50 protein-coding genes and 2 tRNA genes (1 of these 52 running past the window's edge) are annotated in these 57,671 nt (G+C 62.2%); 24 read left to right on the forward strand and 28 right to left on the reverse strand.

The features are described 5' to 3' along the window. Positions 1-204 precede the first annotated feature (204 nt). From NKJ88_RS28635 to NKJ88_RS28685, 11 genes are all read right to left on the reverse strand, one after another. Positions 205-1,515, reverse strand: a complete 1,311-nt coding sequence (locus NKJ88_RS28635; RefSeq protein WP_023704526.1) for a tyrosine-type recombinase/integrase — start codon at positions 1,513-1,515, stop codon at positions 205-207. 212 nt (positions 1,516-1,727) lie between these two features. Then, positions 1,728-1,803 (reverse strand) — tRNA-Phe (locus NKJ88_RS28640). Positions 1,804-2,017: 214 nt separating this feature from the next. Continuing rightward, positions 2,018-2,209 carry a DNA gyrase inhibitor YacG gene (gene yacG / locus NKJ88_RS28645; protein ID WP_023669280.1) on the reverse strand — a complete coding sequence of 64 codons (192 nt, stop codon included), beginning with the start codon at positions 2,207-2,209 and terminating at the stop codon, positions 2,018-2,020. Continuing rightward, entirely contained in the window at positions 2,206-2,832 is a 627-nt protein-coding gene (locus tag NKJ88_RS28650) for a Maf-like protein (RefSeq protein WP_023681911.1), read from the reverse strand. Before NKJ88_RS28650 ends, yacG begins: the two co-directional genes overlap by 4 nt. Before the next feature lie 19 nt (positions 2,833-2,851). Next, positions 2,852-3,070 (reverse strand): translation initiation factor IF-1, encoded by a 219-nt coding sequence (infA, locus tag NKJ88_RS28655; protein WP_006200926.1) that lies wholly within the window; start codon positions 3,068-3,070, stop codon positions 2,852-2,854. Between the two features lie 185 nt (positions 3,071-3,255). Then, positions 3,256-3,720, reverse strand: coding sequence for an arsenate-mycothiol transferase ArsC (locus NKJ88_RS28660; protein ID WP_081725519.1), 465 nt, complete (start codon positions 3,718-3,720; stop codon positions 3,256-3,258). Next, positions 3,708-4,193, reverse strand: coding sequence for a UPF0262 family protein (locus NKJ88_RS28665; RefSeq protein WP_023669283.1), 486 nt, complete (start codon positions 4,191-4,193; stop codon positions 3,708-3,710). The genes NKJ88_RS28660 and NKJ88_RS28665 overlap by 13 nt, the downstream gene beginning before the upstream one ends. Positions 4,194-4,199: 6 nt before the next feature. After that, the gene (hisD, locus tag NKJ88_RS28670) at positions 4,200-5,492 is read right to left on the reverse strand and encodes a histidinol dehydrogenase (protein ID WP_023823682.1); all 1,293 of its coding nucleotides are present in this window, start codon (positions 5,490-5,492) and stop codon (positions 4,200-4,202) included. A gap of 134 nt (positions 5,493-5,626) precedes the next feature. After that, positions 5,627-6,061, reverse strand: a complete 435-nt coding sequence (locus NKJ88_RS28675; RefSeq protein WP_023692404.1) for a DUF2948 family protein — start codon at positions 6,059-6,061, stop codon at positions 5,627-5,629. A 167-nt stretch (positions 6,062-6,228) separates the two neighbouring features. Beyond that, on the reverse strand, positions 6,229-7,521 hold the full coding sequence (murA, locus tag NKJ88_RS28680) for a UDP-N-acetylglucosamine 1-carboxyvinyltransferase (protein ID WP_023732388.1): 1,293 nt from the start codon (positions 7,519-7,521) through the stop codon (positions 6,229-6,231). A gap of 141 nt (positions 7,522-7,662) precedes the next feature. After that, on the reverse strand, positions 7,663-7,857 hold the full coding sequence (locus NKJ88_RS28685; RefSeq protein ID WP_023823681.1) for a hypothetical protein: 195 nt from the start codon (positions 7,855-7,857) through the stop codon (positions 7,663-7,665). Between the two features lie 151 nt (positions 7,858-8,008). Here NKJ88_RS28685 and NKJ88_RS28690 point away from each other — a divergent pair. Then, a tRNA-Thr gene (locus NKJ88_RS28690) sits at positions 8,009-8,083 on the forward strand. Positions 8,084-8,171: 88 nt separating this feature from the next. On the opposite strand, the gene NKJ88_RS28695 is transcribed toward NKJ88_RS28690, so the two are convergent. After that, the gene (locus NKJ88_RS28695) at positions 8,172-9,845 is read right to left on the reverse strand and encodes a DUF262 domain-containing protein (protein ID WP_023823680.1); all 1,674 of its coding nucleotides are present in this window, start codon (positions 9,843-9,845) and stop codon (positions 8,172-8,174) included. A 279-nt stretch (positions 9,846-10,124) separates the two neighbouring features. Beyond that, a complete protein-coding gene (locus NKJ88_RS28700) occupies positions 10,125-10,898 on the reverse strand; it encodes an SDR family NAD(P)-dependent oxidoreductase (protein WP_352446440.1) in 774 nt (257 codons plus the stop codon). A gap of 243 nt (positions 10,899-11,141) precedes the next feature. On the opposite strand from NKJ88_RS28700, the gene NKJ88_RS28705 reads away from it, so the two are divergent. The 6 genes from NKJ88_RS28705 (at position 11,142) to NKJ88_RS28730 (ending at position 19,895) form a co-directional block, all read left to right on the forward strand. Then, entirely contained in the window at positions 11,142-14,978 is a 3,837-nt protein-coding gene (locus tag NKJ88_RS28705) for a caspase family protein (RefSeq protein ID WP_023823678.1), read from the forward strand. A 183-nt stretch (positions 14,979-15,161) separates the two neighbouring features. Further along, positions 15,162-16,556, forward strand: coding sequence for a multicopper oxidase family protein (locus NKJ88_RS28710; protein WP_352446442.1), 1,395 nt, complete (start codon positions 15,162-15,164; stop codon positions 16,554-16,556). Positions 16,557-16,708: 152 nt separating this feature from the next. Beyond that, positions 16,709-18,031 carry an NAD(P)H-dependent oxidoreductase gene (locus tag NKJ88_RS28715; protein WP_352446444.1) on the forward strand — a complete coding sequence of 441 codons (1,323 nt, stop codon included), beginning with the start codon at positions 16,709-16,711 and terminating at the stop codon, positions 18,029-18,031. 71 nt (positions 18,032-18,102) lie between these two features. Continuing rightward, positions 18,103-18,345: a type II toxin-antitoxin system VapB family antitoxin gene (locus NKJ88_RS28720; protein WP_352446446.1), complete on the forward strand. Its 243-nt coding sequence runs from the start codon at positions 18,103-18,105 to the stop codon at positions 18,343-18,345. After that, on the forward strand, positions 18,345-18,737 hold the full coding sequence (locus tag NKJ88_RS28725) for a type II toxin-antitoxin system VapC family toxin (RefSeq protein WP_023751972.1): 393 nt from the start codon (positions 18,345-18,347) through the stop codon (positions 18,735-18,737). The genes NKJ88_RS28720 and NKJ88_RS28725 overlap by 1 nt, the downstream gene beginning before the upstream one ends. Positions 18,738-18,995: 258 nt before the next feature. After that, the gene (locus tag NKJ88_RS28730) at positions 18,996-19,895 is read left to right on the forward strand and encodes an MBL fold metallo-hydrolase (protein WP_352446475.1); all 900 of its coding nucleotides are present in this window, start codon (positions 18,996-18,998) and stop codon (positions 19,893-19,895) included. 22 nt (positions 19,896-19,917) lie between these two features. On the opposite strand, the gene proC is transcribed toward NKJ88_RS28730, so the two are convergent. From proC to NKJ88_RS28745, 3 genes are all read right to left on the reverse strand, one after another. Then, positions 19,918-20,733 carry a pyrroline-5-carboxylate reductase gene (proC, locus tag NKJ88_RS28735; protein WP_023669294.1) on the reverse strand — a complete coding sequence of 272 codons (816 nt, stop codon included), beginning with the start codon at positions 20,731-20,733 and terminating at the stop codon, positions 19,918-19,920. An 88-nt stretch (positions 20,734-20,821) separates the two neighbouring features. Further along, the gene (locus NKJ88_RS28740) at positions 20,822-22,141 is read right to left on the reverse strand and encodes an O-antigen ligase family protein (protein ID WP_352446449.1); all 1,320 of its coding nucleotides are present in this window, start codon (positions 22,139-22,141) and stop codon (positions 20,822-20,824) included. Next, entirely contained in the window at positions 22,110-23,108 is a 999-nt protein-coding gene (locus tag NKJ88_RS28745) for a glycosyltransferase family 2 protein (RefSeq protein WP_352446451.1), read from the reverse strand. The genes NKJ88_RS28740 and NKJ88_RS28745 overlap by 32 nt, the downstream gene beginning before the upstream one ends. A 172-nt stretch (positions 23,109-23,280) precedes the next feature. Here NKJ88_RS28745 and NKJ88_RS28750 point away from each other — a divergent pair, with 172 nt between their 5' ends. Genes NKJ88_RS28750 through NKJ88_RS28760 form a run of 3 tightly spaced genes read left to right on the forward strand, consistent with a single transcriptional unit; the run spans position 23,281 to position 26,164 of the window. Then, positions 23,281-24,453, forward strand: a complete 1,173-nt coding sequence (locus NKJ88_RS28750) for a glycosyltransferase (RefSeq protein WP_023669297.1) — start codon at positions 23,281-23,283, stop codon at positions 24,451-24,453. Beyond that, a complete protein-coding gene (locus NKJ88_RS28755) occupies positions 24,450-25,244 on the forward strand; it encodes a WecB/TagA/CpsF family glycosyltransferase (RefSeq protein ID WP_023681898.1) in 795 nt (264 codons plus the stop codon). The genes NKJ88_RS28750 and NKJ88_RS28755 overlap by 4 nt, the downstream gene beginning before the upstream one ends. Continuing rightward, positions 25,241-26,164 (forward strand): DUF6492 family protein, encoded by a 924-nt coding sequence (locus tag NKJ88_RS28760; protein WP_352446453.1) that lies wholly within the window; start codon positions 25,241-25,243, stop codon positions 26,162-26,164. The genes NKJ88_RS28755 and NKJ88_RS28760 overlap by 4 nt, the downstream gene beginning before the upstream one ends. On the opposite strand, the gene NKJ88_RS28765 is transcribed toward NKJ88_RS28760, so the two are convergent. After that, positions 26,161-27,456, reverse strand: a complete 1,296-nt coding sequence (locus NKJ88_RS28765; RefSeq protein WP_352446455.1) for a lipopolysaccharide biosynthesis protein — start codon at positions 27,454-27,456, stop codon at positions 26,161-26,163. The genes NKJ88_RS28760 and NKJ88_RS28765 overlap by 4 nt on opposite strands. A gap of 198 nt (positions 27,457-27,654) precedes the next feature. Here NKJ88_RS28765 and NKJ88_RS28770 point away from each other — a divergent pair, with 198 nt between their 5' ends. From NKJ88_RS28770 to NKJ88_RS28785, 4 genes are all read left to right on the forward strand, one after another. Next, the gene (locus NKJ88_RS28770; RefSeq protein ID WP_352446456.1) at positions 27,655-29,943 is read left to right on the forward strand and encodes a GumC family protein; all 2,289 of its coding nucleotides are present in this window, start codon (positions 27,655-27,657) and stop codon (positions 29,941-29,943) included. 354 nt (positions 29,944-30,297) lie between these two features. Continuing rightward, the gene (gene folD, locus NKJ88_RS28775) at positions 30,298-31,197 is read left to right on the forward strand and encodes a bifunctional methylenetetrahydrofolate dehydrogenase/methenyltetrahydrofolate cyclohydrolase FolD (RefSeq protein ID WP_023823674.1); all 900 of its coding nucleotides are present in this window, start codon (positions 30,298-30,300) and stop codon (positions 31,195-31,197) included. Positions 31,198-31,214: 17 nt separating this feature from the next. Next, positions 31,215-32,213 carry a GlxA family transcriptional regulator gene (locus NKJ88_RS28780; protein WP_032885851.1) on the forward strand — a complete coding sequence of 333 codons (999 nt, stop codon included), beginning with the start codon at positions 31,215-31,217 and terminating at the stop codon, positions 32,211-32,213. Positions 32,214-32,363: 150 nt separating this feature from the next. Beyond that, positions 32,364-34,034: a vWA domain-containing protein gene (locus NKJ88_RS28785; protein ID WP_023823673.1), complete on the forward strand. Its 1,671-nt coding sequence runs from the start codon at positions 32,364-32,366 to the stop codon at positions 34,032-34,034. A 71-nt stretch (positions 34,035-34,105) separates the two neighbouring features. Here the strand turns inward: NKJ88_RS28785 and edd are convergent, their stop codons facing one another. From edd to zwf, 3 genes are all read right to left on the reverse strand, one after another. After that, positions 34,106-35,929 carry a phosphogluconate dehydratase gene (gene edd / locus NKJ88_RS28790; RefSeq protein ID WP_023823672.1) on the reverse strand — a complete coding sequence of 608 codons (1,824 nt, stop codon included), beginning with the start codon at positions 35,927-35,929 and terminating at the stop codon, positions 34,106-34,108. Between the two features lie 64 nt (positions 35,930-35,993). Next, positions 35,994-36,710, reverse strand: a complete 717-nt coding sequence (gene pgl / locus NKJ88_RS28795) for a 6-phosphogluconolactonase (protein WP_023823671.1) — start codon at positions 36,708-36,710, stop codon at positions 35,994-35,996. After that, positions 36,692-38,161: a glucose-6-phosphate dehydrogenase gene (zwf, locus tag NKJ88_RS28800; RefSeq protein ID WP_023701815.1), complete on the reverse strand. Its 1,470-nt coding sequence runs from the start codon at positions 38,159-38,161 to the stop codon at positions 36,692-36,694. Before zwf ends, pgl begins: the two co-directional genes overlap by 19 nt. A gap of 322 nt (positions 38,162-38,483) precedes the next feature. Here zwf and NKJ88_RS28805 point away from each other — a divergent pair, with 322 nt between their 5' ends. Continuing rightward, positions 38,484-39,230, forward strand: coding sequence for an SDR family oxidoreductase (locus NKJ88_RS28805; RefSeq protein ID WP_027049416.1), 747 nt, complete (start codon positions 38,484-38,486; stop codon positions 39,228-39,230). A gap of 180 nt (positions 39,231-39,410) precedes the next feature. Further along, entirely contained in the window at positions 39,411-40,706 is a 1,296-nt protein-coding gene (locus NKJ88_RS28810) for a Mur ligase family protein (RefSeq protein WP_031193252.1), read from the forward strand. A gap of 26 nt (positions 40,707-40,732) precedes the next feature. On the opposite strand, the gene NKJ88_RS28815 is transcribed toward NKJ88_RS28810, so the two are convergent. The 5 genes from NKJ88_RS28815 to NKJ88_RS28835 form a co-directional block, all read right to left on the reverse strand. Further along, complete coding sequence (locus NKJ88_RS28815; protein WP_023692384.1) at positions 40,733-41,578, reverse strand: SH3 domain-containing protein; 846 nt, start codon at positions 41,576-41,578, stop codon at positions 40,733-40,735. Positions 41,579-41,853: 275 nt separating this feature from the next. Further along, positions 41,854-43,140: an NAD(P)/FAD-dependent oxidoreductase gene (locus NKJ88_RS28820; protein WP_023692383.1), complete on the reverse strand. Its 1,287-nt coding sequence runs from the start codon at positions 43,138-43,140 to the stop codon at positions 41,854-41,856. Between the two features lie 120 nt (positions 43,141-43,260). Next, positions 43,261-44,697, reverse strand: a complete 1,437-nt coding sequence (locus NKJ88_RS28825; RefSeq protein ID WP_023669313.1) for a glutamine synthetase family protein — start codon at positions 44,695-44,697, stop codon at positions 43,261-43,263. Between the two features lie 102 nt (positions 44,698-44,799). Continuing rightward, positions 44,800-45,741 (reverse strand): ATP-grasp fold amidoligase family protein, encoded by a 942-nt coding sequence (locus NKJ88_RS28830; protein WP_023832755.1) that lies wholly within the window; start codon positions 45,739-45,741, stop codon positions 44,800-44,802. A 29-nt stretch (positions 45,742-45,770) separates the two neighbouring features. Beyond that, a complete protein-coding gene (locus NKJ88_RS28835; RefSeq protein WP_023711778.1) occupies positions 45,771-46,595 on the reverse strand; it encodes a class I SAM-dependent methyltransferase in 825 nt (274 codons plus the stop codon). A gap of 88 nt (positions 46,596-46,683) precedes the next feature. On the opposite strand from NKJ88_RS28835, the gene NKJ88_RS28840 reads away from it, so the two are divergent. Then, on the forward strand, positions 46,684-47,385 hold the full coding sequence (locus NKJ88_RS28840) for an HAD family hydrolase (RefSeq protein ID WP_031214827.1): 702 nt from the start codon (positions 46,684-46,686) through the stop codon (positions 47,383-47,385). Between the two features lie 30 nt (positions 47,386-47,415). On the opposite strand, the gene NKJ88_RS28845 is transcribed toward NKJ88_RS28840, so the two are convergent. The 3 genes from NKJ88_RS28845 to aceA form a co-directional block, all read right to left on the reverse strand. Beyond that, the gene (locus NKJ88_RS28845; protein ID WP_352446478.1) at positions 47,416-47,877 is read right to left on the reverse strand and encodes a response regulator; all 462 of its coding nucleotides are present in this window, start codon (positions 47,875-47,877) and stop codon (positions 47,416-47,418) included. 276 nt (positions 47,878-48,153) lie between these two features. Then, entirely contained in the window at positions 48,154-48,396 is a 243-nt protein-coding gene (locus NKJ88_RS28850; RefSeq protein WP_023669318.1) for an SMc00767 family acetate metabolism repressor, read from the reverse strand. A gap of 52 nt (positions 48,397-48,448) precedes the next feature. After that, on the reverse strand, positions 48,449-49,738 hold the full coding sequence (gene aceA / locus NKJ88_RS28855) for an isocitrate lyase (protein WP_023669319.1): 1,290 nt from the start codon (positions 49,736-49,738) through the stop codon (positions 48,449-48,451). A 249-nt stretch (positions 49,739-49,987) separates the two neighbouring features. Between aceA and NKJ88_RS28860 the strand changes: the two genes are divergently transcribed. The 7 genes from NKJ88_RS28860 to NKJ88_RS28890 all read left to right on the forward strand — a co-directional run. Next, the gene (locus NKJ88_RS28860) at positions 49,988-51,415 is read left to right on the forward strand and encodes a helix-turn-helix domain-containing protein (protein WP_352446461.1); all 1,428 of its coding nucleotides are present in this window, start codon (positions 49,988-49,990) and stop codon (positions 51,413-51,415) included. A 150-nt stretch (positions 51,416-51,565) separates the two neighbouring features. Continuing rightward, positions 51,566-52,465, forward strand: coding sequence for a DUF2167 domain-containing protein (locus NKJ88_RS28865; RefSeq protein ID WP_352446463.1), 900 nt, complete (start codon positions 51,566-51,568; stop codon positions 52,463-52,465). A gap of 161 nt (positions 52,466-52,626) precedes the next feature. Continuing rightward, entirely contained in the window at positions 52,627-53,580 is a 954-nt protein-coding gene (locus NKJ88_RS28870; RefSeq protein ID WP_023669322.1) for a DMT family transporter, read from the forward strand. Between the two features lie 426 nt (positions 53,581-54,006). Further along, positions 54,007-55,104, forward strand: coding sequence for a polyamine ABC transporter substrate-binding protein (locus NKJ88_RS28875; protein WP_352446465.1), 1,098 nt, complete (start codon positions 54,007-54,009; stop codon positions 55,102-55,104). An 83-nt stretch (positions 55,105-55,187) separates the two neighbouring features. Next, positions 55,188-56,327 (forward strand): ABC transporter ATP-binding protein, encoded by a 1,140-nt coding sequence (locus NKJ88_RS28880; protein ID WP_023669324.1) that lies wholly within the window; start codon positions 55,188-55,190, stop codon positions 56,325-56,327. 9 nt (positions 56,328-56,336) lie between these two features. Then, on the forward strand, positions 56,337-57,302 hold the full coding sequence (locus NKJ88_RS28885; protein WP_352446467.1) for an ABC transporter permease subunit: 966 nt from the start codon (positions 56,337-56,339) through the stop codon (positions 57,300-57,302). Then, positions 57,299-57,671, forward strand: the start of a protein-coding gene (locus NKJ88_RS28890; protein ID WP_023669326.1) for an ABC transporter permease. Its footprint extends 446 nt past the window's final position; only the first 373 of its 819 coding nucleotides appear in the window; its start codon is at positions 57,299-57,301; its stop codon lies off the right edge, out of view. The genes NKJ88_RS28885 and NKJ88_RS28890 overlap by 4 nt, the downstream gene beginning before the upstream one ends.

Below are 57,671 nucleotides of genomic sequence, written 5' to 3' on the forward strand. Positions count from 1 at the left end.
CCTGCCAATCCCTCCACAGCCGTTTTGACGCTGCGAAAAGCTCGAGGCGTGAGGGGGCAATTTAACCCAGGAATCCCGAAAACGGCACTTCCGCTTTCGGCCCCAAACCAACCGTCATCATCCGCTAACCTTAATAGTGTCCTGGAAAGAAAGCTGACCCCTCCGGGCCTATGACTTGGCGACGAGTTTCGGCGTTTTCGACGGTCAGTATGATTTCCGGGGGTTGGAGATTTGTATCGGCCTTTGATGAACGGCCGCTGTTGGGTTCAAAGTGGATGGTCGTGTTATTGTATGGACAGCAGGCTTGCGGCGTCCCTCGGTTGAGTTCACCCGCGGGTTTTTGCTCTTGAGTTCATCCAGATAATCGGCCCACCACTGCATCATGTTGATGCGCTCCTCCCAGTGCTCTGCCCGGGCATAGGCGCGCCGAACGTCGTTGTTCTCAATGTGGGCCAGCTGCCGCTCTATCGCGTCCGGATGCCACTCGCCGCATTCGTTCAGCAAAGTTGATGCCGTTGCTCGAAAGCCGTGCGCGGTAGCTTCTTCCTTGCCGTAACCCATACGACGCAGTGCGGCGTTTAGCGTATTGTCGGAAATCGGACGTGAAGCCGATCGAACACTAGGAAACAGCAGCGATCCACCACCAGAAATTTCCCTGAGTGAAGTCAGGACGCTGATCGCCTGCTTTGATAGGGGTATGCGGTGCGGCCGTCGCATTTTCATGCGTGCTTCAGGGATGGTCCACACCGAGCTTTCAAAATCGAACTCTTCCCATTCAGCGACGCGAAGCTCCCCGGGGCGGGGAAACAGCAGCGCTATCAGCATCAGACCGGCCCGGGTTGTAGGCTGTCCGTCAAATGCATCGATCGCCCTCAGCAAACCGCCCAAGGCCTTCGGATCGGTAATCGCGGCGCGAGACGTTACCGTCGGACTGATGAGTGCGCCTCTTAGGGCGAAGGTCGGATCTGTCTCGGCGCGTGCGGTCGCGATTGCGTATCGAAACACGCTGCCGATCGTGGAGCGCAGTCGCCTGGCCGACTCGTATCGACCGCGAACCTCCACGCGGCGGAGGGCGGTAAGGATGGTGGCCGGGTCGATCTCCCGAATGCACTTGTCGCCAATTATCGGATAGGCAAAGTCGAGCAGCCATTTGACCTTGCTGATGGTCCGGTCGGCACGTCCCTCCTTCTTTAGTTTGTCAACATATTCGTCCGCTATTGAGCGAAAGGAGTCCTTTGCCGAATCGGCCTTCCGCAAGCTGCGTTCCTTTCCAGGGTCGACGCCAGCTAGCAAAAGCCTTTTAGCGTCATCGCGCGCCTCCCGTGCCTCGGCGAGAGAGATAAGGGGATAGCTGCCCAGCGCGAGCAGTTTCTGCTTGCCGTCAAAGCGGTAGGCGAGCCGCCAGAGGCGAGAGCCCGTGGGCTGTACCCATAGCTGCAGCCCGCCCCCATCAGATAATTTCACGAGCTTGGAAGCAGGGCGGGCATTTCGACATTTCACGTCGGAGAGGGGCATTCGTCAGGTCTCCCTTGGCTGTTTCGATACCATCAGGATGTCGAATACCAACGGAAATACCATCCCCCCGCCTCGTTGGACCAAATGCTCCTGAAGCGCTCCGTGTCCCGCTTAACCGCGCAATGCGACTGCAAAAGACCAACAATTCCAAGCGGTTGCAGAAGCTGCAGCGTAGAAGGTTCGGTGAAAGGGAGTGCCGGGAGAAGGGGGGATGGTGCCCAGAGGCGGATTCGAACCACCGACACGCGGATTTTCAGTCCGCTGCTCTACCAACTGAGCTATCTGGGCCTCGCCGGCAAACGAGACATCGCCTGACCGGATTTCAGGAAAGCGCCGTGGGGCACCCCTTGAAAGCGCGTGGGTTATAGCACGGGAATCCGGCCTGTCCAGCGCCTAAGCGCTGATTTTCCGGGGCAATTGTCGCAGACAATACCGACGCCGGCAAAGCAGCAATTGCGTAAGGTCGGCGAAGTGGAATTGCGCGGCCGGCACCGCCCAAACCCTACTTCGGCTCGTCGCTCTCGTCCTCGTCATCCCGCGCGGTGATGACATAGGCGCCCTTCAGCCAGCGGTTGAGGTCGATGTCCTTGCAGCGCTTCGAGCAGAACGGATAGGTCTCGCGCGCCGACGGCTTGCCGCATTCGGGGCAGGGGCGCTTCGGGCGCAGTGGTGTGACCTTATCGTCCAGGCTCATGGCCGCGCGGTATGCCAGCTGGTGTGGACCTTGAAGCCTTCGCCCGAAAGCAGCGCCACCGTCTCGTAGAGCGGCAGGCCGACGATGTTGGTGTAGGAGCCGACCAGCTTGACGACGAACGACCCGGCGAGACCCTGGACGGCATAGCCGCCGGCCTTGCCGCGCCATTCGCCGGAGGCGACATAGGCGTCGATCTCCTCGCGCGGAAGCCGCTTGAAGCGTACCCTGGATTCAACCAGCCTTTGGCGCAGCTTGCCGCCCGGCGTAATCAGGCAGATGCCGGAATAGACCCGGTGCGAACGGCCCGAAAGCAGTCCAAGGCAATTGGCGGCGTCGTCCAGCGTCTCGGCCTTGGGCAGGATGCGGCGTCCGACCGCGACCACCGTATCGGCGGCCAGCACGAAACTTGGCGCATAGTCTTCCTCGCTTTTCAGCGAGGCCAGCGCCTTCTCGGCCTTTTCCTTCGACAGCCGCTTGGCCAGCGAGCGCGGATGTTCGGCGCGCAGCGGCGTTTCGTCGACATCGGCTGGCAGCACGCGGTCCGGCTCGATGCCGGCCTGTTGCAACAGTTCGATCCGGCGCGGCGAACCAGAGGCAAGCACGAGCTTCTGCAGGATGCTCATCGCGGTTCGCGCCGGACTGTTACTTGAAACGGTAGGTGATGCGGCCCTTGGTCAGGTCATAGGGCGTCATCTCGACCAGGACCTTGTCGCCGGTCAGCACACGGATGCGGTTCTTGCGCATGCGGCCAGCCGTATGGGCGATGATCTCGTGTTCGTTTTCGAGCTTCACCCGGAACATCGCGTTGGGCAACAATTCCGTCACGACACCCGGAAACTCGAGGACTTCTTCCTTCGGCATTCGATACCTTTGCTTGGATTGCAGTTCCGGCGCCCTGGAGCGCCCAGGCCGGAATTTCGGCGGAACCTATATGATAATCGTGCGCTTGTGAACACGCTTAGATCGCGTCATATGCGACGCGCTCCAAGCTTTCGTTTTATGCATGTCGTTGTCTCAAAACCGGGACCGCTTTTGAGCGACATGCATCAATCCGCCGCGTTTTTTACCTCCGGAAGCAGAAAACGTCGGCTGATGCGCGCTTTCAGCCGTTCTCTCACGTCGCGATAGCTGGCCATGATCTGCTCGCGCCTGCCGCCGACATCGGTCGGATCCGGCATCGGCCAGTATTCGACGTCGACGGCAAGCGAGCGGGTGAGTTCGAGCGCGGCGTGGTGGGCTTCCGGCGCCAGGGTGACGATCAGGTCGAAATAATCGTCCTCGAGATCGTCCATCGAGCGCGGCTGGCGCTCGCCCAGCGTCAGGCCTTCTTCGGCCAGCACCGCGTCGACGAACGGATCGCGCTCGCCCCTGTGCACGCCGGCAGAGGCGACGAAAGTGGCCGGCGGCAGCATGCGCCGCGCCAGCTGCTCGGCCATCGGTGAGCGCACGGCGTTCATGCCGCACAAAAACAGGATCGAGCGGGGCGCCCCAGTCAGGTCTAACCCCGCCAGTGCAGCACGCAGACCAGCGTGAACAGCCGCCGCGCCGTGTCGAAGTCGATGTCGATCTTGCCGGCCAGCCGGTCCATCAACGTCTGCGAGCCTTCATTGTGCAGGCCGCGCCGGCCCATGTCGATCGCCTCGATATGGCTCGGCGTCGAGGAGCGGATGGCGTCGTAATAGCTTTCGCAGATCAGGTAGTAGTCCTTGACGATGCGCCTGAGCGGCGTCAGCGACAGGATATGGGTGACGACATCAGCACCATCCTCTCGGGCGACCGCAAACACCAGCCGGGATTCGGCCAGCGACAGCTTCAGCCGATAAGGCCCGGCGCCGTCATCATTGACCGGCTGAAAGCTGTTCTCCTCGATCAGGTCGAAGATCGCCACCGCGCGCTCATGTTCGACATCGGGCGTCGAACGGCCGATCGACTCGTCGAGCTCGACATCGATCAGCCTTGCGCGGGTTTGATCGCCGTCCGCCATCGCCGCCTACATGTTCAGCCGGATGGCGACGGAGCGGCCATGCGCGTCGAGGCCTTCCGCCTTGGCCAGCGCAATCGCCGCCGGCGCAAGTGCTCTCAGCTGCTCCGGCCCGAGCTTCAGGATCGAGGTGCGCTTGACGAAATCGAGCACCGACAGGCCCGAAGAGAAGCGCGCCGAACGCGCCGTCGGCAGCACGTGGTTGGAGCCGCCGACATAGTCGCCGATGACTTCGGGCGTATGGCGTCCCAGAAACACAGCGCCCGCATTGCGCATCCTGGCCAGGAAGCCCTCGGCATCGTCGATGGCGAGTTCCACATGTTCGGCGGCGATGCGGTCGACCAGCGGCAGCGCGGCCTCGATGGTCCCCACCAGGATCACCGCGCCGAAATCGCGCCAGCTGGCAGCCGCCGTCTCGGCGCGCGGCAGGCTCAGCAATTGGCGCTCGACCGCCTGTTCGACTGCTTTTCCGAACGCAGGATCGTTGGTGATCAGGATCGATTGCGCCGACACGTCGTGCTCGGCCTGCGCCAGAAGATCGGCGGCGATCCAGTCGGGATCGTTGCTGCCGTCGGCCACCACCAGCACTTCAGACGGTCCGGCAATCATGTCGATGCCGACCGTGCCGAACACCTGGCGCTTGGCGGCGGCGACATAGGCATTGCCCGGTCCGACGATCTTGGCGACCGGCCGGATCGTCTGCGTGCCATAGGCAAGGGCGGCAATCGCCTGCGCGCCGCCGACGCGGTAAATCTCCGAAACGCCTGATATATCGGCTGCCACCAGCACCAGCGGATTGATGATGCCGCCCGGCGCCGGCACGACAATGACGATGCGCTCGACGCCCGCCACCCTGGCCGGCACGGCGTTCATCAGCACCGAGCTTGGATAGCTTGCCGTGCCGCCCGGCACATAGAGCCCGACCGCCTCGATCGCCGTCCAGCGCGAACCCAGCTCGACCCCGGCGGCATCGGTATAGCGATCGTCCTTGGGCATTTGTCGCTCGTGGTGGGATCGGATGCGGTCGCGCGCGAACTTGAGCGCATCGACCGTCTGCGGATCGGCGTCTTTGTAGGCCTGCGCGATGTCGTCCTTCGACACGGCGATGCCGAGACTATTGAGGTCGGCCTTGTCGAATTTCAGCGTGTAGTCGACCAGGGCAGCGTCGCCCTCGGCACGAACCCGCGCAATGATGGCGCGCACGGCAGTGTCGACGTCCTCCGATACTTCCCGCTTGGTGGTCAGGAAGGCGGCGAAACGCTGCGCGAAACCGGCATCGGACTGGATAAGCGTAATGGCCATCGGCTGCGTCTAGATCATGGTGAGATTTGCTTGAAATCTCATCATCATCTAGCCCTTTGTTGGAGCATGATCTCTGGACAAACGATTCCCGTTTTGTCCAACAAAAACCGGCACCCACTTTTTGGGATCATGCTCTAGACCCTGTGCACCGGACGCGAGGTGGCTTCCCAGGCGCCGCCTATGTCGGCAAGCCGTGCCTCGATGCATTCGACGTCGAGCATGATCGCGCCGCCGCCGGAAAAGACCAATTCGACGATGCCGGCCGGCTTGCTGATTTCGATAAAGCTGATTGCCAGAAGCGACAGCACCTCGGCCGGCCGATCGCGGGCAATGCCGCTGGTCTTGGCGCCGAGCACGCGGTCGAAATGCAACACCGCCTGGCGCCGCTCATTATGCTGGCTGAACAGCCCGGACTTCGCCTCCCAGACGAAGCGGTTCATGGTCAATATGAAACGCTTGGCCGAAGGCAGGTATTCGAGATCCGAGACCTTCATCACGGCGTCCTGGACGTGAGCCGAGACGATGCTCAGATCCTGATCGTCGAGCGCAATGAGTTTGAGGGCTGCCATGCCGAATGCACACCTGAAAGTTGGTTTCAGCCTTCTGTTAGGCGGTCTTTCCGGTCCGTGCAACCGCGACACAAACTCAACCCGAGGCTAGGGCCTCGGGTTTGAAGTGTTGATAGCGAATGAAGGTAGCACCAGACGCCTGTCTGTCTGAAGCAACTGCCGTGCGGTCAAGCCGAAATCCGCTCGATCACCGCGCCGCAATTGGAGAGTTTTTCTTCCAGCCGCTCAAAACCGCGGTCGAGGTGGTAGACGCGGTTGACCGTCGTTTCGCCTTCGGCCGCCAGACCGGCGATGACCAGCGACACCGAGGCGCGCAGATCGGTCGCCATCACGGGTGCGCCCTTCAGCTTGGAGACGCCGTCGACGATCGCCGTTTGGCCGGACAGCGTGATGTGGGCGCCGAGCCGGGCCAGTTCCTGCACATGCATGAAGCGGTTTTCAAAGATGGTCTCGGTGATGCGCGACTTGCCTTTGGCCATGGTCATCAGGCCCATGAACTGCGCCTGCAGATCGGTGGGGAAGGCCGGGAAGGGCGCCGTCGTCACGTCGACCGGCGAAATGCCGGCGCCGTTGCGCCGGACGCGAATGCCGGAATTGGTCGGCGTGATCTCGGTGCCGGTCTGCGCAATCACGTCCAGCGCGGTCTGCAGCAATTCGGGGCGGGCGCCTTCCAGCACCACGTCGCCGCCGGTCATGGCCACCGCCATGGCATAGGTGCCGGTCTCGATGCGATCCGGGATGACGCGCACGCGCGCGCCCGACAGCGATTCGACGCCATCGATGGTAATGGTCGGTGTGCCGGCGCCGGAAATTTTTGCGCCCATGGCGTTGAGGCATTCCGCGAGGTTGACGATTTCGGGTTCGCAGGCGGCGTTTTCCAGCACCGTTTCGCCCTTGGCGAGCGCCGCCGCCATCATCAGCACGTGGGTGGCGCCGACCGAGACTTTCGGGAAGACATAGCGGTTGCCGACGAGGCGGCCATTCCTGGTCTTGGCCAGCACGTAGCCGGTGTCGACATCGATGTCGGCGCCCAGCGCCTGCAGGCCTTCGAGGAACAGATCGACCGGCCGCGTGCCGATGGCGCAACCGCCGGGCAGCGACACTTTCGCCTCGCCCATGCGGGCCAGCAGCGGGCCGATCACCCAGAACGACGCCCGCATCTTCGACACCAGCTCGTAAGGCGCGGTCGTGTCGACGATGTTGCGGGCCGAGAAATTGATGGTGCGCGAATAGCCCTCATTCTGCTTCTCGCGGCGGCCGTTGACCGAATAGTCGACGCCATGATTGCCCAGAATGCGGATCAGCTGCTCGACATCAGCCAGATGCGGCACGTTTTCCAGGGTCAGGGTGTCGTCGGTGAGCAGTGAGGCGATCATCAGCGGCAGGGCTGCGTTTTTCGCGCCCGAAATCGGAATGCTTCCGGCGAGCTTGTTGCCGCCGACAATTCTGATGCGATCCATGAGAGCATGTCCCCTCGGCCCGAAAGGCCGGTTTTCGTCAGTCTGAATATCGGCCCGTCTAGACCATTGGCCGGCCTGGTTCAAGAAATACGATTTCTGAGCCCATTGGCCAAGGTGACCGCCCACTGTGGCGGCTTTCGGTCAGTCCTTGTGCATTTTTTCTGCAGCAGCCAGGCCTTCCGGCCGCTGGTCCGCCTCACCCGTGCGCCGCGAGCGCGCTTGAGTCTTGCGCTTCATAAGGTTGGCGCGCAATTGCTCGGCCAGCCGGTCCTTGCGGTTGGTCCCGCCCTTTTTTGCCGGACCAACCTTTTTCGATGGAATTGTCTTGTCGTTCATCGTTCCGTTCCACCCGCGACTGGCGGGGCCTGCCGTTCAAGGGGATAGCTAGCATTGTGGCGCCGCCATGTCAGCGAAACTTGTCTGGCAAAGGCTTTCACAGATGCCTTGCGCTTGCCGGTTCGATATGGCAGAAGCCCCGCCATCAGCGGCTGCGGTAGCTCAGTGGTAGAGCACTCCCTTGGTAAGGGAGAGGTCGAGAGTTCAATCCTCTCTCGCAGCACCAGATTTTCCATCTCCGCAAATTGGCAACAAGACCACTGGCGACTCACGATGGCAGCCAAGTTGCGTATTCGAGCCTCCCGCCTTACAGCCTAATTCTTCTCGCCCCACTCCCTCTTAACGAAACGTTCTATATCCGCAGCCCTCGCGAGAACGGCATCCTTGTTCCACTTTTTTCCATTTTCTAACGCCGTCCCTATCTTCGCCGCCTGCCTGAGCCCAGAAGCAACATATTCAGGCGCCTTTTCCTTCGGAGCTCGTGCACCAAGCGCGGAATTGAGGCCGGGGGGGAGCATGACTAAATTCCCTATGTTATGCACGTAACTCACACCAGAGCTTTGCGGTTGAATGTGCTCTATAGATTTTGATGGATCCACCATCCAGATTTTATTCCACTGGCCTTTGTTTATTTTCTCTCCTGCGACCTCGCAGAGATATTCTTCATATCGAAATAGCAAATAACGCAGCTCCTCCGCCCAGTCATCATACGAATAGTCCCAATACTCAGGGCCATATAGGATGTCATCGATTGGATAATCTTCACCGATCTCCAAAAGCTGGGCTTTGATGTCGGCGGGCTTGAGGGTCTTTCGAATAATGTCGTGCCCAAGCCGGACGAACTCGCCCACTTTATGTCGGGCGTCCGCGCCCCCTAGGCCGTAGACGCGAAAAATCACCCGCTCCCATTGCTGCAGCAATTCAGCCTCGTTTTGCTTATCGAACTTTCGCAGGAGGATCGATATCGCCACAAACCGAGCCTGGGCAATTCGCGTAACAGCATTGTATCGAACATTCGCACTTAAATCCTGGACCGCCTCAACAACGTCAAAAAGATCTTTCGCTATGTGAATGATGGAAGGCAGTTTCGAACCAGCAGCCAACGTGAGTTCCGTGGCAGCGTCTTCCTGACTCAGAATTTTGTTAGGGCGAGCATCGCGCGTCCAAGTGCCAGAAAATCTAAGCGCTTCGTCTCCAAGATCGCTGCGTAACCCTAGAACGCGATATATAGCTTGCCATATACCCTGCATTTCGCGAAGTGCGTCCTTCCGGGAACCAACTTCGCCGTGCTCAAATAGAAGTGCCATCAGCTGGCTTTTGAGTTTATCGACCCATTTTACGTCTAGACCGCGACTATTGAGAACTTCAAATACTCTATAGACTGTCGCTTCGTCCAATATCTCATGGTATATGACGGACAATCTGTTTCTAATTAGAGCGACAAGCTCGACGAGAGAAGAACTTTCTCCCCACCCGACGACGAATCCATCGCATTCGTTTATGGCTTTCAATAAATTGACGTCTGCAGAAGTTGGGTGCTTAGGAGATATAATGGCTCCATTTTTGATGTATGTCGTAAAGACGTTGCTTGTGTCATGATTTGTTTGAAGTAAAATAAGAGAGTTATCGTCACTCTTCACAAGAAGTTCATTTATCTCCCGCCTCAGCCTCACCTCTTTTTCGTCATCGAGAGAAAGATGCTGAAAGACAGATTTTAAAAGGATTATTATCGTCGTTATTCGCTGCTGACCATCAACCAGCTCGACTTCTCTAAATTCATCCGCGCCGATCTGTCTTGTGTCTTTGCCGAGACCGACAACCGTGGCCATAAAATGATCACGCCCGGACCTGGCGACATCTCTGATATCATTAAAGAAGTCCGTTCTCTGCTTGGTACCCCAAGCGTAAGCACGTTGATATTCAGGTATCCGAAAAAGCCTACCGGATAGCAACCCCGCGATTTTTAGGTGCATTGGATTGAGTTGCATTAATATTGTCTCCCCACCACGATTTTGACGACACCATTTATATCGAAGCCCTTCCTGCGTCAGTGCTCATACGCTCACCGAAGTGCTAGCCTGCAATAGATAGAACGCCGATCTCGAGGTCTGTAAGAAATTGGTAGCCGTGCTCCGCTGACAAATCAATATTTGGATTCGGCGATTCATATTTAAGAGGTGGATAGAAGCTCTGCCAAGCGAGCCGCAGGGCTTCTTACACACCAGCCAATGCTTTCGGATCAATAAAGCGATCGAGAGTCGGTCGCTTCAAGCCACCGACCACCCGCCATCCACCAATATATTCGCCCCGGTGATCAGCGATGCCGCCGGCGACGCCAGGAACACCACGGTTCCCGCGACGTCGATCGGGTCGCCGATGCGGCCGAGCGGGATGTGGCCCAGCACATGCGCGTGGAACTCCGGCTCGGCCAGCGAAGGCCGCGTGCCGTCGGTCCAGATGAAGGTCGGCGCCACGCTGTTGACGGCTATTTTGTGCTGCGCCCACTCCGCGGCCAGGCAGCGGGTCAGATGGTTTATCGCCGCCTTGGTCATGCAGTAGATCGCTTCGCCCTTCAGCGTCACTGTGCCGGCCTGCGAGCTGATGTTGATGATGCGCCCACCTTTCTGCGCAATCATCAGCTTCGCGACCGCCTGGGTGGTGAAGAATGTGCCCTTGAGGTTGACGTTCACCGTCAGGTCGAAATCTGCCTCGGTGACGTTCTCGGCAAGGTTCTCCGGCCCGAGCCCGACATTGTTGACCAGGACGTCGATGCGGCCGAAAGCGGCATGCGCCTCCGCGACACCAGCCCGCACCGTCGCAAGATCGGTCGCATCCATATGCACGGCAAGGGCACGTCGGCCGATACGCTCGATCTCGGCGACAAGCTCAGCCCCGTCGGCCTTGCTGCGCACGCCGACGATCATGTCGGCGCCGGAGCCGGCGCAGGCCAGTGCGCAGGCGCGGCCGATGCCACGCGAGGCGCCGGTAACCAGCACCACCTTGCCGGCCAGATCGAATTTCGGCGTGTAGTCCGTTGTCATCGCAAACCTCCCTTGAAAGCCCATCAGGCCGGAATTGTCTTACCCGGCACCCCGCGCCGAACACTATCCCGTCGCAAGCTGAAAGCCAGCCGGCGCTGTGTCTATCCGCCCATGACAAGAACACAGCTAGCCCAAGGACTTGCCATGGGCCAGCCATCATGATGCCATCTCCGTTGCGGACAATAGCGCCGGGTTTTGGGGTAGACGATGCTTTTTGGGCGAACAGCAGGTGCGACAGGGCGCATGTGCGCGGCAATTGCCGCGGCACTGCTGCTGTGCCTATGCGCGCTTGTCCCCGCTTTGGCTGAAGAGCCGAAGGCGCTGAAAGGCGTCGCGCTCATCATCGGTCAGTCCGACTACCAGCATGTCGGCAAACTGCCCAATCCGGAAAACGACGCCCGCGCCATCGAGGAGATGTTCGACAAGCTCGGCTTCGAGACAAATGTCGCCACCAATCGCGACACACGCAAATTGCGGCGCGATCTCGAAGGCTTCGTCGACGATGCCGAGGGCGCCGATGTCGCCATCATCTACTATTCCGGCCACGGCATCGAAGCCGGCGGCGAGAATTATCTGGTCCCTGTCGATGCCGATATTTCGGCACTCGACAATGCCGGCGAAAAGTTGGTGCCGCTGTCGTCCATCGTCGCCGAACTGAAGGCCAAGGTGCCGGTCACCATCGTTCTGCTGGACGCCTGCCGCAACGATCCGTTCCCGCCGGGCACGCTCTTGAAGCTGGCGCCGGGCGACGAAGGCAAGCCGATCGGCGCCGGCGGTCTCGGCGAAACGCGCGGCGTGGTTTCCCTGAAAGGTGGCGCCGAGGCCAAGGGCTCGGTCGACGACAGCCTCGGCCAGGTCATCGCCTTTGCCGCCGAGCCCGGCAAGGTTGCGCTGGACGGTCCGGCCGATGGCAACAGCCCCTATGCGGCAGCGATCCTGCGCCACATCGACACGGTGGGCGGCGAGGAATTCGGCACCGTTCTGCGCATGATCGGCGAGGAGGTCTATCTCAAGACCAACGGCCAGCAGCGGCCCTGGGTCAATGAGAGCCTGCGCCGGCTGCTCTATTTCGGCACCCCCGCCGAGGCGCCGAAAGGTGATGAGGGCGAAATCCTCAGGGAGCGACGCCAGCTCCTGCTGACCATCTCGACGCTACCCGATCCGGAGCGCCGCCAGATCGAAACCATATCGCGTGACGGCAAGGTGCCGATGGATGGGCTCTACGCCATGCTGAAGGCGCTCGGGGTCGACATACCCAAGGATCCGGCTGAGCTCGACAAGCTGCTGCGTGGCCAGACCGAACGGCTGAAACACGTGTTGGCTGAACGCGAGACTTTGAAAAACCCGGACCCCGAAATTGCCAGGCTATCGAAACTCGCCGAACAGGCGGTTCAGGAAGGCGCGCTCGAAGCGGCGCAGAAATTCAACGAACAGGCCAAGGCCCGCATCGGCGAACTTTCGTCTACGGTCGACCAGGCCGAGGCCGAGCTGAAGGCAAAGCGGCTGGAATTCGCAAAGGTCTTCGCCAGCAGTGCCAGGACTTATGAAATCTCCTTCAACTTCAAGGAGGCGGCGCAGGATTACGCCAAGGCCTTCGAGCAGGCTGCCAAATGGAGCGACGAAGACGCGTTCTACTACAAGGCGGCAGAGGCCAACGCTCTGTCGGAACAAGGGGACTTCTCCGGCGACAATGCGTATCTCGCCCAGGCCCTGACAGCCTATGAACAGGCATTGACCTATGTCACCCGCGAAAAGTTGCCGCTGCTTTGGGCGGCCACCCAGAACAATATGGGCGCCACGCTTGCTACGTTGGGCGAACGGGAAGCCGGCCGCGAAAACCTCGACAAGGCAGCTGCCGCCTATGAGCAGGCGCTGACCGTCTATACGCATGACGCCTACCCCGACGACTGGGCATCGACCTATGGCAATCTGGGCACGGTCTACTGGCGGCTCGGCCAGCGCGAGAACGGGACGGCGCTTCTGGAGCGGGCTGTCGCGGCCTTCCGCTCGGCGCTCGAGGTGCAGTCGTTGAAGAAACTGCCGCTGGAATGGGCGGCGACGCAGAACAATCTCGGCATCGTGCTGTCCGAAATCGGCGACCGCCAGACCACATCGGACAGTTTCCGCGCGGCGATCGAGGCGCATCGTGCGGCATTGACGGAATACAGCAGGGAGCGCGTACCGCTCGACTGGGCGCTGAGCCAGGTCAATCTGGGGGCAGCGCTCTATCGCCTTGGTGAGCGCGAAAAGGATATCGCGACCATGCAGCAGGCGGTTGCTGCCTATCAGGCGGCGACCGGCGAAATGACCAGGGAACGCGCGCCGGCGCAATGGGCGACAATCCAGAATAATCTGAGCACGGCGCTGGAATCGATCGGAACCATTAACGGCGATGTCGCCACGCTTGAGCAGGCGCGCGACGCCGCCCTGGCATCGCTTACGGTTTGGACGCGCGAGCACGCCGCGGCGACCTGGGCCAACGGCCAGCTGACGCTCGGCAACGCCTTGCAGCGCCTCGGCGCCAAGCAGAAGAACAAGGAACTGCTGATGCAGGCAGCCACCGCGTACCAGGCCGCTCTGTCCGAATATCCGCGTGAGAAACTGCCGCTTGACTGGGCTTCGCTGCAGCAGAATCTGGGATCGGTCAACGACACGCTCGGCGATCTCGATACGGGAACCGATTACTACATGCAGGCGGTGACCGCGTATCGTCAGGCATGGGAGGTCTATACCGCAACCGCCGCGCCGGGCGAGTTCGCTTCGATTGGTTACAGCCTTGCAGGCACGCTATCGAACTGGGGCGAACGCGCGGGGGACATCTCGATCCTGCGGCAGGCGATCGATGTCTACGGTCAGGTGCTCAGGGTTCGCACCCGCGACAAGGACCCAGTCAATTGGGCCAAGACGGAATTCCGCCTCGGCTGCGCGTTGATGATGTCAGGCAAGCTGGCCTCTGACGATCAACTGCTGCAGCAATCGGTCGACGCGCTGCGGGCGGCGCTCGACGGGCAGACGAAAGGCGGTGATGTCACGGAGATCGGCCAGACGCGGCGCGTGCTCGGCCAGACCCTGTCGATCCTGGGCGACAATACATCCAACCTGGACTTGCTGGCGCAAGCAGCCGACATGCTGGAAGCCGCGCTCCCCGCCTACTCCAAGGACGCCGACCCGGAGGAGTGGGCCAATATCAACTACGACCTCGGCTTTGCCCGCTACAGCCAGGGCCGGATTGGTGGCGACGCCACGTTCTACGCCAAGGCCGTGGAGAGCTTCGAGACGGCAGCGCGGATCTACGACGGTTTTCCCGACCGCATGCAATGGGCGCGCACCAAGGGCGATATCGGCAATGCCTTGCTGATGGCCGCGGACGGCAAGGACGTCGAGTTGCTCACCCGCGCGATTGCCGCCTATGACGCAGCGCTCAGCGTGGTAACGCGCGAGAATGCGCTGGCTGTCTGGGAGAACAATCAGAACAATCTCGCCGGCGGGCTGTCGAGTCTTGGTTACTGGGCGAACGATGTCGGCAAGCTGAAACGAGCCGCTCAGATCTACCGCGACCTCGCCACGGTGCGAACGATCGCCCGCGATCCCGATCTCTGGATCACCAACCAGACCAGTCTCGCGCAGACGCTGAGCATGATCGCGGCCCGCGAGCCTTCGGCTGAATTGTACGAGGAGGCGATTGTCGTCAACCGGGCGCTTGCCGAGCAGCTCGGTCGCGACCGCGATCCCGAACGTTGGGCCAATGCGCGCAACGAGATGGGCTATGCCTTGACCATGGCCGGCCGCGCCGAAAACAATGTCGCGCATTTCGAGGAGGCGGTGTTGGTCCTGCGCGAGGCGATCGTGGTGCAAAAGAAGATCAATTCGGTGCCGGCTGTCGCCTTCACGCAGGACAGCCTGTGCGACGTGCTGGTCGATCTGGGCGCCGCCCACAAGGACAAGGCGATGGCACAGGAAGCGATCGCCGCATGCCAGGACGCGCTCGTCATCTTCCGTGACAAGAAGATGGACGATCTCGCCGCCGGTTCCGAAAAGAACCTCGCCGAGGCACAGGCGTTGCTGGCCGAGTTGCATTAATCCGAGCCCGCGCTCCCGGATGCGGGCGAATGGTGGGCACGCCCAGCGTTCACGCTGTTGCGCAAGCAGATGTCACCGGCTCGCCATGGCATGACAGAGATGCGATGTGGCAGTATCGGCTTGTGCGCCGGTCGCCACCCGTCATTCAGGACGACAGGTAATCATATTCCGTTGGAGCGCCAGATGACCCTATTCACCCGCCGCGGGCTTCTGAAAACGGCTGCGGTTGCCGGCGGTGGCGGCGTCGGGCTGGCAGCAATGACCAGGCTCAGCGGTTGGGCAGCTGTCACACCTGAGCCGGTGGTGCTCAAGACGGCAAAGATCCAGGCCAGGTTCATGGATGCGGGCGAGACCCGGGATGTCCTGACGTATGGTGAATCAGGCATGCCGCCTGTACTGCGGATGAAAAAAGGCGAGCCCTTTGCCGCGCGTCTCGTCAACGCCATCGACGACCCGACGACCATCCATTGGCACGGCATTCGCGTTCCAAACAAGATGGACGGTGTTCCCTTCCTAGTTCAGCCTTACGTCTATACCGGCGATCATTTCGACTACGCCTTCACGCCGCCCGACGCCGGCACGTTCTGGTATCACCCGCATTGCAACACGCTGGAGCAGATGGGCCATGGCCTCACCGGCGTGATCGTGGTCGAAAACCCCAACGATCCCAAATTCGACGCCGAGGCAATCGTCAATCTGCGCGACTGGCGCCTCGGCGACGACGCGCAGTTCATCCAGCAATTCCGGCCGCGCGATGCCGCAAAAACCGGAACCTATGGCACGGTGCGCACCGCCAACTGGCTCGACCAGCCGCAATTCGACGCGCCGGCCGGCGGGTTGGTGCGGCTGCGGGTCGCCATCACCGATGTCACCCGCATCTACGCGTTTCGCGTCGAGGGTGCGGAGGCCGCGGTCATCGCGCTCGACGGCAATCCGGTGCCGCAGCGTTTTGCGCCCGATGCCTTGCTGCGCGGACCGGGGCAGCGCATGGAGCTCGCCATCCGCATGCCTGACCAGGAGGGCGCGATCGTCAGCCTGGGCGACATCAGGGGCACCAAACCCAAGGTCCTCGCCACCTTGCGCGCCACCGGCAGCTCGCTCAAGCGCGACCTGCGCGACCTCGCATCGCTGGAAGCCAACCCGGTGCCGGAGGTGGATCTCGCCAGCGCGAAACACATCGCGCTCTCGCTCAGCGCCACGGCGGAAAACGTGCCGAGCGACAGCATATGCGGCACGCTAGGCTACTCCTTCTGGGCCATCAACAAGGTACCGTGGCCGGGCGACACGCCGGACCCGACCGCGCCTTTGGCCGAGCTGAAGCTCGGCAAAAGCTATGTCATCGACATGGAGAATTTGACGCCGCAATCGCATCCGATGCATATGCACGGCATGAGCTTCAAGGTGCTGTCGTCGTCGACACGCCAGGTTCAGCCGGTCATCTCCGACACCTATCTCATGCAGCCCAACGAGAAGGTTCAGCTCGGTTTCGTCGCGGACAATCCCGGCGACTGGCTGCTGCACTGCCACATCATCGAACATCAGAAAACCGGCATGACGAGCTATATCAGGGTGGTTTGACGCCGAGGCGGGTCAATCAGCCTCTACTGGGGTTGGCCTCACCTGCCGGGCCTGTTGCCGGAGAAATTGCCGCCGTCCGCTGGTTTCGTTGGCAAAGCGGGGCCGTTCCCTGCTATTCCCGCCTGCAATCAAGAAGCCGTGGACACGCTTGCATGACCAATGTCGCCCTGACCGGACTGGCCCGCGATCTCGCCAGGCGCGCCGCCGAGGGCCGCCCGGTGCGCATCGGCGTCATCGGCTCCGGCGAAATGGGCACCGACCTGGTCACGCAAGGCATGCTGATGCCCGGTATCGAGATCTGCGCCATCTCGACGCGGCGTCCGCACACGGCGCGCGACGCCATCCGCATCGCCTATGGCGACGAGGCGATGGCGGTCGAGGCCGACATGGGTTCGAAAGTCACCGCGGCGATCGAGGCCGGGAAAATCGCCATCACCTCGAACGAGATGCTGGTCACCAATCCGCTGATCGACGTCGTGATCGACGCCACCGGCAAGCCTGGTGTCGCCGCCGATTTCGACTTGAAGGCGATGGAGCACGGCAAGCACCTGGTGATGATGAATGTCGAGGCCGACGTCACGATCGGCTGCTACCTCAAGCAGCAGGCAGACCGGCTCGGCGTCGTCTATTCGGTCGGCGCCGGCGACGAGCCGTCGAGCTGCATGGAGCTGATCGAGTTTGCCTCCGCGCTCGGCTACACCATCGTCTCGGCTGGCAAGGGCAAGAACAACCCGCTCAACCACGATGCCGTTCCGGATGACTATCGCGAGGAAGCCCTTCGCCGCAACATGAACCCGCGCATGCTGGTCGAGTTCGTCGACGGCTCGAAAACCATGGTCGAGATGTGCGCCATCGCCAACGCCACCGGGCTGGTGCCCGATGTGCCGGGCATGCACGGGCCCAAGGCCGACCGCGACCAGCTGGCCAAGGTGCTGATACCGCGCGCCGATGGCGGCATCCTGTCGAAGAAGGGTGTTGTCGACTACACGATCGGCAAGGGTGTGGCGCCGGGCGTCTTCGTCATCGTCGAGGCGACGCATCCGCGCATCGTCGAGCGCATGGACGATCTGCATATCGGCCACGGCCCCTATTACAGCTTCTTCCGGCCCTACCATCTGACCTCGCTGGAAGTGCCGCTGACGGCAGCGCGTATCATGCTCTACGGCCGCCCCGACATGGTGCCGCTGCCGAAGCCGGTGGCCGAGGTCTGCGCGGTCGCCAAGCGCGATCTCGCCACGGGCGAGACCTTCGATGCCATCGGCGAGACTTGCTACCGCTCCTGGACCATGACCGTCGAAGAGGCGCGCGCCAATCTGGCAGTGCCGGTCGGCCTGCTCGAAGGCGGCAAGGTGCTGAAACCGGTGAGGAAGGGCGAACTGCTCACCGCCGACAATGCTACGCCCGACCGCACGACGAGGCTGTTCGCTTTGCGGAAGCTGCAGGATGATATGCTCTACGGGGCTGAGATGGCATGAACAGGCCAGCTCTCTGGCTTTGTCATGACAAGATCACTATATTGTAGTGACAGCGAACGGTGTCTTCCAGAATGAGTCTCCAGATCAGAGACCCGCGCGCCCGTGACCTCGCCCGGCAGCTTGCCGAAAAGCGAAAGATTTCCTTGACCGAAGCGGTGATCGAAGCGCTCGAATCCGAGCTTCAGCGCGAACGTGAACGAGTTCCGCTGGCTGAGCGGCTGGCCGCCATATCGAACGATCTGAAGGCCAAGGCGGGAAGCGGCGGCAGGGATTTGACTAAGGATGAGATCGACGAGATGTGGGGACATTCCTGATGTTCATCGACACCTCGGTGGTGATCGCTGTCCTCGCCGGAGAGGAAGACGCCGCCGATTGGAGCCGCCGGATCGGGCAGGCCTCGATACGGATCACATCTCCGCTGGTCGTGCTCGAAGCGGCGATGCGGCTTTCATCGAAGTTGGTGGTGGAGCCGCTCTTCGCCGAAAAGGCGATAGAGGACTTCCTGCGTGAGGCCGAGATCGAGGTGGTTCCGATCGAAATCGGTGATGCCAAGCTCGCGATCCAGGCTTTTTCGAACTATGGCAAAGGTCGCGGCCACCCGGCTCAGCTCAATCTCGCTGACTGCCTGTCATATGCCTCGGCAAAAAGCCGTGGGATGCCCTTGCTCTACAAAGGGAAGGGCTTTTCCCACACCGATCTGGCCTGATCCTACTCCCCAGCAGCTTCGTCAGCCGCTCCCGCCCAGCAGGCCAAATGCTGCCGCGGTCGCGCCATGGGGCTTTTGACCTGCTCGCGCAACACGCCTGGTCATTGCGCTCGTGCTGACGGCGCAGACCCGTCGGCTGCCATTGTATGATCCATTCATACAGTCTGTCTCTTTGATCCGGGTTTTTCAAACGATGCCGAGATGCCAATCTCCGAACGATCAGTTGAACCCCCATTGAGGATTGAAATCTTGCAAACCATTTGGACAAGACGCGAGGCGATGAAAACCCTTCTGGCAACGGGCATGGTTGCCATGCTTCAGCCTCTGGCTTTTGCAGCCAAGGCCGCCGCCAAGCTGAAATGGACCCATTTTCAGGCTGACGAGAATGGTTTCCGCCGCACGCCGGTGCTGCTGACCGGGGAAAAAGAAGCCATCCTCCTCGACGGCGGATTTACCCTGTCCGATGGCCGTGCGGTCGCGGATGCGATCAAGGCGACGGGCAAGACCCTGACGACGATCTATGTCAGTTGCAGCGACCCTGACTATTATTTTGGCCTGCATCCCGTCGCGGATGCTTTCCCCGGCGCCAAGATCATCGCGGCCGCTGCGACGGTGGCGGCCATCAAAGCCAATGTGCAAGCCAAGCTGGATGTCTGGGGCCCGCAGCTCAAGGACAATGGACCGAAGGTCCTGGCGGATGTCGTCATTCCCGAGGCATCCGATATCACCTCACTTGAAGTCGAAGGAAACAAGATCGAGATCGTCACCGTCGCCGATCTGAAAGACCGGCGGTATCTCTGGGTGCCCAGCCTTGAAGCGGTGTTCGGCGGCGTGCTGATCTCGTCCGGCGTACATGTCTGGGTTGCCGACGAGCCAACCGTAGACGACCGCAAGAAATGGATTGCCGCGCTCAACGAAATCGCGTCCCGCAAACCCAACATCGTGGTGCCGTCCCATCAGGTAGCCGGTGCACCGGACGGTCTGGCGGCCGTGGAATTCACCCGCGCCTACCTCGAAGCTTTCAATAAGGAAGCCGAAAAAGCGAAATCCAGCGTCGAGCTGATTGCAGCGATGAAGCGGCGCTATCCCGATCTTCTTGACGTCTCGTCCCTGGAACTGGGCGCAAAGGTCGCCAAGGGTGAGATGAAGTGGGGCTGATACGGCCCCGCGAGCGTCTCGGCTACTTCCCCAATTCCACCGACCGCAGCCGCGCGGCTTCCACCGCCTCGGTCAGCAGCTTCGTCAGCCGGTCTTCGCCCATCAGCACGGCAAGGGCGGCTGCCGTGGTTCCGTTGGGGCTGGTCACCTGCTGGCGCAGGACGCCGGGCTCCTCGCCGCTTTCGGCAGCGAGTGCAGCAGCGCCATAGACGGTCTGCATGGCCAGCAGCCTGGCGGTCTCGGTCGGCAGCCCGGCCTTCTCGGCTGCAACCGTAAGCGCCTCGATGAAATGGAAGATGTAGGCCGGACCGGACCCCGAAACCGCCGTCACCGCGTCCATCAGGCCTTCGTCGTCGATCGTCGTCACCACACCGCTGGCCGACAGCAGCTCGGCAACGAAACGCCTGATGTCGTCGGTCACCAGCGGGTTGGAATAGACCACCATCATGCCCTTGCCGATCGCGGCCGGCGTGTTGGGCATGCAGCGGATGACAGGCGCGAGATGGCCGAGTATGTGCTCGAAGGTGGCGACCGGCGTGCCCGCGGCGATGCTGACGAAGGTGGTCCTGCCGTCGCCGAAGCGCTTGTAGGCGGCGGTGACGTCGCGGATCACCTGCGGCTTGACGGCGATGACGACGAGGTCGGGCTCTGCGTCGGCGGGGATGCCGTTCGCGTCCGCGGCGACACTGCAACCGAGGTGCTCGGCGCGCTTGCGCAATTCGGCATTGGGCTCGACCACGAACACGGCTTGCGGGGCAAGCTTGCCGGATTTCAGCCAGCCCGCAAGCATGGCGTAACCCATATTGCCGCAACCGGCGAGAACAAGCCTGATCGTCATTGAGAGCCCTCCGAGACAAGGGTTCTCCTTAGACGCTAGCGGGCAGACGGGAAAGCCCCTCAAGGGGTGCTGGATCCAGGCCAGCCGGTCAAGGTCGCCGGCGTACCGCGATCGGCCGCAGCGACACTTGCCGCAAGCCAAGCACGCCGAGCACGAAGAACAGCCACACCGGGTCGCCGCGATGGAAGAAGAAGCTTTCCAGGAACGCGTTCAGCGCCGTGAACAGCACCACCATCATGAAGAAGTCACCGAGATAGATGTTCTCCTTGCGCGGCGGGATGCGCATGTAGTCGCGCAGCGGCGCGATCAGGAAAGTGTAGACGGCAACGCACAGCGCCGGGATGCCCATCAGCACCGCAATGTCGAGATAGCCGTCATGGCCATGCACGATGGTTCGGATGTCCCAGGCCCGGTCGAAAGGCTGGTCCTGGCTCAGCAGCAGCGGCGTGCCCCAGAAGCTTTCATAGCCGTAGCCGGTCCAGGGCTTCTTCGCCAGCATCTCGCCGGAGAACTCCCACAGCGTCGTGCGCCCGGTATAGGTGAGGTCGGGGAAATAGGTGGCCGCCAGCTCTTTCACCGGCGGGATGAAGACGATGCCTAAGGTACCGATGGCCGTCGCAATGATCGCCAGTGCAAACAGGATCGGCGTGCCGAACCGCATGCCGATCAGGCCCGGCAGCACGACGATCAGGATCGAGAACGGCACCAGGCCGGCCGTCGTCTTGGATCCGGTGTGCAGCATGAAGATCATCGCCGCGCCGAAGATCGCCACGCCCCAGAATTTCTGGCCGCGCCGGAAGAGATAGAGGCCGGCGAAGCTGAAGCAGGCCATGATTGGTCCGGCAATGTTCTTGTGGGCGAACACACCACGCCACAGGCCGGCATGTTCGGGCTCCTGCGAATCGGCCGTATGCAGGGCCTCATGCGGAAAGACGATGAGGCCGATATAGGACAGGCCGATAACGACGATCGCGCAGAATATGATGACTTTCGAAAAACTGTCGGCATCGCGCGGCAGCACCAGGACCGTCGCTATCGTCAGAACGCCAAGCAGCGTGAAGAAGGCCGCGCGCATGGCCGAGGACGGGTCGGTCGCGTTGATGACCGAAAGCATGAAAAAGCCGAGCATCAGAATCCAGGACGGGCTGAGCAGCGAGCGCACCACCTTGGGGTCGGCGAACGTCAGCAGTGAGAAGATCGAAATGGCGCCGAGCGAACTGAAGCCGAGCTGGTTGACGATGTCGCCGCCGTCGCCGGTCAGTTCCGCGCCTGCCGGCTGAAACGGCCGGAACGACACGATGACGACGGCAAACAACAGCGCGGCAATCGCCGTCGCCACACTGTTGCGGGTGACGATGCCGCCCAGCAGCAGCTCGTCAGTTCTTCTCAGGCTGCCTGTATTGCTCATTGGCGTATCCGAATTCGGCAAGCACGCGGCCGAGCGAGACATAGACGGGGTAAAGCGCCGTCGACAGCGATCCTGTCCGCGCCAATTTGATTGCGCCGCGCACGGGCGAGGCTATCAGCAGCGCCAGGCTTTTTGCAAACACCTTGGCGCCGGCGAATGGCATGCCGGCGCGCTTCTTCTTTTCGACCAGCGTCGAGATTACACCGTTGCGTAAGGATCGGGCGCGGATCCAGTCAGCCTCGACGCGCCGGGCTGGAACGCCTTCGCGCACCTTTGCCTCGGCGCACCAGCCAAGCACGAAACCTTTCTGCGCCGAGCGGCTGAGGAAGTCGGAATCGCCGCCGCCCATGAAGTTGAACCGCAGGTCGAGGAAGGGTGGCCCCATGATGGTGAGCACATTGCGCCCGACCAGAAGGTTGCCAGAGGAATAGAGTGCGGCCACGCGCCCGGTCTGGCGATAGGGCGGCGCAAACACCGGGTGCTCGGCCCATTTGGCGTGAGCAGGATCGGTAAACACCGGCACCTGCGGGCCACCGACAATGTCGGCGCCAAGCGTCTCCGCCGTCCTGCACATGCGCTCCAGCCAGTCCGCGTCGGCGATCTCGTCATCGTCGATGACCAGCAGGTGGCGGAAATCCGGAAAATGCAGGATCGCCGTCTGCCAGCCAGCATTGTAGGCACTGCAATTGCCCCGCTCATGCGCGATGATGACCATGCCCTTCATATCGTCGCGTTCGAACAGCGGCACGGCCGCCTGGGCGCCCTCACGCGCCTCGGCCTCGTTTTCGATGACGATGACGGCGAAGCGCCGGCTGGTTTGCTGTGCCTTGAGCGACGCCAGCGTTTCGAGCAGCAGTTGCGGCCGCTTGAAGGTCGGCAGCGTGACGACGGCTTCCATCGTCTCTGCGGCGAGCCCCGGAGAGCGTCCCGCAATCGATACCGAACCGTCCGATGGCAAAGGGATCATCCGCTCCAGCCGCATGTTTTGAATCTGGCTTTCGATAACACCGCGACGATAACGTTTCGTTAATCACCTTTCGCAGCGGCGCCTGCCGGTCCGCGCCTTTCAGCCGTTGCGTTGCGTGATTTAATCAAGGGTTCACCCAGCTTTGCTAGTGGCTGACGCCTGGATAGGTGAGATGCATCTGCTGTTCGCCACATCGATCGTGCCCGACGGCGCTCTCGCTTCGGGCTATGAGATCGCCAATGCTGCGATCATCGCCGCCTTGCGGCGCGCCGGCGTGCGCGTCACCGTCATCGGCTTCATCTGGCCGGGCAAGGCGCCCAGCGACCCCGAAAACACCATCGTGCTCGGCGCCGTCGACGTGCGCACGGAAAGCGCCTCGGCGCGGCAGAAGCTCGCCTGGCTTGGCAAGGCGGTGCTGTCAGGGCTCACCTTCGCTTCCGTGAAGCTGCGCGCGGTTTCCGACAGCGAAGTCCGTGCCGCGATCGAGCGCGCCGGTCCCTTCGACGGCTATGTCCTGAATTCGGTGCAGTTCGCCGGCGCCTTTGAAAAACTGTTCGCCGACCGTCCCTCGATTTTCGTCGCCCACAATGTCGAACATGGTTCGGCCAAAGAGAATGCGGCAGCAGCAAACAGTCGCTTCCAGCGCCTGCTGTTTGCCCGCGAGGCCAGGCTGCTCAAGACCATGGAGGAGCGGCTCTGCCGCCGGGCTCGCTTCGTCTTCACGCTGGCCGAGGAAGACCGCGCCGCACTCGGCGTTGCCAGCGACGACCGCTCGGCGGTGCTGCCGCTGGTGACCACAGCCACGGCGCCAAAGCCGGTCAAGCCGCGCCGCATCGATTGCGACGCGGCGCTGATCGGCACTTGGACCTGGCAGCCGAACCGCATCGGCCTCGACTGGTTCCTGGAAAAAGTCGTGCCGCATCTTCGCCGGAGCTTTCGCATCAGGGTCGCCGGCAACATGCCGTCGGATATCACCTCTGCCCATCCCGGTGTCGAATTTGTCGGCCGCGTGTCCGACGCCCAGAATTTCGTGCGCGGCGCCGCCGTCATTCCACTGATCAGCACCGCGGGCAGCGGCGTTCAGCTCAAGACCATCGAAACCTTCGAGCTCGGCCTGCCGTCGGTCGCCACCAGCCGTTCGCTGCGCGGCATCGATCATCGCCCGGCAAATTGCTTCGTCACCGACGATCCGGCCGCCTTCGCCGGCGCGCTGGAGGCAGCGGCGGCCGATGTCAAGGATGTCGATGGCAGCGCCTTTCACCGCCGGCAGATCAAGGCACTGGATGCCGCCATCAGGCTCGGCCTGGAAAAGCTCGGGTCGGTGGGGGAGGAGGTGTTTGCATGAACATGCACACCGCCCGCGCCGCCTTCGGGCTCGATACGCTGAAGACGATCCTTGGCATTTCGGTCCTTGCCATCGGCTGGGATGACGCGATCGCGCTGCTCGCTCGTCTGATTGCCGAGCGGCGCTTCACCAAGGTCAGTTTTCTCAACGCTCACAACGCCAACATCGCCTCTACCGATCCGGTCTTTGCCGAGGCGCTCGACGATTTCCTCATCCTGCCTGACGGCGTTGGCGTCGATCTGGCGGCAAAGCTGCTCTACGGCGCGCCGTTCCCGGACAATCTCAACGGCACTGATCTCATTCCGGCCTTTCTGCAGGCATCGGCGAGGCCGCTGACCGTCGGGTTGCTTGGCGCCACCCGCGCCAACGCCGAGGCGGCGTCGGTCAGGCTAGCCGCTCTGGCGGTGCAGCACGAATTCGTCGTCATCCATGACGGCTATTTCTCCCCCGCCGAAGAGCAGGCGATCGTCGATCGCATCGAGGCATTGCGGCCCGACGTGCTGCTTGTGGCCATGGGCGTGCCGCGCCAGGAATTGTGGATCGCCCGTCATATCGATGCCCGCCACTGCACGCTGCCGATCGCCGTCGGCGCGCTGCTCGATTTTCTCTCCGGCACGGTGCCGCGGGCGCCTCTGTGGATGCGCCAGCTGAGGCTCGAATGGTTGTTCCGTCTGTGCATCGAGCCCGGCCGGCTGTGGCGCCGCTACGTCGTCGGCAATCCGGTGTTCCTGCTGCGTGTCGTCAGGCAGAAATTCTCGCATCGGCCCGAGCCCGCTGGAGAGTTGCGGTGAACAGCCGCGTCGTGCCGAGCCCTGCAGCCGAGACCGGTGCCCTGCCGCAAACTCCGACGGCGGCGGTGGTGACCGGCAGCTATGCGCCGGATTTCGAACGCTGCCGCCTGTTGTGCGAGACCCTCGACCGCCATGTCTCCGGCGTGGCGCATCATTACATTCTGGTCGAGCACCGCGACGTGGCGCTGTTTCGCCAGTTGGAAAACGACCGCCGCAGCGTTGTCGACGAGCGCGACCTGCTGCCGCGCTGGCTGCGTGTGTTCGACGATCCGATGAGCCTCTTTCGCCGTCGCATCTGGCTCAGTTTCAAGACCCAGCCGCTGCGCGGCTGGCATGTGCAGCAGCTGCGCCGCATCGCCATCGCTGCGCATGCTGGAGAAGACGTGCTGGTCTTCTGTGATTCCGACGTCGCCTTCCTCAAGCCATTCGATCTGAGCGCCTTCTGGCGCGACGGCAAGGTGCGGCTGTTCCGGCGCGACGGCGTGCTGTCGAGCGACGGTCACGACGAGCATCGCATCTGGTCGCGCAATGCGGCCTCGGCGATTGGTATCGATGCATCCGAGGTTTCGAACCACGACTATATTTCGACGCTGATCGCCTGGCGCCGTCAGACCGTGACGGCGATGTGCGCCGAGATCGAGAAGGTGCACGCGCGCGGCTGGGTCGAGGTCATCGCTTCAGTGCGCCGGTTCTCCGAATGCATGATCTATGGCCTCTATGTCGACGATGTGCTGGGGGGCGCCGGCCATTTCCACGGCTCGGAGGAATTCTGCCGCGTGCATTGGACCGGGGAGGCGCTGTCGGATGACGAATTCCGCAGCTTCGTCGCCGCCATGGCACCGGGGCAGGTGGCGATCGGCATGCAATCCTTCATCGGCACCGATATCGGCCGCATCCGCCGCCTGATCGGATTGGCTTAGATTGCCTTGGCGGGCTTGCGCAGCGCCGAATAGGTCAGCAGCGCCGAGGCGAGATAGAGCAGCAGGAAGACGACGTTGAGCGATACGACAAGCCTGGGCGTGTCGGCGATCGTGGTCAGCACATAGGTCAACAGCACCGCCTTCAGCCCCGCCAGCAGGCCGAGGTTGAGCGCCCTGAGCGCGGTCTGGCCGCGCGCGAACAGCAGCTCGGCCTGGTATTCGACCAGGTTGCGCAGTCCCGGCACGCCGATTGCCAATGCCACCAAGGGCGCCGCCTCGGCGACATTCCGGCCAAGTGCATTGGGGAAGAAATGCAGCACGATGCCGAGTGCGGCCAGCGCCAATGTCGATACCAGGAACACGCCGGCTTCGATACCGCTCTTGACCCGCAGTCGCGACAACAGCTCCGGCGACCGCATCATCTTCTGCACCAGCATCATCGAGAAGGTGCGGATCGGTATTGCCGTCAGGTCGACCAGCCGCATGATGATGGCATAGATGCCGGCCAGATGCGGCCCGCCGATCGCCAGGACGAGCAGCTTGTCGAATTCCGACTGCAGGTAGAACAGCACTTCGGCGCCGGCAACATAGATCGAATCGGCAAGCCGCCTGAGATAGAGCTCGGTGCGCAGCCTCAGCCGCTGGCGTGGATAATAGAAGCCGAAGGCCAGCAGCAGCGAGGCGGCGTTGGCGCCGATGTAGAACAATGACCAGATCCAGACGCTGTGCTGCCCCGACAGCATGAACAGCACGGCGCCCAGCGCACGGAACGCCGTGGTCACGATCGACAGCACCGCGGCGCGGCCGAATTTGCCGAGCCCGTTGTTGACGATCAGCACCACCTCGACCGGCCGCCACAAAAGCGCTTCGGCAAAGACGATTGCGGCAAAGCCGGCCAGAGGCACGGTGCTGGCGAAGAAGATCAGGTAGACGCCCCAGGAGGCCGCCGCCAGCAGTGGTAAGGACACGGCGCCAAGCAAAAGGAAGCCGGCGGTGAAGGTGCCGATCAGATTGGGGCGGATGGTGGCTGTGCGGTAAAGCGCCGAGATGAAGCCGAAAGCGAGGATGCGCGACAGCATGACGCCGGCCGCCGAGGCGGTGGCGAACATGCCGAACTCGGCAATCGACAGCGTGTTGGCAAGTGCGATGAAATAGGCAAGCGAGAACACCAGCCGCCCGCCGGCGCCGCTGATGGCTGAAAGATAGTCGCGAACCAGCCCCCGTCTTTCGGCAAGGAAGGTGCCGATGCGGGCGAGTGTCCGCCTTTGCGGTATGTCGCTGGCCTGCGTCATATCGAGGAAAGCCGTAAGCCGGAAAGCTTAACGTGCGGTTCTGACGCCATTTTACAGATCCCGGCAATGCGTGGCGAAGCGAGAAACTTTCACTTGCAGACTTCGGAAATTAACCTTTTGTTTCCCATGCCTGTTTAGCGTGACTTAACGATTGGCCGACCGCCGCTCCCGCGCCGTCGAAGGTAAAGTTTCGAGACAATGGTCGACAGGGAAAACCGTGAAGACTGGAGGCGCGAGCGCTCCCTCCTGGCGCTCGGCAAAGCCGTGCGCGGCGATGAGGCGGCGGATGCGTCGGCGGTCTCGATCGGTGACCGGGTGGATCCGTCATGGCGCGAGGATGCCGCCACGCGTCACCGCATAGCCCGCTCGCAACGCGAGGCGCGGTCGAATCCGGCGCCAACGTCACCGCCCGAGCCGCCGCAGTTCCAGGCCGACGGCGAACCCGTTTCGGCCGCCAGCGCGCGTGAGGAGCCTGTTTCCGGCCGGCGTCAGCAGCACGCCGCCTATGAGCCCCGCTCTTTCCACGAGCAGCGACCGGACCGCGACGACGATGACGGGCAGGAATGGAAACCGCTGATCGATCCGCTCCAGGTCGTCCGCGGCATTAGTCGTTCCAAGTTGCTGATCGTCTCGACGACGATATTGGGGACGGTGCTCGGCGTCGCCGTCGCCGTTTCGACACCGAAGAAATACGAAGCCACCACACAGATGGTCATCGAGCCAGGCGACCTGAAGCTTTCCGACAACGATCTCACCCAACCGGTCGGGCAGCCCGATGCGGCGCTGGCTGTTGTCGAAACCCGCATCAAGATGGTGACATCCGGCAAGGTCCTTGACAAGGTCGTGGCCGATCTCAATCTCGTCGACGATCCGGAGTTCAACGGACAGGGCTCTGGCGGCCTTGGCGTCCTGTCGCTCATTCGCTCGATACTGTCGCGCCAGGATGGCCCTGGCGGCGGCGGTGAAGTGCGCCGCCAGGCGCTGGCGGTCGGCAATCTGGCCAAGAGCCTGTCGGTTGAGCGCAGCGGCAAGAGCTTTGTCGTTTCCATCAGCGCCACCACTCAAAGCGCCGACAAATCGGCGAAGATAGCCAATACGACCAGGGACGTTTTCCAGCAGGAGGCGGCCCAATACCAGTTCGGGATGGCCGGGCGCGCGACGGACCAGCTGACGGCCAAGCTCGATGACCTGCGCAAGGATGTCGAGACAGCGGAGCGCAAGGTCGAGGATTTCAGGGCCACGCATGATCTCGTCGACGCGCAGGGCCATCTGATCAGCGACGACCAGATGCTGAAGCTCAACGAGCAGTTCTCAGTCACCCGGGCCCGTACGCTGGAACTCAATGCCCGGGCCGCGTCGGCGCGTTCGCTGGACGTTAATTCGGTCATCAACGGCACGTTGCCGGAAGAAATCAATTCCAACACGATGAGCGAACTGCGCGCGCAATATGCAGCTTTGAAGCAGGAGGCCGACCGCGCCGCCGTGCGTCTGGGACCGCGTCATCCCGAATACCAGGCGCTCAGTGCCCAGCTCGACGGCTCGCGCGAGCGCATCGCAGGCGAACTGCGCCGCATCGCCTCGTCGCTGCAGGTCGATTTGAAGCGCTCGGTCCAGCTTGAGCAGGATCTCGCTTCCCGCCTGGCTCAGGCAAAGATCCAGAGCGGCGACGTCAACAGCGATCTGGTCAGCCTGCGCGAACTGGAGCGTGATGCCACCGCCAAACGCTCCGTCTACGAACAGTACCTTCTGCGCGCCAAGGAGACCGGCGAACAGCAAAACATCAACACCACCAACATCAATCTGATGACCCCAGCGCAACCGCCGCTCGAACCCAACGGACCGTCGCGGGCTGTAATAGCGATGGCCGGCCTGCTGCTCGGGCTTGCTTCGGGCATCGGTGTCGGCGCCATGCGCGGCGCCTTTGCCAGCCTGCGCGGCGCTGCCAATTCGCGTTCGCGCGGCAGAATGGACGAGCGCCGCCCTCCGGTCGAGGACAAGGTCTATCGCGCGCCGCTGCCTGTGGCGCCGCCACCGGCAGCACCTCCGGTGTTGCCGACCGCGGCCGCTCCCGCCCGGAGCCCAGGTCTGTTCGACGGACTGTTCTCGGCGATGCGCAAAGCCGCGCCGGGTAGCGGGACGTCAGGCGAACCCGTCGAGACCTACCGCGCCCAACCAGCCGCCGAATATACAAGGCCGGTGCAGGAGCCTGTGGGCTATCGCCAGCCGGACTTCCGGAACGAGGTTCCGCACGCCAATTCCCCTGCGCAGCAGCCTGGCTACGCGCAGCCTCGTCAGCCGGCTGACTATGCCTATTCGCAGGCTCAGCCGATGCCCGCGGCGTCCGGGCCGTGGTCTTCTCCGCAGCCCGCTGGGGCGGCGCCGGAAGACCAGCAGGCGCAAATCGACGATATCCGCGCCAGCCTGCGCGAATTTCGCGAAGCGGTGCGCGAACTCACCGAAAGCCGTTCGCACCGCCGCTATTTCTGAGCAATTCCAGGAAAAGTGTGAAACGGTTTTCCCGGGAAAGCGCGTAGCGCGCTTTCCCTTGGGAATTGCGTCAAAACAAGAAATAGAGCGGTTCAGCCTTTCCGTGAAAGGATGAGTCGCTCTGAGCCCGTCAGCACAGAATAAAAGCTGCCGGTTTCGAGTTTACGGCATGTGACGGCGCTTTGACGGGATTGCTTAGGCCAAATTTCGTGACAATGCCGCGCAGCATGGCGCCCAAAAAACGCTGCCGTCGGGCTTTACCCGAATGGGCGGAACGTTTGGAACAACGACATGCACGAAGCAACGTTCAAGGCGCGCGCCGCGCCTTGGCTGGAATGATGTCGAGGATGGTTCATGGCCGAAGTGATTGACGGAAAGATCGTCGCCGCAGACGTGGTTCAGAAGGTCAAGGCCTTGACCGAGGACCTGGTCGCCAAGGGAAAGGCCCAGCCCGGCTTAGCGGTGGTCATCGTCGGCGAGGATCCGGCAAGCCAGGTCTATGTCGCGTCGAAGTCACGCACCGCCAAGGAATGCGGCTTTCATTCGCTGCAGCACACGCTGCCGGCCGACACGTCCGAAGCGGCACTGCTGAAGATCATCGGCGAACTCAACGCCGATCCGGCCATCAACGGCATTCTGGTGCAGCTGCCGCTTCCCGCCCATATCGATGCCGGCAAGATCATCCAGGCCATCGCACCGCAAAAGGATGTCGACGGCTTTCATTTCATCAATGTCGGCAAGCTCGGCACCGGCGAACTCGAAACAGCCTTCGTGCCCTGCACGCCGGCCGGCTCCATGCTTTTGATCGAACGCGTGCGCGGCAAGGATCTTTCCGGCCTCAACGCGGTCGTCGTCGGCCGCTCCAACATCGTCGGCAAGCCGATGGCAAATCTGTTGCTTGCCGCCAACTGCACCGTCACCATCGCCCACAGCCGCACCAAGGATCTGCCGGCGCTGGCCCGCACAGCCGACATTCTGGTTGCCGCCGTCGGCCGGCCCGAAATGATCAAGGGCGACTGGGTCAGGCCCGGCGCCACCGTGATCGATGTCGGGATCAACCGCATTGCCGCACCCGAGAAGGGCGAAGGCAAAACCCGCCTCGTCGGCGATGTAGCCTATGCCGAAGCGGCCAAGGCCGCCGGCGCCATCACCCCCGTGCCCGGCGGTGTCGGACCGATGACCATTGCCATGCTGATGGCCAATACGTTAGCCTCAGCCTACCTTGCGGCCGGCTTGAAGCGGCCTTCCTTCTGACCCAGAAAGCAGCTTCTTTGTCGAACCTTACTATACCCTCTGAACGGCCGGTCGTGGATGATCCCGTTCAGGGGGGCCGGCAATTCGCGTTCCTGCTGGTCGACAAGTTTTCGATGTTTTCGCTGGCAGCGGCGATCGATACCTTCCGCTCGGCCAACCGCCTGCTCGGCCGCGATTTCTATGGCTGGACGACGGTCTCGGCCGACGGCGATCCCGTCATGGCCTCCAACGGCCTGCCGCTCAAGATCGACTATGCCGTCGCCGATTTGCCGCCCGTCGATATCCTATTCGTGTCGGTGGGCCTGTCGGTCGAGTTCCCCGGCAAGAGCAAGGTGCTGGCGGCGCTGCGCAGCTGGGGCCGGCGCGGCAATGCGCTCGGCGCGCTGTCGGTGGGCTCTTACCTCCTGGCCGAAGCCGGTCAGCTCGAAGGCTATCGCTGCACCATCCATTGGGAAAACCGCGCCGGCTTCGTCGAGCGCTTTCCCGACATCAATTGCACCGGCAACGTCTTCGAGATCGACCGCAAGCGCTACACCTGCGCCGGCGGCACCACCTCGATCGACCTGATGCTGGAGATCGTGCGTGGCGACTTCGGCTCGAACCTCGCCAACGGCGTTGCCAACCAGTTCCAGCATGAGCGCATCCGCTCCGCCGGCGACCGCCAGCGCGTCGGGCCGGAGCGCGACCTGACCGGCAAGTCGGAGAAGCTAAGGCGTATCGTCGAACTGATGGCCGACCATCTCGACGAGCCGCTATCGGCCGTGCAGCTTGCCAAATCGGCGGGCCTGTCGGTGCGCCAGGTCGAGCGCTTGTTCCTGCGCCATTTGAGCGTCACGCCCGGTCGTTACTACATGCGGCTCAGGCTCGAGCGGGCGCGCGAACTGCTGCGCCAGACCAACATGCCGATCCTCGACGTGGCCATCGCCACCGGCTTCACCTCGCATTCCTATTTTGCCCAGAGCTACCGGCTGCAGTTCGGCCGTCCGCCTTCCGAAGAGCGCCGCACCACGTACTGACGCGGTGCTTAGCCGGCCTCGGAACAGGCCTCGGCCGGCGCCGATCCTGTTACACGGCAACCGTTCGTGACCCGCTCCGGGGCTTGTGCCCGGACGCGGCGTCAAATAGCTTGCCGCCGCATATAAGAGGGCGGCCTCAAGGAGATTTCCATGGCGGGACTTTTGCGGAGCGTCGCTGCGTCGCTGCTCCTTTTGTCGATGACTTCGCTCGGCTTCGCCGCCAACAAGGTTATCATCATTCTTGACGCTTCAGGCTCGATGTGGGCCCAGATCGACGGCAAGCCGAAGCTCGAGATCGCGCGCGAATCGCTGAGGACCGTGCTGCAGTCGGTCCCGGGCGACGACGAGATCGGCTTCATGGCCTATGGCCACCGCGAAAAGGGCAGCTGCGACGACATCGAACTGATCGTGCCGCCGCAAGCCGGCTCGGCTAGCGCCATTTCGGCCGCCGCCGACAGCCTGAAATTCCTCGGCAAGACGCCGCTGACCGCAGCCGTCAAGCAGGCGGCCGAAGCTCTGAAATACACCGAGGACAAGGCGACCGTGGTTCTCATCACCGATGGGCTTGAAACCTGTGAAGGTGACCCGTGCGCGCTGGGCAAGGAACTGGAGGCCTCAGGCGTCGATTTCACCGTCGACGTCGTCGGCTTCGGCCTGACCGCTGACGAGGGCAAGCAGATCGCCTGCCTTGCCGACAACACCGGCGGCAAATATATCCAGGCCTCGGACGAGAAGGCGCTGCAGGAAGCACTGGTCGAAACCGTCGCCGCGCCGGCTCCGGCACCTGAACCCGCACCGGCGCCAGCCCCAGCTCCAGCTCCAGCCCCTGAACCGGCAAAGCCCGAATTCAATTTCATCCCGAGCGTGGTCATGGCCGAAGGCGGCGATCCGATCACCGACGGCAATGCCTGGGAGGTCTACAAGGCCAAGGCCGATGGCACGCACGGCGAGGCCGTCACCACCCAGTACAACAACTACGAGGCCAATCTCGAGCCGGGCGACTATGTCGTCGTCGCGCGCGCCGACGAAGCTCGGGCGGAACAGAAGGTCAAGATCGAGGCGGGCCAGGTCTACAAGCCGCTCTTCACCTTGAACGCCGGCACCATGCTCATCCATCCGAAGCCAAGCCAGGGCGCCGAGATCAGTGACGAAGCCCATGTCGACTTCGCCTTCCCGGGCGGCAGCACCACCCACTATGGCGACAACAGGATCATCGTGCCGGCTGGTGAGCAGAAGGTGACGGTTGCGATCGGCAGCGGCTCGGTGACCGAGAACATCCAGCTCGCCGCCGGGCAGACTGTGGAAAAAGACATAGTCGTTGGCGTCGGCCATGCCGCCGTCAACGCCTACTACACTGCAGGCGGCGACAAGGCCGACTCCTCGGGCATCAGCGTCCAGATCGTCAAGGCCAAGAAAAAGATCGACGGCTCGCGTGACGATGTCGCCCACTCCTATGGGCCCGACAGCAAGTTCTGGCTGCCGCCGGACGACTATGTCGCGGTCACCTCGCTTGAGCTCGCAACCGTCGAGCAGCCTTTCAGCGTCAAGGTTGGCGACGTCAAGGACGTCAAGGTGACGCTCGATGCCGGCGTGCTGGTGATGTCGGCGCCGGGCGCCTATTCGATCGAGGTGCTGTCGTCGAAGAAGGATATCCAGGGCAACCGCAAGGCGCTCGGCCTGAACTATGGCGACACCTGGCAACAGACCATTGCGGCCGGCGACTACGTCGTCGTCCGCCACATGTCCGATCAAGGCCATGACAAGGAAATGCCGGTGACGGTCAAGGCCGGCGAACGGAGCGAAATTACGGTTCAGCCGTAATTTGGCGTTCCACTCCTCATGAAAAAGGGCGGCCTTGAGCCGCCCTTTTCTATATGGCAGGGAATGATGGTTCAAGCCGTGCCGAAAGCACTGGCGCCATGGTCGGCGCGGCCGACCAACTGGCGGAAACCGGCGAACAGCTCGCGGCCGAAACCGAACTCGTTGCCGATGAGATCGATGTCGGCCGTGCGGCGCAGCGCGAGCTCGGGCCCCGGCACCAGCACTTCCAGCGTGCCGGCATCGGCGTCGAGCCGGATGATGTCGCCGTCATGGATCCTGGCGATCGGCCCTTCCTCGACCGCTTCCGGCGTTACATGGATCGCCGCCGGCACCTTGCCGGAAGCGCCAGACATGCGCCCGTCCGTGACCAGCGCGACGCGCTGGCCACGATCCTGCAGGATGCCGAGCACGGTGGTCAGCTTGTGCAGTTCCGGCATGCCGTTTGCCTTCGGGCCCTGGAAGCGGATGACGGCGATGAAGTCGCCGGTCAGCGTGCCGGCCTTGAAGGCTTCGTTCAGTCCCTGCTGGCTGTCGAACACCTTGGCCGGCGCCTCGATGACGCGGCGTTCCGGCTTCACGGCGGACGTCTTGATGACGGCGTGGCCGAGATTGCCGGCGAGCACTTTCAGGCCGCCGGTCGGCTGGAAGGCCTTCTTGAACGGCGCCAGCACCTTCTCGTCGCCGCTCTGCAGCGGCGAGGCTTCACGCACGACGCTGCCGTCTTCGCCGAGCCGGGCCTCGACCGCATAGGGCCTCAGGCCTTCGCCCCATACCGTCTGCACATCCTCATGCAGGATGCCTTCGTCGAGCAATTCGCGGATCAGGAAGCCGAGCCCGCCGGCGGCATGGAAATGGTTCACGTCGGCAAGCCCGTTCGGATAGACGCGCGCGAGAAGCGGCACCGCTTCCGACAGGTCGGAAATGTCCTGCCAGGTAAGCGTGATGCCGGCCGCCGCGGCCATGGCGATGAGATGGATGGTGTGGTTGGTAGAGCCGCCGGTGGCGTGCAGGCCGACGACGCCATTGACGAAAGAGCGCTCGTCGATCATGCGGCCTACCGGCGTGTAGGCGTTGCCGAGCGCGGTGATCGCCAGGGCTCGCCTGGTCGCCTCGCGCGTCAGCGCGTCGCGCAGCGGCGTGCCTGGATTGACGAAGGACGCGCCGGGCGTATGCAGGCCCATGATCTCCATCAGCATCTGGTTGGAATTGGCGGTGCCGTAGAAGGTGCAGGTGCCCGGCCCGTGATAGGATTTGGACTCCGCTTCGAGCAGTTCTGCGCGTCCGGCCTTGCCCTCGGCATAGAGTTGGCGAACCTTGGCCTTCTCGTCATTGGGCAGGCCCGTCGTCATTGGCCCGGCCGGCACGAACACCGCCGGCAGATGGCCGAAGGTGAGAGCCGCGATCACAAGCCCCGGTACGATCTTGTCGCAGACGCCGAGATAGACGGCGGCGTCGAACATGTTGTGCGACAGGCCGATCGCCGCGGACATGGCGATCACGTCGCGCGAAAACAGCGAGAGCTCCATGCCGGGCTGTCCCTGGGTCACGCCATCGCACATGGCCGGCACGCCGCCGGCCACTTGCGCGATCCCGCCGACTTCGCGCGCGGCATCCTTGATCAGCGCCGGGAAGGTTTCGAAGGGCTGATGCGCCGACAGCATGTCATTGTAGGAGGTAATGATGCCGAGGTTCGGCACCTTGTCGGCGCCGAGCGCCAGCTTTTCAGACGGGCTGCAGACGGCAAAGCCATGCGCGAGGTTGCCGCAAGACAGAACCCCCCGGTTGGCGGCGCGGCTGGAGGCCTCGGCGATGCGGCCGAGATAGCGCTCGCGGCCGGCTTTCGAGCGTTGGCGGATGCGTTCCGTGATGGCTTCGATGTCGCGTCTGGCTGTCATGGTCGGTCCTTTCGAGCCCCGGAAGAACGTCCTCCACCGTCTGCCGGGACTGCTTTGCGTGAAATCAGGGTGCCCAGAACACCTCTACCGGGATGGGTGCCGCTTCGAGCACTTTGCGGATGGGCTTTTTCGCGCCCGGTCCCATCGCATCGTCGAAGGCGGTGCGCTTGTCCTCGCCTTCTATATGCAGCGCGATGAAGCCGGCGTCGACGATCCGCGCCAGCGGCAGCGTCAACCGGGGTTCGCCGGCGCTTGCCGCGTGAACCGGCAGCACGATCCTTGATGAGGCTGGGTCGAGCAAATCGCCGAGATTCTCGGCGTCGGGAAAGAACGAGGCGGTGTGGCCGTCGCCGCCCATGCCGAGCACGACGACATCGAGGGGCCAGGGCAGAGCCTTCAGCGCCGCATCGTCGGCCGCCGCGGCGGTCTCGATGCTTGCCGCCTCATGGTAGAGCGGCACGAAGTGCGCGGCAGCCGCCTTGTTCTGCAGCAGGTTGGCCGCGACCAGCCCCGCATTCGAGCGCGGCGAGGAGGCCGGCACGAACCGTTCGTCGACCAGCGTCACCGTCACCTTGTTCCAGGCGATCGGAATGGCCGAAAGTGCTGCAAAGAACTTTGCCGGCGTGGTGCCGCCGGAAACGGCAAGCAGGGCCGTGCCGCGCTCGTCGATGGCCTTGGTCAGGCGCGCCGCGACATTGCCGGCAAGGGCTGCCGCCAGGTCCTGGCGCCCGGCAAAGCCGTTCCAGTTATAGACGGGCTCGCTCAACTGCTTTCGTGCCATGTCCGCCCGTCGCGTTCGATCAGCGCAATCGAGGCCGAGGGACCCCATGTGCCGGCCGTATAGCCTTGCGCCTCCTGCCTGGCGCTTTCCCAGGCGTTCTGGATCGGGTCGATCCACTTCCATGCCGCCTCGACCTCGTCGCGGCGCATGAACAGCGTCTGGTTGCCGCGGATAACATCCATGATTAGCCGTTCATAGGCGTCCGGCGCGCGGCCGTCGAAAGATGTTGCAAAGCTCATGTCGAGCGGAATCTGGCGCAGCCGCATGCCGCCCGGGCCTGGATCCTTGATCATGATGAACTGCTTGACGCCTTCGTCGGGCTGCAGCCGGATCACCAGTTGGTTGGCTGAGATCGGCCCGGCGCTGTCGCCGAAGATCGAATGCGGGATCGGCTTGAACTCGATGACGATTTCCGAAACGCGGGTCGCCAGCCTTTTGCCGGTCCTGAGATAGAATGGCACGCCGGCCCAGCGCCAATTGCCGATCTCAGCCTTGATGGCGACGAAAGTCTCGGTGGAGCTGTCTTTGCCAAGTTCCTCGACATAGCCTTTCACCGCGCCGCCTGCAGAGGCGCCGGCGCGGTATTGGCCGCGCACGGTGTGCTTGGGTGCCTCATTGCCGTTGATGCGCTTCAGCGCCCGCAGCACCTTCAGCTTCTCGTCGCGCACGGCATCGGCATCCATCGACGATGGCGCTTCCATGGCAACCAGACAGAGCAGCTGCAGCATGTGGTTCTGCACCATGTCGCGCAGCGCGCCGGCCTTGTCGTAGTAGGTGACGCGGTCTTCAAGACCGACGGTCTCGGCTACCGTGATCTGCACATGGTCGATATGGGCAGAATTCCAAAGCGGCTCATAGAGCGCGTTGGCAAAGCGCAGCGCCATCAGATTCTGCACCGTCTCCTTTCCGAGATAGTGGTCGATGCGGAAGATCTGGCTTTCGTGGAAGTCGTCTCCAACCACGTCGTTGAGCTTGCGCGCCGAATCGAGGTCGCGGCCGATCGGCTTCTCCAGCACGATGCGTGAATTCGGCGTGATGAGATTGTGGGCTTTCAGCTGGTGCGAGATGTCGCCGAACAGCGCCGGCGCCACCGCCAGATAGAAAGCGCGGATGCGGTCGCTTTCGCCGATCGCCTTTTTCAGCTTGTCGAAGCCGGCACCCGTCGTCGCGTCGGCCGATACGTAGGACAGCCGGGCAAGAAATGTCTTGAGTTCCTCGGCGTCGATGTCGGCCGGCTTCACATGCTGGGAAATCGCCTGCTTGGCGAAAGCCTGGAATTCCTCGTCGCTCATCTTGGAGCGCGAGGTGCCGATGATGCGGGTCGGCTCGGAAAACTGGTGGTCGCGCTGGCGGTGGTAGAGCGAGGGCAGCAGCTTGCGTTCCGACAGGTCGCCGGTGCCGCCGAAAATGATGAAGTCGAAAGGCTCGACGGGAATGATCTGGCTGGTCATGGTCTGTCCGCTTTGACGCCGCTCGCTGTGACGCGGCAGGATATAATCTAATCGATTTAAACTATCCAGTGCCATGGTGTCACATCAAGGCCAAATCACTGCATATTGATTCGCTCCAAATGTGCCTTGACACTGGCTTGCACCCGGAGGCTTTTCGTCAAGCGATGGTCCCGGGGCTTTCGCGCCTGCAACATAAAGCGGGAATGTGACGAAAGCTAATGCGTGTCGCCCAGAAGTGCGAAGCGGTTCTGGGAGACAGACACGCATCAAACAAAAAGGAAAAATGCGCTTGCGAGGTGGGTCTTCAATGAGCGGAAAAAGCATGCGTCTGGAAAACAAGGTTGCCGTCATCACGGGTGCTGCGTCAGGTTTCGGCGAAGGCATGGCCAGGCGCTTTGCCGAAGAGGGCGCCAAGGTCGTCGTCGCCGACCTCAACGCCAAGGGCGCGGAGCGCGTTGCAGCAGAGATCGGCCAGGCCGCGATCTGGACCCAGACCGACGTTTCGCAGCGTTCCGAATTCGACGAGATGGTCTATGCCGCAAAAAGCGCCTTCGGCCGCATCGATATCATGGTCAACAATGCCGGCTACACCCATCGCAATGGCGACATGCTCGACGTCGACGAGGCGACCTTCGACCTGATCACTTCAGTCAACATGAAGGCGATCTACCACGCCGCACTTGCCGTGGTGCCGATCATGGAGCGGCAGGGCGGCGGCGTCATCCTGACCACGGCTTCGACCGCCGGTCTGCGGCCGCGTCCGGGGCTCACCTGGTACAATGCCTCGAAGGGCTGGGCGATCACCGCGACCAAGTCGATGGCGGTCGAACTCGCGCCCAAGAACATCCGCGTGAACTGCCTTTGCCCGGTCGCCGGCGAGACCGGCATGCTGGAGAAATTCATGGGCACTGACACGCCCGAGATCCGCGAGAAATTCCGTGCCTCGATACCGCTCGGCCGTCTGTCGACGCCGCTCGATATCGCCAACGCTGCGCTTTGGCTTGCGTCGGACGAAGCCGCCTTCATCACCGGCGTGGCGCTGGAGGTCGACGGCGGCCGCTGCATTTGAGCAATTCGGGAAGTACCTCGCTGTTCGCAATGCACGGCAGACAGAGCAACGTCGGCAAAAGTTCGCATCGGTGCGCCGGCCGGCCGAGGAACGAACAGTTGACGTCGTCACGCCGGACCCCAGTTTGACTTCTCGATCACCCGAAAGGCATAACGGGATCGTGGATAGTGTTGGCGGGTGATGAAGATCAGGCAGCAGAAAAGTCGCTATGATCTGGGATGGCGGCTGCGGCTTTACCTGGCCACGCGTGCGCGGGCGCGAAGCAAGGCAATTTTCATCGGCGTTACCGGAAGCTCCGGCAAGACGACGGCGGGAAGCCTGCTTGGACACATCCTGGCTGGCCACGGTTCGGTCCACACACAGGTTCTGGCCAACACTATGAAGGTGTTGGTTCGAACGCTTTACAAGCGCCTGAGGAAGGCCGGCAAAGTCGATTACGTCGTTTTCGAAGCCGGCGCTTCCGACTTCGGCACGATCAGCGCCATGGCGCAGATGCTGAAGCCGAGTGTGGCGGTGGTTACGATGATCCGTCTGGAGCATTTCGGCAAGTTCAGGACTCTGGAAGCTGTGGCGGGAGAGAAGCGGGCGCTGGTCGAGGCACTCCAACCCGATGGACTTGCGGTTCTCAATTGCGATGACCCACTGGTGATCGGCATGGCGTCTGGCGCGAAATGCCGGATTGCGACCTTCGGCCAGTCCGGCGAGGCAGACTACCGCGTGAGTGACGTGCATGCCGCGTATCCGGAATTGCTGCGGTTCACCCTTCATTGGCGCAGTGGCAGCCTGAATATTCAAGCGCCTTTTCCCGGCGAGCAATTCTGGCTGCCGACTGCAGCGGCTGTTGCCGCCGCCTTGGAACTTGGCGTCCCGCCAGAGCAAGTCGTAGCGAGAACGGCATCGTTTGCACCACTGCCCAACCGCTCTACGGTGCAAGAGGTATCAGCGGGTCCGAAATTCCTGGTCGATACGGCCAAAGCGCCCTGGCATTCGCTCAACATTGCCCTGGAGATGATCGCAAAGGCCAAGGTCGCTCGCAAGCGCATTGTGCTTGGGCAGATATCCGACTTCGCCGGCTCGCCGAGGAAATACGGCAGTGCATACAAGATCGCGCGCGAAATCGCCGATGAGGTCATCTACACGGGCGACAATGCGCATCGCTCGCGCGCCAGCCAGGCCGACCGCGACAGCGGCCGGTTCATTGAGCTTCGCAGTCCCAAGGAAGTTTCGGATCACATCAAACAGACGGCGGTCCCAGGAGAACTGATTCTGCTGAAAAGTTCGTCTAACCTTCATCTGGAAAGGATCGCGCTCGCCTGGACGCACGATGTGAAATGCTGGACCCCGCTATGCGGCAAGTCCGAAAGCTGCCAAATGTGCGGCCTCTATGAGGTGCCGTTCGAGGAACACCGGGATTTCCTGGTGAAGCGCCAACTTGCTCGCAGAAGACACCGTTTCAGATGGCTGCTCGGCGGCTGACCAGATCTGGCGGCTTCGTCTGTGTCTCAAGCTCCGGTCTTGATGTAGCTCTTGTAGATCCAGCCGCGCTTGCCGTTGTAGACGATCTGGCACCATTTCTTGCAACTCATCACCTGCACCGATGACTTGGCGGGCACGGTGCCGATGGCGGCGGCGTTTTTCTGCGGACCGCTGCGCATTGTCACTGTCCTGAGGATGCGTCCGGTGCCGGCTGCAGCAGCCACCTTCTGTGGCTTGGCCTTGGTCTGGGTATCGTTCGTTGCGGCGGAAGATTGCTCGTCTGGAAGTTGCGGTTTTGGCGTCGGTATGGCGGCGGTTTCCGCGTCGTCGTCATTGGCGGCAGCAGCGACCTTTGACAGCTGCGTCGTGGCGTCGCCCTGGGCCGCCGGTTCTTCGAATGCCGCGGCATCGGACGGTTTGGCGGCAGCCTGCTCGGCAGGCGCCTGATCGGATGGCGTCGCGGCAGGGTCGCTGTTGGATTGCGCCGCAGTCCAGCGCGGATCGTTGGCCGACAGCGGCGGCATCGCAGCCCCACCCACAGCGACCGTCGATGAAACCGCGTCGCCCTTGCGCGCGGCTTGTGGCGCCGCTACCGCGGTAGCCGTCGCCGCGACCGGGGCAATCTTGGTCGTCTTGACCGGAAAAGTCGGAACGTTCTGCTGTGTGCTGGCGATCGCTTGCCGGTCGTTGGCCGGCAATGCCAGCCAAAGCGCTATGCCCGCCACACCAAGCAGCGCTGCGGTGCCGACCGCGGCGATCACCAGATGCGAATTCGTGCGCACCCCCTGCCAGAAGGAGGGCCGCATGTCATAACCGAATTGCATGGCGAAGCGCCGACGTTCCGGCGCGCCGAAACTGAAGGGCTCGTTCACTCTTGCCACCTCCAAAAGATGAGCCGGTGTTCTTTCGATCGGCGCCGGCAGCCCGGCATTCGATCGGCATCGGTCCCAACAACAAAGCGGGCAGGCCCGCAGAAATCCCCGTTCAATCGCCCAGAACCGGCATCCTTTGCCCTTGATTGTGGCATCAGTGCGCCCTCAGGGGAATTGTGCGCTCTTGTTAAGGATTCTGCAACGTCTCGCTGCGGCAACCAACAGCTCAATAGAAACAGCTCAGTACCAGCCACGGCTGATATGAGATACTTTCCCTATATTCGGTCCCTCAGGGCAAACCAGTTCAGTGCCAAGAACAATAATGGCGTTCTAAATCGCCGGCCGCCGGGAAAAGCCGGGATGTTCAGGTCCTCGATCAGCTTCAGTCTGTCGCGGTTGCCGGCGACGGTCTGGGCATAGAGCTTGCCGAAGAAGTTCGACAGCATCACGCCGTGGCCGGAATAGCCTCCGGCCGAGATCACATTGGGCATCACCTCGCGCACGAACGGTTTCCTGGGCATGGTGATGCCGACATAGCCGCCCCAGCCATGGGTGATCTCGACATCGCTCAGTTCCGGATAAAGCTCGGCTATCTGCCGGCGGATATGGACATGGATGTCCTTCGGATCGTTGACGCCATAGACCTCGCGCCCGCCGAACAGCAGCCTTCCATCCCTGGATTTGCGGAAATAACGCACGACGAAACGCGAATCGTCGACCGCCTCGCCGCCCGGCAGCACTTTCGAATCGACGCCCAGCGGCACCGTCGCGCCGATGAAGGAACCGATGGGCATGATGTGCGCGGCACTCACCGGCTCGAGCGTGCCGCCATAGGCATTTACACCGATCAGGCATTTCTGGGCGGTGATGGTTCCTCTCGAAGTCGTCACCCTGACCTTGCCGCCGCTGGAGGTAACACCGGTCGATAGTGTCTGCTCGAACAGGTGCGCGCCGGCCGCTGCCGCGACCTTTGCCGTGCCGATCACCAGTTTCATCGGGTGGATGTGTCCGGTGCCGGTGTCGCGGGTGCCGCCGAAGTAGCGTGTGGAGCCCAGCCGTTCGGCCGTTTCCCTGGCATCCATGAAGGCGATGTGCGGATAATTGAAGCGGCCCGCCATGATCTCGGCATGCGCCTTGTAGTCGTCGAGATAACGCGGCTTGTGCGCCACGGACAACTGGCCGGGCATATAGTCGATGTCGATCTGGTTGACGGCGGCGAATTCGAGCAGGTGCGCTTTCGCCTCCTCGGCAAGGTCGAACAGCGCCTTGGCGCGGGAGAAGCCGTATTCGGCCTCCATCTCTTCGGCCCAGGCGCGCTGGCCCGTGCCGAGTTGGCCGCCATTGCGCCCTGAAGCGCCGTCGCCGAAGCGATGCGCCTCGATCAGAACGACGTCGGCTCCCGCCTTGGCCAAATGAGCGGCCGCCGACAGCCCGGTGAAGCCACCGCCGACGACGACGACGTCGCAGCTGCGGTCGCCGTCCAGGGCAGGGTACTCAGGGCGTGGTCCGGCTGTGTCTTCGTACCAGGAGCGACCGGGGGAGATAGGTGATTGGTAAGGCATGGGGACACCAGCCAATGGTGAATGGTGAATGGCTGCGAGACGCACGACGTCTGCGCTCATCCATCCAATATGAAACTACTCACCATTCACTATTCACCATTCACACGACGAAGTCGCCGCTCACACGTTGAGCAACAGATACTCCCGCTCCCACGGGCTGATCACTTCCATGAAGGTCTCGAACTCCGCCCGCTTGATCGCTGCATAGGTTGCGGCAAAGGACTTGCCCAAAAGGGCGCACAGCTCCTCGTCGCCCTCAAACAGGTCGACGGCTTCGAGCAGGCCGCGCGGCAGGTCGATCTCATCGGCGTTTGCGGTGGTCAGCACCGGAGGCTCGGCCTTGATCTTGTTGGTGATGCCGATCAGCCCGCAGGCAAGTGAGGCCGCCAGCGCCAGATAGGGGTTGGCGTCGGAAGACGGGATGCGGTTTTCGACACGCCGCGCCGCCGGATCCGAGCGCGGCACGCGGAACGCCGTGGTGCGGTTGTCATAGCCCCATTTGTTGTTGACCGGCGCCGAGGCCGACTGCGTCAGCCGGCGGTAGGAATTGACGTAAGGGGCAAACATCACCAGCGCGTTCGGCACATGCTTCTGCATGCCGCCGATGAAATGGAAGAAGTCGTCGGTTTCCGAGCCGTCCTTCGCCGAAAAGATATTCAGCCCGGTCTTCTTGTCGATGATCGACTGGTGGATGTGCATGGCAGAACCTGGCTGGCCCTGGATCGGCTTGGCCATGAAGGTGGCATAGATCTCATGCTTGAGCGCTGCCTCGCGGATGGTGCGTTTGAACATGAACACCTGGTCGGCGAGCTCGACCGGATCGCCGTGACGCAGATTGATCTCGAGCTGGCCGGCGCCTTCCTCGTGGATCAGCGTGTCGATCTCCAGGCCCTGGCTTTCGGAGAAATGGTAGATGTCGTCGATCAGTTCGTCGAACTCGTTGACGCCGGCGATCGAATAGCCGGCGCCGCCGCCGATTGCCCGTCCGGAACGCCCGACGGGTGGGGTCAACGGATAATCCGGGTCGGGGTTCTTGCGCACCAGATAGAATTCGATCTCGGGCGCCACCACCGGCTTCAGCCCGCGCTTGTCATAGGCTGCTACCACGCGCTTCAGGACGTTGCGCGGCGTGAACTCGACCGAACGGCCATCCTGATGGACGAGGTCGCAGATGACGGCGGCCGTCGGGTCTTCTTCCCACGGCACGACGGTCAACGTCGACAGATCCGGCATAAGCTTCAGGTCGCCATCATCCTCCGGATAGTGGAAACCGTTGCCATCCTCGGGATAGCCGCCCGAAATCGTCGTCATGAACACTGCCGATGGCAGCGCCAGCGAGGTGTTGGAAGTGAATTTCTTCGACGGCATCATCTTGCCGCGCGCGACGCCAGCCTGATCAGGCGTGATGCATTCTATGTCTTCGATGCCGCGCCATTCCAGCCAAGCGCTGACTTCCTTCCAGTTCTTCACGCCGCGTTGATTTTTCACGAAGGCAGGCGTTCGGACGCGTCCTCCGCGGGTCGACGGACGGACTTCCTTTTTCGCAGGCGGCATCATTCACCAGTTTGGGTTGCAATTATCACAGTATAGCTGTTGCCGGTGATGGAAGGGAAGGGGAGCCGGCCCGATAGGTGCGGCAACGAGGCTGGACGGCCTCTGTCAGACGGCCTTGCCGGGCAGCGCATTTGCATCCAGCCATCTGCGCAAGGCACCGGCATAGAGCCTGCGCCATCCGCTTTGCGGCGCGGTCAGGAACCAGGATTGGCTGAGGTCCCAGCTGTCTGCGCACAGATCCCTGAGCCTTGTGTTGATGATGCCTTTGCCGGATAGCGGATAGACCGAGAATTCGGAAAAGAAGATCGCGCCGTCGATTTCGTAGAAATCGCAACGCATGTGATCGAACGGCACGGTCAGCCGCTCGGCGATGGCAAGCATGCGCGGGAAGGATGCCGGCAGGTCGATCCGGACCCACTGGGGGCCGCTGCCTGGCGGTGGCGGCGCATAGGTTCCGTCCCGGTCGAAATGACATTTCTGTTCGTTGCCGTGCTCATCCCGACGTGCGGCATAGACATAGGCCGTCGTCCCGTTGGACACGTGGAATTTGTACTCCAAAGCGACAGGCTGACTGTCCTGAAGGAGCATCTCTTCCACAAGGATGCGCCTGCTGGCGTACTTGTAGCCCCATTCGCCGAATTTCCTGCCGTAGCGACGGCGCATCCAGCGAGCTGTACGCCGGCGCAGCCTGGCTCTGTCCACCTCACCGTTGCGCACCATCATGTTCCAGCGGCAGCCATGATTGGCCTTCACCATGACATTGCCGGCAAGAACCTCCGCCGGAATCTTTGTTGCGTCTTCCCCGGACCATAGGACCTCGGCAGTCTTTAGTTCGGGGCAGGTGGACAAAGCGTAGGTTTTCGAGGCGAGCTTGTCGCAAGCTGTCGTGAAAAACGGATTGTGATCGAAAAGCTTTCGCCACAGGAACTTGTCTGCATAGGAAGCCGGTCTCGCCGGATCCGGCAGCATGCCGCTATGGTCGAATGTGCGTTTGCAAATCATGGGATGGCGCACCAGGCACCATGCCCGCGCCAGGGCGAGGATCACTCGATCGCTCTTTCCAAGAGCCGACACGATCAGCCCAGCTGCCGGGTCGAAGATGAACCGTCTCGTCGGGCGACGAACACGTCTCTGGTCATGTTTCGCGAGATGCTCGTGCGGCCGATGACCTCTAGCCGAGGGTCAAGTGTGCGTTCCGCATTTTCAGCCCAAAGCCTGCCTAGCGAAACAGGCTCCCACAAAACGATCTGCACAGTCTCGGCCGCGGTATCGGCGATACGAGACACGACAGCTGCCTTAGGCGAAACCATGCTCGCGACATAGACAACCTGAGCGTCGCTGTAATCATAATCGCATCCGTCGCACAGCTCGGCCCGCATGCGCGCATAGCTGAGCTTGGCGGCGAGCCTGTTTGCCGTTTCGACGGCTTCGGGAACGATGTCGAGGCCGATGATCTCAGGGACAGTTGTCTGGTCGTGAATACGGAACATGGTGAACGGTCGCCCGCCGCAGCCGACCATGACAGCGCGGCGGCAATTATTGAAATCGACATGATCGAAGACTTCGTCGAGGCGGTTATAGGCATCCTTTGATGACAGCACGCCGATGCTTGTTTTCCCCGCTGCGATCTGTCTGAACGATGCCGGACCGCTCAGGTCCTGATCCAGCATCTGCCTGATCTCGGCGGCATCTTGCGCCTGCACCATCTTGCCGAATGCGGCGGTCAGCGCCGGTCGGTGCGAAAGGATCTCCGGGTAGGTTTCAAGCAACGCCTCGCCGGTATCGTGTCCCATGGCGATGCCAAGATCTCGGATGGCATTTATGAGTTCGGTCGGAGCGCGACCTGGCAAGGAGCTCAGAATTTGCTCCAGTTCACGCTTCCAGGCGCCCAATTCCGGCATTGTTGCCCACCATTCCCCTTGCCGTAGCTAGCAGTGCGCGGCGACAACGTCTACATCACTGCCTTCACTTGAAACGGGACAGTCGACCATGCCCCTGACCACCATCGGCTTCGACGCCGACGACACGCTGTGGCAGAACGAACAGTTCTTCCGCCTGACCGAGAAGCACTTTGCAGCCCTGCTCGCCGATCATGGCGAGGCCGAGCACATCTCGGCGCGGCTGCTGGAGGCCGAGAAGCGCAACCTCGCCGTCTACGGCTTCGGCATCAAGGGCTTTACCTTGTCGATGATCGAGACTGCGATCGACGTGACCGAGGGCCGCGTTCCGGCCTCGACCATCGCCGAAATCCTGGCTGCCGGCCGCGATATGCTCGGCCATCCTGTCGAGGCGTTGCCGCATGCGCGTGAGACCGTGGAAAGGCTCGCCGGCGCCTACCATCTGGTGCTGATCACCAAGGGCGATCTGTTCGACCAGGAGCGCAAGCTGGCGGCGTCCGGCCTTGGCGACCTGTTCGATGCCGTCGAGATCGTCAGCGACAAGAGCGCCGCCACCTATGCCAGGATCTTTGGCCGTCACGGCAGCCCGCAGACCAGCATGATGGTCGGCAATTCGCTCAAGTCGGACGTGGTGCCGGCCCTCGAGGCCGGGAGCTGGGGTGTGTACATCCCGCACGAACTGACCTGGGTGCTCGAACATGTCGAACCGCCGATGGCAGCACCGCGCTTCCGCCAGATTGTCGATCTTGGCGAACTGCCGGCTTTGATCGAGAGCATCGGCAAGGAAGGCTGACCGCCCCGCACGCGTTCGGGCGGATTGCGATCAGCCGCGCCCGAGACTGATCAGCCGGTCGACCACCGGCTGTAGCCTTTCGGTGGTGATCGGCTTGGTTACCACCACATCGACCACGCTCGACAGGCCCAGGCTGTCGGGCGTGTCGGTCTTGGTTGAAAGCAGGATCACCTTGGGGAGCGACCGCCCAGATGTCCGCCGCAAGGCGTCGATGGCCGCCATCAGCGCGCGGCAGTCCTCGTTGTCGGGGCCGCCATCGAGAACGACGGCGCCCGGAATGAGGGTTCGCAATGTCTTGGCCGCCATTTCGGGCGACTCGGAGATCGGCTTCAGTCCGGACTTCTCGACGATCTTCGACACCACCACCCGGTTGATCGGCGATTTTCCAACGACCAGCACGTGGGAGAAATCCGTTGATATCTCGGAGTTCGCGTCCCTGCTTGACGAATTCAGATGTTTGGCGGTGTCGGTCTCGCGGTTCACAGGGCACATGGGCGGGGCGGGCACTCGGCGCTGCTTCAATGCAGGGTTGAAATCCGAGAGCCAATTGGCGTGAGATCGCCCGCCATGTCAAGCTGAAATGACGGACCTGCGAAATATAGCCGGAAATATTAAAACCCGGAGACAAGGTCTGTTTTCGAACTGTAGTTAAGTTTACGCTCAAAAGCGAAAGTCACCCGCGCTGAAAACCCGCGGGTGACGTTGAAATCGGCCAGTGAGCGGCGGGGCCCATAGGTTCCACAAGCACAAAGCTTCCGTTAGGGAAGATCAGCCGTGACTCTTCTGCGTGACGATCACCGGGATCAGCAGGTCGCCCCAATTGCCGTCGCCACCATGATGCCGGGCCGAGCGCACCAGTTCCACCGAGACGCCGGCCTCCACTGCCTTCATCACCGATTGATTGAGCCGGTGCAGGTCGTTGGCCAGCATGCGGATGGTCGCCTGTTGGTCGACACTCATCGTGGTGGACTGCTCTTCTGCACGTTCCTTGACGCGGCTTATGGATGCCATTTTCTTCTCCCTTGCCCTTCGGGCGTTTCCTCTGTTGGTTATGTCAATCGGTTCATTCCGCTGCCGGCTTGAACTGGGCGTGCTCAGTCGATTCATGCATGGCGGCGGTCGAGGACTGGCCGCCGCTGATCGCCATTGAGACGGCGTCGAAATAGCCGGTGCCGACCTCGCGCTGGTGCTTGGTCGCGGTGTAGCCGTGGACTTCGGCCGCGAACTCGGCTTCCTGCAACTCGGAATAGGCCGCCATCTGCCGCGCCTTGTAGCCGCGGGCCAGCTCGAACATGCCGAAATTGAGCTGGTGGAACCCGGCCAATGTGATGAACTGGAACTTGTAGCCCATGGCGCCGAGCTCGCGCTGGAACTTGGCGATCGTCGCGTCGTCGAGGTTCTTCTTCCAGTTGAACGACGGCGAGCAATTATAGGCGAGCAGCTTGCCCGGATGATGCCTGCGCACGCCTTCGGCGAATTTCTTGGCCTGCGCCAGATCGGGCTTGGATGTTTCGCACCAGATCAGGTCGGCATGCGGCGCATAGGCAATGGCGCGCGCGATGCACGGTTCGATGCCGTTCCTGACCTGGTAGAAGCCTTCAACCGTGCGGCCGGCATCGTAGTCGACGAAAGGCTGGTCGCGCTCGTCAATGTCGGAGGTCAGAAGCTTTGCCGCTTCCGCATCGGTGCGTGCCACGACTAGCGTCGGCGTGCCCATCACGTCGGCCGCCAGACGCGCCGCGTTGAGGTTGCGGATATGCGCAGCGGTCGGGATCAGCACTTTGCCGCCGAGATGGCCGCACTTCTTCTCAGAGGCCAGCTGGTCCTCATAGTGGACGCCGGCAGCGCCCGCCTCGATGAACGCCTTCATGATCTCGAAGGCGTTGAGCGGTCCGCCGAAGCCGGCCTCGGCATCGGCGACGATCGGCGCGAACCAGGTGTCGACCGACAGGCCGTTGCCTTCCGAGGTCTCGATCTGATCGGCGCGCTGCAGCGTGCGGTTGATGCGCTTGACCAGTTCGGGCGCCGCATTGGCGGGATAGAGCGACTGGTCCGGATACATGGCCGACGCGGTGTTGGCGTCGGCGGCGACCTGCCAGCCCGAGAGATAGATTGCCTTCAGCCCGGCACGCACCTGCTGCATCGCCTGGTTGCCCGACATGGCGCCGAGTGCATTGACGAAGTCTTCCTCGTGGATGAGCTTCCACAGCCGGTTGGCGCCCATTTCGGCAAGACTCTGGCGTATCTGGACCGACCCGCGCAGCCGCTTCACATCGTCCGGCGAATAGGCTCGTTCGATGCCGTCGAAGCGGCCTTCGGGCGCGGATGGGACAAGATTGTAAAAATCAGTCATTGGTCACTCCAGATCAATCGATGCCAGTGTCTTGAAACGCCGCGCCCTGGGATGGTGTGCGTCGTCTGTGTGTGACATCATTTACATTGCGCCGCGACGAGAGCGAGGAAAACCGCCATTTCCGGTAGAAAATAAGAGAAAACCTGTGTTGTGTTTGACTGCTTGCCGCTGTAAATCTGTCATGATTGTAAAAAGATGGTGCGCCGTTCATCGCTCGCAAGTCGTGTAAATTCCTGTCAAGGAAAGCCGATGGCCGACCAGAAGATATTCGCCGGGCCGCGCATCCGCCGCATCCGCATCGCCAAAGGCCTGACCCAGACGGCGATGGCCGAGGGGCTCGGCATCTCGCCGTCCTATCTCAACCTGATCGAGCGCAACCAGCGGCCGCTGACGGTGCAGCTGATCCTGAAGCTGGCCTCTGTCTACAAGGTCGACCCGCATGAATTGCAGGGTGAGGCGAGAGGGTCGATCTCGGCCTTGAAGGAAGTGTTCGGCGACCCGCTGCTTGCCGGTGAGCTGCCGGGCGACCAGGAACTGATCGAACTGGCCGAGGCCGCCCCCAATGCATCGGCTGCGATGATAAAACTGTTTCGCGCTTACCGCGAGCAGGCCGAGCGGCTGTCCGATCTCAACGAGCTTCTGGTGCGCGAGGGCCGCGCCACGGCGCTGTCCGGTGCGCGGCTGCCGATCGACGAAGTGCACGAGATTTTCGAGCGCCGGCCGAACCATTTTGCAGCACTGGAGGAGGAGGCCGAGGCCTTCACCTCGATGCTCGACCCCGGCGACGATCTGTTCGGCGCGCTGAAGGCGTGGCTGAAGCGCGAGTATGGCATCGTCGTCAAGGTGCTGCCGGTCGCCACCATGCCGAACTGGCGCCGCCGTTATGACCGTCATTCGCAGCGTCTTTTTCTATCGGAGCGGCTGTCGCCGTTCGACCAGTTGCGCGAAGTCGCCATGGAGGCCTGCCTGATCCGCATGACGGTCGCTGTCGCCGGCGAAATTCAGACGCTGAAGCTCGGTACGGACGAAGCCCGTCGGCTCGCCCGCTTCGAGTTCGGCCGCTACGCCGCCAATGCCTTGATGATGCCCTATCAGGCATTTCATGCCGCCGCCGTGCGGGCTCGTTACGACATCGATGTGCTGCGCTCGCGTTTCGGCGTCTCCTTCGAACAGGCGGCGAACCGCCTGACCATGCTGCAGCGCCCTGGCTTGTCCGGAGTGCCGTTCTTCATGCTCGAGGTCGACAATGCCGGCAACCGCTTCCGCAAGGCCGGCGGCCAGGGCTTTCCGCAAAGCCGCTTTGGCGGCGGCTGCCCGAAACTGCCGGTCCATGCCGCTTTCGCTTCGCCTGGCCAGATACTGGTCGAGGCGGTGGAAATGCCCGACGGCGCCGAGTTCCTCTGCATCGCACGCACGCTCGAAGGGCCGCAGGGTTCGTTCTCCGAGCGTCCGCGCCGCACCGCGCTGCTGTTGGGCTGCGATATCGGCTTTCGCGACGAGATCGTCTATGGCGCCGGGCTGCCGGCAAAGGCCGGACAGGGCGCCGCCACGCCGGTCGGTCCTGCTTGCCGGCTGTGCGAACGCATCGGCTGCCTCGCCCGCGCCGAGCCGCCGGTGACCCGTCCGCTGGGCCTCGACGAGATGGTGACGGGCCTGAGCGCTTTCGATTTCCAGTGATGCTCTCGAGCTGGCCGTCCCGGAAGACTGGAGCTATTGGCCTTAAGCAATAGAGTGCGGCCCGAACCACCGCCGAACCAAATATTGATTAAGCATCGGCGCTGCGCTATCGAAAGGTGAGCCGCAGGGCAGCCAAGGGGGGGACGGCTTATGAACAGGAAAGCTTTGTGGCTTGGCGTGGCGCTTGCCCTTTTGGCGGGGCCTGTTCTGGCAGAAAAATCCTCGGAATTCTTCAAGGACTATCAACAGTATAGTGACGACGGCAAGGCATTCCTGGACAAAATCGATCCAAAGACCGGCGCGGTCGACCTTCCCGAAGGCATCCATCTCGATCTCAAGGACAAGTTCTATTTTCTGGGCAAGAAGGACGCGACGTCCGTCCTGACCGAGGCCTGGGGCAATCCGCCTGATACCGCGTCCGAAGCAATCGGCATGATCTTCCCGGCCAAGTACGAGCCCATCGCCGGCAACGGTTGGGGCATCGAATTGCGCTATGAAAAGATCGGCCATGTCGATGACGCCGACGCCGCATCCATCGACTACACCGAATTGCTGAGCAGCATGCAGGCGGACACATTGTCGGCCAACGATCAGCGGGTGAAGGACGGCTTTCCCCCGATCAAGCTGATCGGCTGGGCCTCGCCGCCGGTCTATGATTTCGTCCACAAGCGGCTGCACTGGGCCAAGGAACTGCAGTTCGGAGACGATACCGTCCACACGCTCAATTACGACGTCCGTTTCCTCGGCCGGGAAGGCGTCTTCGTGATGAGCTACATCGCTACGGTCGAACAATTGCCGGAGATCAAGCAGAGCCTGGACGAAGTGCTGGGCGTGGCGGACTTCAACACCGGCAAGAAATACACCGATTTTCTGCCAGGCACCGACACGGTCGCCGCGGTTGGCATTGGCGGCCTCATCGCCGGAAAACTCGCGGCAAAGGCCGGCCTGATTGCAGTCGCGCTCATCGCCCTGAAAAAGTTCGGCATTCTGCTGCTGGTGCCGTTGGCCGGTCTCTGGCGCTTTATCCGCGGCAACAAGAGCATGTCCTAGAAACGGCGGTGTTTGCCCGTATGGCTGCCGGTTGGCGGTGCGCCAAAGGGAATGCCGGGCTGGGTCACGTCCGGCGGTAGCCTATGCGCTAGGCGAATACGGCACGTTTCTGTCGTCCATTGTGCATCATGCCACCCCGAGATAGCCGACAGTCGCACCCCATGACCGATACCGCATCTTCTCCAATCGCCGCACCGCCGATCGTCTCGCCGCGCGAAGAGCGGGTCGGCTTGCTGCTGGTGTTCCTGTCGGCGCTGATGTGGAGCTTTGGCGGCACCATCGCCCGCTTCATCGACACCGCTGACAGTTGGACGGTGGTGTTCTGGCGCTCGCTGTGGGCGGCTGTGTTCCTGATTTGCTTCATGGCCTGGCGCGACGGCTGGCGCGGCATGTTGCGGCTGTTTCGCGACATGGGCCTGCCCGGCCTTGCCGTGGCCGTCTGTTTCGCCACGGCGTCGACGTGCTTCGTTGTCGCGCTCGCCTACACCACCGTTGCCAATATCCTGTTGATGCAGGCCGGTGTGCCGCTGCTGGCGGCATTGCTTGCCTGGGTGCTGTTTCGCGAACGCGTCGCCGTCGCGACCTGGGTGGCGATCGCCGCCGTCATCGCCGGCGTCGCCATCATGGTGTCGGAATCGCTCGACGGCGCCGTATCGCCCATCGGCGACGGGCTGTCGCTGCTGATCGCCGTCATGTTCTCGATTGCCACCGTCATCACCCGGCGCTTCGCCCATGTGCGCATGACGCCGGCGACGTGCCTCGGCACGATGCTGGCAGCGGCTTTCGCCGCATCGCAAGCCACGCAGTTTGCCACGTCGACCCACGACATGGCTTTCCTGTTTGCCTTCGGCGTTATCAATCTCGGCCTGGGCCTTGCCTTCTTCGCCACCGGCGCGAGGCTGGTTCCGGCGGCGATCGCAGCACTCCTCGGCACGTTCGAGCCGATCCTCGGACCGATCTGGGTCTGGCTCGTTCATGGCGAGGTGCCCTCGGTGCGCACCATCATCGGCGGCGCGGTGGTGGTCGCCGCGCTGCTCGTCCATATCGGGCTTGAATTCAAGCGCCAGGCGAGGCCTGCACGGCCGGGGACCACCGGCCTGCCATCGCCTAATTGACCCGCCTTTCCCTTAGTTGAGCCCGTCTTCCGTAATTACGCCCGTCTTTCCCCAATTAGCGAAGCCGCACGCCCTATTGACCGAGCTTCCCCGCGCGGGCCATTGACAACCTTGCTGCGGCACGGGCAGGCTGGGGGCACGGCAACAACAAGACAGGCTTATCTTGCCAAGTGTCCCCGCCGGTCGGACCAAGACCGGACCACAGCGTCGTATCCCTGCCCGCGCCACGGCGAAAGCCTCTGACTGCGTCAGCGCGCCCGCCATGCGGGCACACAGAGCCATGATCTGCCGCTTGTCGAACCGCCCGGATGGCGCCGGCAGTTCACGCTTGTGGCTGCCCGGAAAGCTCAATACTCTGAAGCAAATGCCCAATCGCGCTCGAACAGCGACGACTTGGCGAAGGAACACTCATCAAAGGAGAACAGCATGATCCGCAAAGCGCTCTGGCTTTCGGCAACCTCGGCATTTCTGACGCTTTTCGCCGTCGGCGGCCATGCCGAGGATCGCGTCGTCAACGTCTTCAACTGGTCGGATTACATCGACAGTTCGATCATTGACGACTTCGCCAAGGAGACCGGCATCAAGGTCGTCTACGACACCTTCGATTCCAATGAAATCCTCGAAACCAAGCTGCTTGCCGGCGGCAGCGGCTATGACGTCGTCGTGCCCAGCGGCAACTTCCTGGCGCGCCAGATCCAGGCCGGCGTGTTCCAGAAGCTCGACAAGTCGAAGCTGCCCAACATTTCCAACATGTGGGACACGGTTTCGGAGCGGACCGCCAAATACGATCCCGGCAATGAATACTCGATCAATTACATGTGGGGCACCGTCGGCATCGGCTACAACATCAAGAAGGTGCAGGCAGCACTCGGCACCGACAAGATCGACAGCTGGGATGTGTTCTTCAATCCCGGCAGCCTGGCCAAGCTGAAGGACTGCGGCGTCTATGTGCTGGACTCGCCGGCCGACATCATCCCGGCGGCGCTCAAATACCTCGGCCTCGATCCGAACAGCACCTCACCTGACGACATCGCAAAGGCCGAGGAGACGTTGCTGAAGGTGCGTCCGTATATCCGCAAATTCCATTCGTCCGAATACATCAACGCGCTCGCCAACGGCGACATCTGCCTGGCGGTCGGCTGGTCGGGTGACGTCTTCCAGGCGCGCAACCGCGCGGTCGAGGCCAAGCAAGGCGTCGAGATCGGCTATTCCGTGCCCAAGGAAGGCGCCCAGATGTGGTTCGACCAGATGGCGATTCCCGCCGATGCGCCGCATGCCGCCGAGGCACTCGAATTTCTCAACTACATGATGAAGCCGGAAGTGATCGCCAAGTCGTCCAACTATGTGCTGTACGCCAACGGCAACAAGGCTTCGCAGCAGTTCGTCGACAAGGCGCTGCTGGATGATCCGGCGGTCTATCCGGACGCCGAGACCTTGAAAAAGCTCTATACGGTCCAGCCCTACGATCCCAAGACCCAGCGCCTGATCACGCGCAGCTGGACCAAGATCGTCACCGGCCAGTAAGCAATGCGACATGGTCCCGGCAGCCACCTGCCGGGACCATTCTTCTCTGGGGCAAGAAGCAAAAAAATAGGACGGAGTGGGACATGAAATCGCTTGGCAGCATCCGCAGGGATTTCGCGCCATGGAACGACCCGAACGCCAAGCCATATATCCAATTCGAGAACGTCACCAAGAAGTTCGGTGACTTCACCGCCGTCAACAATCTGTCGCTGACCATTTTCGAGCGCGAGTTCTTCGCCCTGCTCGGCGCGTCGGGCTGCGGAAAGTCGACGTTGCTGCGGATGCTTGCCGGCTTCGAGGAGCCCACCGCCGGCCGTATCCTTCTCGACGGCCAGGACTTGCGCGGCATCCCGCCCTACCGCCGCCCGGTCAACATGATGTTCCAGTCCTATGCGCTGTTCCCGCATATGAGCGTGGAAAAGAACATTGCCTTCGGCCTCAAGCAGGAAGGCATGCCGGGACCGGATATCGAAAAGCGCGTCGCCGAGATGCTGAAGCTGGTGAAGCTAGAGCAGTTCGCCAAGCGCAAGCCGCACCAATTGTCGGGCGGCCAGCGCCAGCGCGTCGCGCTCGCCCGCTCGGTTGCCAAGCGGCCAAAAGTCTTGCTGCTCGATGAGCCGCTCGGCGCGCTCGACAAGAAGCTGCGCGAGGAAACGCAGTTCGAGCTGATGGACCTGCAGCAAAATCTCGGGCTCACTTTCGTCGTCGTCACCCACGACCAGGAAGAGGCGATGACCATGGCCGACCGCATCGCCATCATCGACAAGGGCGAGGTGATGCAGGTGGCGACGCCGGCGGAAGTCTATGAAGCCCCCAGTTCGCGCTTCGTTGCCCACTTCGTCGGCAATGTGAACATGTTCGAGGGCAAGGTCGCCGAGCGTGCGGCAAACACCACGCGCATTACCGGCGCGACAGGGGCCCAGATCGTCGTCGAAAACAGCACCGATACAAAGGCCGGTTCCGACATCGTCTTCGCCATCAGGCCGGAGAAGATCAAGGTGTCGTCGAAGAAACCGGCCGACGCAGTCAATGCGCTTGAGGGCGAGGTCTACGACGTCGCCTATCTCGGCGACATGACCGTCTACCACATCAGGCTGGATGACGGCCAGATCATCAGGGCAAGCGCGCTCAACGCTGCACGCGTCACCGATGATCCGCTGACCTGGAACGACCGCGCCTGGGTCTCCTTCCGGCCGGATGCCGGCGTCGTGCTGACACGGTAGGGGGCGGCCATGTCCAACATTGCACTCACCGACGCCGGTCCATCGGCCGCGGCCAAACCGTTCCTGACGCGGGTCGGTGCCGGCTTCGTCAGCCGGCTCGTCATCATCGTGCCTTATCTCTGGCTGCTGTTCTTCTTCTTCATCCCGTTCATCATCGTCTTCAAGATTTCGCTGTCGCAGTCGGCGATCGCCATGCCGCCCTACACGCCGGCGCTCGATTTCAGGGACGGCATGTCCGGGTTCTTTGTCCGCTTCCGCGAACTCAGCTTCGACAATTATGTCTGGCTAACGCAGGACGCGCTTTACGTCAAAGCCTACGTGACCAGCGTTATCATCGCTGCAGTCTCGACGATCCTGACCTTGCTCGTCGGCTTCCCGATCGCCTACGGCATGGCCCGCGCGCCGGCGACGATCCGTCCGACCTTGCTGATGCTGGTAATCCTGCCGTTCTGGACGTCGTTCCTGATCCGCGTCTATGCCTGGATCGGCATCCTCAAGCCCGAGGGTCTGCTCAATCAGCTGCTGTTGTCGCTGCACATCATCAATCAGCCACTGATCATCCTCAACACTTACACGGCGATCTTCATCGGCATCGTCTATTCCTACCTGCCATTCATGGTGCTGCCGCTCTATTCGTCGCTGGAAAAGATGGATTACTCGCTGATCGAGGCGGCAAAGGATCTCGGCTGCCCGCCGACATCAGCCTTCTGGAAGATCACGTTCCCGCTGTCGCTGCCCGGGGTCATCGCCGGCTGCCTGCTGGTGTTCATTCCAGCGGTTGGCGAGTTCGTCATTCCCGATCTGCTCGGCGGCTCGCAGACGCTGATGATCGGCAAGACCTTGTGGAATGAATTCTTCGCCAACCGTGACTGGCCGGTGTCGTCGGCCGTCGCCGTCATCCTGCTGCTGCTCCTGATCGTGCCGATCATGCTCTTCCAGCAGGCCCAGGCGCGCGCCCAGGAGCAGGACAAATGAACGCCACCTGGAGCCGCTTCAACGTCACCTCGGTCGTGCTGGGCTTTGCCTTTCTCTATCTGCCGATCGTGCTGCTCATCGTCTTCTCCTTCAACGAGTCGAAGCTGGTCACCGTCTGGGGCGGCTTCTCGACCAAATGGTATGCCTCGCTGTTCCACAATCAGGGGCTGATGGACGCCACCTGGGTGACCGCGCGTGTGGGTGTCATCTCCGCCACTGTGGCAACCGTGCTCGGCACGCTGGCAGCACTGACCTTGACCCGCTACACCCGCTTCCGCGGCCGCATCCTGTTTTCCGGCATGGTGTTTGCGCCGCTGGTCATGCCGGAAGTCATCACCGGCCTGTCGCTGTTGCTGCTGTTCGTTGCCG

This window comes from Mesorhizobium sp. M0016 (genome assembly GCF_040324035.1).
In the GTDB taxonomy this organism is placed as follows: Bacteria; Pseudomonadota; Alphaproteobacteria; order Rhizobiales; family Rhizobiaceae; genus Mesorhizobium.

Bases quoted from the DNA above. Each gene is read 5' to 3' on its own strand.
- NKJ88_RS28635 (WP_023704526.1), bottom strand. From the start codon at position 1,515: ATGCCCCTCTCCGACGTGAAATGTCGAAATGCCCGCCCTGCTTCCAAG.
- yacG (WP_023669280.1), bottom strand. From the start codon at position 2,209: ATGAGCCTGGACGATAAGGTCACACCACTGCGCCCGAAGCGCCCCTGC.
- NKJ88_RS28650 (WP_023681911.1), bottom strand. From the start codon at position 2,832: ATGAGCATCCTGCAGAAGCTCGTGCTTGCCTCTGGTTCGCCGCGCCGG.
- infA (WP_006200926.1), bottom strand. From the start codon at position 3,070: ATGCCGAAGGAAGAAGTCCTCGAGTTTCCGGGTGTCGTGACGGAATTG.
- NKJ88_RS28665 (WP_023669283.1), bottom strand. From the start codon at position 4,193: ATGGCGGACGGCGATCAAACCCGCGCAAGGCTGATCGATGTCGAGCTC.
- hisD (WP_023823682.1), bottom strand. From the start codon at position 5,492: ATGGCCATTACGCTTATCCAGTCCGATGCCGGTTTCGCGCAGCGTTTC.
- NKJ88_RS28675 (WP_023692404.1), bottom strand. From the start codon at position 6,061: ATGGCAGCCCTCAAACTCATTGCGCTCGACGATCAGGATCTGAGCATC.
- murA (WP_023732388.1), bottom strand. From the start codon at position 7,521: ATGGATCGCATCAGAATTGTCGGCGGCAACAAGCTCGCCGGAAGCATT.
- NKJ88_RS28685 (WP_023823681.1), bottom strand. From the start codon at position 7,857: ATGAACGACAAGACAATTCCATCGAAAAAGGTTGGTCCGGCAAAAAAG.
- NKJ88_RS28695 (WP_023823680.1), bottom strand. From the start codon at position 9,845: ATGCAACTCAATCCAATGCACCTAAAAATCGCGGGGTTGCTATCCGGT.
- NKJ88_RS28700 (WP_352446440.1), bottom strand. From the start codon at position 10,898: ATGACAACGGACTACACGCCGAAATTCGATCTGGCCGGCAAGGTGGTG.
- NKJ88_RS28705 (WP_023823678.1), top strand. From the start codon at position 11,142: ATGTGCGCGGCAATTGCCGCGGCACTGCTGCTGTGCCTATGCGCGCTT.
- NKJ88_RS28710 (WP_352446442.1), top strand. From the start codon at position 15,162: ATGACCCTATTCACCCGCCGCGGGCTTCTGAAAACGGCTGCGGTTGCC.
- NKJ88_RS28715 (WP_352446444.1), top strand. From the start codon at position 16,709: ATGACCAATGTCGCCCTGACCGGACTGGCCCGCGATCTCGCCAGGCGC.
- NKJ88_RS28720 (WP_352446446.1), top strand. From the start codon at position 18,103: ATGAGTCTCCAGATCAGAGACCCGCGCGCCCGTGACCTCGCCCGGCAG.
- NKJ88_RS28725 (WP_023751972.1), top strand. From the start codon at position 18,345: ATGTTCATCGACACCTCGGTGGTGATCGCTGTCCTCGCCGGAGAGGAA.
- proC (WP_023669294.1), bottom strand. From the start codon at position 20,733: ATGACGATCAGGCTTGTTCTCGCCGGTTGCGGCAATATGGGTTACGCC.
- NKJ88_RS28740 (WP_352446449.1), bottom strand. From the start codon at position 22,141: ATGAGCAATACAGGCAGCCTGAGAAGAACTGACGAGCTGCTGCTGGGC.
- NKJ88_RS28745 (WP_352446451.1), bottom strand. From the start codon at position 23,108: ATGATCCCTTTGCCATCGGACGGTTCGGTATCGATTGCGGGACGCTCT.
- NKJ88_RS28750 (WP_023669297.1), top strand. From the start codon at position 23,281: ATGCATCTGCTGTTCGCCACATCGATCGTGCCCGACGGCGCTCTCGCT.
- NKJ88_RS28755 (WP_023681898.1), top strand. From the start codon at position 24,450: ATGAACATGCACACCGCCCGCGCCGCCTTCGGGCTCGATACGCTGAAG.
- NKJ88_RS28765 (WP_352446455.1), bottom strand. From the start codon at position 27,456: ATGACGCAGGCCAGCGACATACCGCAAAGGCGGACACTCGCCCGCATC.
- NKJ88_RS28770 (WP_352446456.1), top strand. From the start codon at position 27,655: ATGGTCGACAGGGAAAACCGTGAAGACTGGAGGCGCGAGCGCTCCCTC.
- folD (WP_023823674.1), top strand. From the start codon at position 30,298: ATGGCCGAAGTGATTGACGGAAAGATCGTCGCCGCAGACGTGGTTCAG.
- NKJ88_RS28785 (WP_023823673.1), top strand. From the start codon at position 32,364: ATGGCGGGACTTTTGCGGAGCGTCGCTGCGTCGCTGCTCCTTTTGTCG.
- edd (WP_023823672.1), bottom strand. From the start codon at position 35,929: ATGACAGCCAGACGCGACATCGAAGCCATCACGGAACGCATCCGCCAA.
- pgl (WP_023823671.1), bottom strand. From the start codon at position 36,710: ATGGCACGAAAGCAGTTGAGCGAGCCCGTCTATAACTGGAACGGCTTT.
- zwf (WP_023701815.1), bottom strand. From the start codon at position 38,161: ATGACCAGCCAGATCATTCCCGTCGAGCCTTTCGACTTCATCATTTTC.
- NKJ88_RS28805 (WP_027049416.1), top strand. From the start codon at position 38,484: ATGCGTCTGGAAAACAAGGTTGCCGTCATCACGGGTGCTGCGTCAGGT.
- NKJ88_RS28810 (WP_031193252.1), top strand. From the start codon at position 39,411: ATGAAGATCAGGCAGCAGAAAAGTCGCTATGATCTGGGATGGCGGCTG.
- NKJ88_RS28820 (WP_023692383.1), bottom strand. From the start codon at position 43,140: ATGCCTTACCAATCACCTATCTCCCCCGGTCGCTCCTGGTACGAAGAC.
- NKJ88_RS28825 (WP_023669313.1), bottom strand. From the start codon at position 44,697: ATGATGCCGCCTGCGAAAAAGGAAGTCCGTCCGTCGACCCGCGGAGGA.
- NKJ88_RS28835 (WP_023711778.1), bottom strand. From the start codon at position 46,595: ATGCCGGAATTGGGCGCCTGGAAGCGTGAACTGGAGCAAATTCTGAGC.
- NKJ88_RS28840 (WP_031214827.1), top strand. From the start codon at position 46,684: ATGCCCCTGACCACCATCGGCTTCGACGCCGACGACACGCTGTGGCAG.
- NKJ88_RS28845 (WP_352446478.1), bottom strand. From the start codon at position 47,877: ATGTGCCCTGTGAACCGCGAGACCGACACCGCCAAACATCTGAATTCG.
- NKJ88_RS28850 (WP_023669318.1), bottom strand. From the start codon at position 48,396: ATGGCATCCATAAGCCGCGTCAAGGAACGTGCAGAAGAGCAGTCCACC.
- aceA (WP_023669319.1), bottom strand. From the start codon at position 49,738: ATGACTGATTTTTACAATCTTGTCCCATCCGCGCCCGAAGGCCGCTTC.
- NKJ88_RS28860 (WP_352446461.1), top strand. From the start codon at position 49,988: ATGGCCGACCAGAAGATATTCGCCGGGCCGCGCATCCGCCGCATCCGC.
- NKJ88_RS28865 (WP_352446463.1), top strand. From the start codon at position 51,566: ATGAACAGGAAAGCTTTGTGGCTTGGCGTGGCGCTTGCCCTTTTGGCG.
- NKJ88_RS28870 (WP_023669322.1), top strand. From the start codon at position 52,627: ATGACCGATACCGCATCTTCTCCAATCGCCGCACCGCCGATCGTCTCG.
- NKJ88_RS28875 (WP_352446465.1), top strand. From the start codon at position 54,007: ATGATCCGCAAAGCGCTCTGGCTTTCGGCAACCTCGGCATTTCTGACG.
- NKJ88_RS28880 (WP_023669324.1), top strand. From the start codon at position 55,188: ATGAAATCGCTTGGCAGCATCCGCAGGGATTTCGCGCCATGGAACGAC.
- NKJ88_RS28885 (WP_352446467.1), top strand. From the start codon at position 56,337: ATGTCCAACATTGCACTCACCGACGCCGGTCCATCGGCCGCGGCCAAA.